The organism is Bacillus sp. RB3 (genome assembly GCF_030164735.1).
GTDB lineage: Bacteria > Bacillota > Bacilli > Bacillales > Bacillaceae_G > Bacillus_A > Bacillus_A cereus.
The window spans coordinates 115,343-173,013 of record NZ_JASNGE010000006.1 but is presented as its reverse complement, the minus strand read 5'-3'; the positions used below and the strand labels follow the sequence as shown (position 1 = coordinate 173,013).

Here is a 57,671-nt window from a genome sequence, read left to right as displayed (position 1 = left end):
ATGAGAACATACGTAAGTTCATTCGCTACTTATTGGCGTCAAATGTTGGAGAAATTTTAGTTATGTTATTTGCGATGTTACTTGCATTACCACTGCCGATGGTTCCTATTCAAATTTTATGGGTGAACTTAGTTACTGATGGTTTACCAGCGATGGCATTAGGTTTGGATAAGGCTGAAGGAGATGTGATGAAGAGAACACCGCGTCACCCGAAAGAAGGGGTATTCGCTAGAGGGCTTGCGTGGAAAATAATAAGTCGAGGGTTTTTAATTGGAGCAGTGACGTTAGTGGCGTTTATTATTGCGTATAACCAACATCCAAATGAACTGAAATATGCACAAACTGTAGCGTTCGCGACGTTGGTACTTGCTCAGCTTATTCATGTATTTGATTGTCGTAGTGAGCATTCTGTCTTTCACCGTAATCCATTTGGGAACGTGTATTTAGTAGGGGCGGTTATTATTTCGTTACTACTCATGCTAGTGGTTATATATTATCCACCGTTACAACCAATCTTTAGCACAATGCCGATACAAGCAAGAGATTGGTTATTAATTGGAGGTTTGTCATCAATTCCGACTTTCTTACTAGTAGGTTCTTTATTAACAGGGAAAAAGGCTAAGAAGAAAAAGCCGATATTATATAAGAAGGGATTAAACTTGAAATAGTCAATGTTATGAAAATGTGATATAATTTACAGAAGGTAGTAGAGCCTTGTCTCTATTACCTTTTTCATTGAGTTATTTTATGGCTTGGATGTGATAAAAATGATTTCTAGTATGACAGGGTTTGGAAGATCGAAAGTAGAAAGTGATACTTTTCAAATTACAGTAGAAATGAAATCGGTGAACCACCGTTTTTTAGAGATGAGTATTCGACTTCCTAAGCAAATGATGGTATTTGAGGACAAAATTCGTAAAATAATTGCACAGCAAGTTCGACGTGGACGCATTGAAGTGTCTATTAGTATAGCGGGTGAAGGACTTGTTGAAAGAAAATTAAGTGTGAATTGGTCACTTCTTGAGCAGTACCAATCGATGATGGAAGATATAAAAGGAAAATTTCAATTACAAGATTCTATTACACTTCAGCAATTAATGGCAATGCCAGAAGTAACAGCAATTGAAGAAATAGAAAATGTAAATGAACATTTTGAGAACAGTTTATATGAGGCTGTTCGTCAAGCTGCTCATATGTTGAAAACGATGAGAGATGGCGAAGGAGAACGATTACATAAAGATATAGCGTATCGTTTACAAGAGATTAGCAACTGTGTAAATGCAATTATTCCACATGCACCAATTGTTACACAAAAATATCGTGAACGATTAGAAAATCGCTTAAAAGAATTACATAATCAAGATCTAGATGAACAAAGATTGCTAACAGAAGTCGCAATCTTTGCAGAGCGTTGTGATATTCATGAAGAGTTAGTTCGTTTGCAAAGTCATTTAGAGCAATTTCGTGAAACATTGCAGATTGAAGAGCCTGTTGGAAGGAAAATGGATTTCATCGTGCAAGAGATGCATAGAGAAATTAATACGATTGGTTCTAAGGCAAATGACTTAACAATTTCAAAATATGTTGTAGAAATGAAAAATAACCTTGAAAAAATTCGTGAACAAGTACAAAATATTGAGTAGCTTTCAAAAAATATATAAAGTTATACGTGGTGGAGAAATCGGATAGACTTACTAGGAGGCGCAAACTATGGCCATGCGGTTTTTAAATATTGGATACGGAAATATTGTATCTGCTCATCGAATTATTGCTATTGTAAGTCCGGAGTCAGCTCCTATTAAACGGACAGTACAGGAAGCACGCGAACATAATGCTTTGCTTGATGCTACGTATGGGAGAAAAACAAGGGCGGTTATTGTTATGGATGATGGGCATGTTGTATTAAGTCCAATTCAACCAGAGACGATTGCACATCGTTTGAATAATAAAGAAGATTTAAGTGAGGAAGGGTAGGTTTTACATATTTATGAGAAGTAGAAGAGGATTGCTCATCGTTCTTTCAGGGCCTTCTGGGGTTGGAAAAGGGACGGTTCGTAAAGAGCTGTTTAGCCATGAGGATACACGTTTTCAGTACTCTATTTCAGTAACGACACGTAAGCCGCGTGAAGGTGAAGTAGATGGTGTGGATTATTTCTTTAAAGAAAGAGAAGAATTCGAGGAAATGATTCGTAATGAAAAATTACTTGAGTGGGCTGAGTTCGTAGGTAATTATTACGGAACACCGATTGACTATGTTGAAAAAACATTACAAGAAGGAAAAGATGTATTCTTAGAAATTGAAGTGCAAGGAGCAATTCAAGTTAAGAAAGCTTTCCCAGAAGGTGTATTTATTTTCTTAGCACCTCCAAGTTTATCTGAACTAAAGAGCCGTATTGTCGGACGTGGTACAGAGACTGAAGATGTTATTGAAAATCGTTTAACTGTAGCGAAAGAAGAAATCGAGATGATGGACGCTTACGACTATGTAGTAGAAAACGATCAAGTTGAATTAGCTTGTGATAGAATTAAAGCAATTGTGGTTGGCGAACATTGCCGCCGCGAAAGGGTAGCAAAATATTATAAAGAAATGACGGAGGGTCTATAATTATGTTAAATCCATCAATTGACTCATTACTACAAAAAATCGATTCTAAGTACACATTAGTAACAGTAGCTGCAAAACGCGCGCGTGAAATGCAACTTGCTAATAACTGTGTTGTAGAAAAACCTGTTTCTCATAAATGTGTAGGTAAAGCATTAGAAGAAATCGATGCAGAAGCATTAAGCTACGTACCAAGTGAAGATAAAGTAGCTGAATAAGCCTTTGCCTTCGACAAAATAAAACATAGACTTTATAATTTTCTATGTAACGGTAACAACCTATTTACAAGTAGGTTGTTATTTTTTTACGAAAGGAATGAAATATTGGTACTGACGAGCTGAGAATTCTATTTCAGTATTATAAGTTTGAAAAAGAAAGAGGACGAGTCATATGCTAAAAGGGAAAAAGATACTTCTATGTGTAACAGGAGGCATTGCGGTTTTTAAAGCAGCTGCGTTAACGAGTAAATTGACACAATCTGGCGCGATTGTAAAAGTAATGATGAGTGAGTCGGCAATGAAGTTTGTTACGCCTCTTACATTCCAAGCGCTTTCTCGCCATGATGTATATACGGATACATTTGATGAGAAAGACTCAGCTGTTATTGCTCATATTGATTTAGCAGATTGGGCGGATGTTGTACTTGTCGCACCTGCTACTGCCAATTGTATTGGAAAGTTAGCTGGTGGTATTGCAGATGATATGATTACAACTACTTTGTTAGCTACTACAGCTCCGGTATGGATTGCGCCTGCTATGAATGTGCATATGTATGAAAATAAAATAGTTCAAAAAAATATGATGACATTGAAAACGCTAGGATATACATTTATTGAGCCTGGGGAAGGCTTTTTAGCATGTGGATATGTAGCGAAGGGACGACTAGAAGAACCTGAAGCAATTATTGCACGGTTAGAGGAAGCTTTCTCAGAACACAAACCATTGCAGGGAAAAAGAATATTAATAACTGCTGGCCCAACACGTGAAAAGGTTGATCCAGTTCGCTTTATGACAAATTTTTCTTCTGGAAAAATGGGGTATGCGATTGCGGAAGTGGCAGCGAATTTAGGCGCTGATGTTATACTCGTTTCAGGACCGACAGCATTAAATCCACCGTTACATGTAACGACAGTGCAAGTGGAATCTGCACAAGATATGTTAGAAGCGGTTCTTCAACATTATCAAAACGTAGACGTTGTCATTAAAACAGCAGCAGTTGCAGATTATCGTCCGAAATATGTTCATGAGAATAAAATGAAAAAGCAAAATGGTGATGCTGTCATTGAACTTGAAAGAACGGTGGATATTTTAAAAACGTTAGGTCAGAAAAAGGATAAACAGTTACTTATCGGTTTTGCTGCTGAAACGACAAATGTAGAGGAATATGCAACGAAAAAACTACGTGAGAAAAATGCAGATATGATTGTCGCGAATGATGTAAAAGCGCAAGGAGCTGGATTTGGCACGGATACGAATATTGTAACAATGTATAGAAAAGATGGAAAAGTTATTGAGTTGCCAATTTTAATGAAAAAAGAGGTAGCTCGTGAAATATTGAAGCAAATTGAAATGATGTTAGAAGATGATCGTTTATGAAATTTGCAAGTGTAATTGTTGATGTACCTGCCCGTCAGACAGATCGACCATTTGATTACATTATCCCTAAAAAATGGGAAGATATTGTACAGACAGGAATGCGTGTAGTAGTTCCGTTTGGCCCAAGAAAATTGCAAGGTTTTATTATTGGGATTAAAGATTCGGTGGATGTAGAAAGTAAGAAGTTAAAGACAATCCATGAAATATTAGATGTAACACCGGTTTTAAATGATGAATTATTAAAGCTTGGATATTGGCTTACAAGTGAAACGTTATGCTACATGATTTCAGCTTTTCAAGTGATGCTTCCAACTGCGATAAAAGCAACGTATAAAAAACGTCTACAACTTTGTAAACAGGAAGAAATAGCACCTGAAATACTATATTTATTTCAGGATAAAGAAGCAATTGATTTTGAAGTAATCGAGCAACAGCCACATTTATACCGAACTATTCAACAAGAAATTAAAAATGGTACGGTTGAAGTCGTTTATCAAGTGAAAGATAAAGTACAAAAGAAGAAGCAAAGAGTGGTTCAGCCGGAGTTGCCAGAAGATAAATTGGAATTAGCGGCATTTGAACTGAAAAGTAAAAAACAACAAGATGTACTTTATTATTTTGTGGAAAATTATAAAAGTGCACCGTTGAAAGTAATTACAGAAGAGTTACAAATAACAGATGCTCCAATAAAAGCACTTGTTAAAAAGGGATTCATTTCAGAAAAGTATGTGGAAGTATACCGAAATCCGTATGACGATGATGATTTTGAACAAACAAAACCATTTCCACTTACGGAGGAACAAAAACAAGTTATTACACCGATTTTATCATCAATTACAAATGAAACTTATAATCCATTTTTACTATATGGTGTTACAGGAAGTGGAAAGACAGAAGTATATTTACAATCTATAGCAGCAGTGCTCAAGAAAGGAAAAGAAGCTATCGTTCTTGTTCCTGAAATTGCACTAACGCCCCAAATGGTGGATCGTTTTAAAGGTAGGTTTGGCTCACAAGTTGCAGTTCTTCATAGTGCGTTGTCTGTTGGAGAAAAGTATGACGAGTGGCGTAAGATTTTAAGAAAAGAAGTGAAAGTTGTAGTTGGTGCGCGTTCAGCTGTTTTTGCGCCTTTTGAGAATTTAGGGATTATTATTATTGATGAAGAGCATGAATCAAGTTACAAACAAGAAGATAATCCGAGGTATCATGCAAGAGATGTAGCTGTCTGGAGAGGACAATATCATAAATGTCCTATCGTTCTTGGTAGTGCGACACCAACACTTGAATCGTTTGCAAGGGCGAAAAAAGGTGTTTATGAACTATTAACAATGGAAAAACGTATGAATGAACAAGCTTTACCAACGGTAGAGATTGTTGACATGCGAGAAGAACTTCGTGACGGGAATCGATCAATGTTTTCTAAGGCGCTGCATGAAAAAATAGCAGATCGATTAGAAAAGAAAGAACAAATGGTACTCTTTTTAAATAGAAGAGGTCATTCTACATTTGTTATGTGCCGTGATTGTGGGTATGTTGTTCAATGTCCGCATTGTGATATTTCATTGACATATCATAAAATGAATCATCGTTTAAAATGTCATTATTGTAGTTACGAAGAGAATATGCCAACTGAGTGTCCAGCTTGTCAAAGTACATACATTCGTTTCTTTGGTACAGGTACACAAAAGGTAGAAGAAGAAATTACAAAACTATTTCCAGAGGCACGAGTCATTCGAATGGATGTAGATACGACAAGTCGAAAAGGAATGCATGAAAAATTATTAAAGGCGTTCGGGGAAGAAAAAGCAGATATATTACTCGGAACACAAATGATTGCTAAAGGATTAGATTTTCCGAAAGTAACGCTCGTTGGGGTGTTAACTGCAGATACGATGCTTCACTTACCTGATTTTCGGGCGAGTGAAAAGACATATCAGCTATTGACGCAAGTAAGTGGACGAGCGGGTAGACATGAATTGCCAGGGGAAGTTGTGATTCAAACGTATACGCCAGAACATTACAGTATAGAGTTAGCGAAGAACCAACAATATGATGTGTTTTTTGACCAAGAAATGCAAATGAGACGAACAAGACAATATCCCCCATATTACTATGTTGTACTCGTAACTGTATCTCATCCTGAATTATTAAAAGCGGTACAAGTGACGGAAAAAATTGCCTCGTATTTACGAACGCATTGCTCACAGCAAACAATGGTGCTAGGACCAGTTGCTTCAGCGATTCCAAGGATAAAAGATAGATATCGTTATCAATGCATGATAAAATACAAACGGGAACCAAACTTAAAGAACGTGCTCAAAATGGTAAATGAACATTATCAAGCAGAAATGCAAAAAGAGCTACAAATCTCAATTGATTTTAATCCAACAATGTTAATGTAGCGGAGGGAAATATGGCAGTTTTAGAAATAATAAAGCATCCAAATGAAGTGTTAGAAACACCATGCGAAAGAGTAATTAACTTTGATAAAAAGTTAGTGAAATTGTTGAAAGATATGCATGAAACAATGTTAATTGCGGACGGAGTCGGTTTAGCTGCGCCTCAAGTAGGTGTAAGCTTGCAAGTAGCGGTTGTTGATGTCGATGATGATACTGGGAAAATCGAGTTAATCAATCCATCAATATTAGAAAAACGTGGTGAACAAGTAGGTCCCGAAGGCTGTTTAAGCTTCCCGGGACTTTATGGTGAAGTAGAACGTGCCGATTATATTAAAGTAAGAGCACAAAATCGCCGTGGGAAAGTATTCTTATTAGAAGCGGAAGGATTTTTAGCGCGTGCAATTCAACATGAAATCGATCATTTACACGGTGTTTTATTTACATCGAAAGTGACAAGATATTATGAAGAAAACGAACTAGAATAGGTGTTAAAAGGAGCGGTTTTTAAATGATAAAAGTAGTGTTTATGGGAACACCGGACTTTTCAGTGCCGGTGCTTCGTCGTCTTATTGAAGATGGCTATGAGGTAGTAGGTGTTGTGACGCAACCTGATCGTCCAGTAGGTAGAAAAAAAGTATTAACACCTACACCTGTTAAAGTTGAAGCGGAAAAACATGGTATCCCTGTGTTACAGCCGTTAAAAATTCGTGAAAAAGATGAATATGAAAAAGTATTGGCATTAGAGCCAGATTTAATTGTAACAGCTGCATTTGGGCAGATTGTACCAAATGAAATTTTAGAAGCACCGAAGTATGGATGTATTAATGTTCACGCTTCTTTACTTCCTGAACTTCGTGGTGGTGCACCAATTCATTATGCAATTATGGAAGGTAAAGAAAAAACAGGTATTACAATTATGTATATGGTAGAAAAATTGGATGCTGGTGATATCTTAACGCAAGTGGAAGTTGAAATTGAAGAGCGTGAAACGACAGGCTCATTATTTGATAAATTAAGTGAAGCAGGAGCACACCTTCTATCCAAAACAGTACCTTTATTAATCCAAGGTAAGTTAGAACCGATTAAACAAAACGAAGAAGAAGTAACGTTTGCGTACAATATAAAACGTGAGCAAGAGAAAATTGATTGGACAAAAACAGGTGAAGAAGTATACAATCACATTCGCGGATTGAATCCATGGCCAGTTGCTTATACAACTTTAGCGGGACAAGTTGTTAAAGTATGGTGGGGAGAAAAAGTGCCTATAACTGAACCGGCTGAAGCAGGTACGATTGTTGCAATCGAAGAAGATGGTTTTGTTGTAGCAACGAGTAATGAAACAGGTGTTAAAATTACTGAATTGCAACCTTCTGGTAAAAAGCGTATGAGTTGTTCACAATTTTTACGTGGAACAAAACCTGAAATTGGAACGAAGTTAGGAGAAAATGCATGAGACAAAATGTTCGTGAATTAGCTCTTGATGGTTTAATTCAAGTGGAAAAAAGTGGTGCATATAGCAACTTACTTTTAAATAATCTAATTGAAAAAAGTGCAATTGATAGAAAAGATATTGGTTTATTAACTGAAATTGTATATGGAACGATTCAACGTCGTGACACATTAGATTATTATTTACAGCCTTTTTTAAAAAAGAAGGTTGAGGCGTGGGTAAGAGTATTGCTTCGCTTATCTTTATATCAAATGATTTATTTAGACCGAGTGCCAGAAAGAGCGGCTATTCATGAAGCGGTTGAGATTGCAAAGCGTCGCGGGCATAAAGGAATTGCTGGTATGGTGAACGGTGTATTACGTTCGATTCAGAGAGAAGGTGTACCTTCTGTAGATGAAATCAAGGATCCAGTAGAACGTCTTGCAATTACAACAAGTCATCCAGTTTGGCTTGTCCAAGAGTGGACTTCAGAATACGGTTTAGAAACTGCAGAAAAAATGTGCGAAGTAAACATGTTACCCCCTGTACCAACAGCGCGTGTGAATGTTGATAAGGTAACGGTAGAAGAAGCGATTGAGTTGTTGGCAAGTGAAGGTATAGAAGCAAAAAGTGGTGACTTATCAGATGATGCAATTCAGATTGAAAGAGGAAATGTAGCGCATACAGAAGCGTTTAAAAAAGGATTTCTTTCTATTCAAGATGAAAGTTCTATGCTTGTAGCACGCGCTTTAGAACCGAATACGGGAGATGCAGTTCTTGATAGTTGTGCTGCTCCAGGCGGAAAAACAACGCATATCGCGGAACGATTAAAGGGAACTGGTAAGGTCATGTCCCTTGATTTACATGCACACAAAGTACGTTTAATTAAACAGCAAGCAGAGCGACTTGGTCTAGAAAATGTCGAAACTAAAGCGCTAGATGCTAGAAAAGTGCAAGAGCACTTTGCAAATGAAACGTTTGATAAAATATTGGTAGATGCACCGTGTTCTGGATTTGGTGTAATTAGACGTAAGCCTGATATTAAGTTAGGAAAAGATAAAGGCGATAGTGAAAGATTATCGACGATTCAAATTGCAATACTAGAAAAAATAGCACCATTATTAAAACAAGGCGGTCGTCTTGTTTATAGTACGTGCACAATTGAGAAAATAGAAAATGAACAAGTAATAGAGAAATTTTTACAAGAACATCTTGAATTTGAATGGGATACTACGCTTAAAGAGCGTATGCCAGAAAAATTAACTCCGTATATTGATGAAGGTCAAGTACAAATTTTACCGCATTATTTTGCGACGGATGGCTTTTATATTGCTTGTTTAAGGAAGAAGGTGTAGCATCATGGAAACGACTGTAAGAAAACAAAAGAAAAATTTAGAAACGAAGAAACCATCAATTTACTCTTTACAACTTCATGAAATGCAAGATTGGTTAAAGGAACAAGGAGAACCGAAGTTCCGTGCTGGACAAATTTTTGATTGGTTATATAAAAAACGTGTAAAAAATTATGAGGATATGTCAAACCTTTCTAAAGGATTGCGTGATAAATTGTCGAATTCCTTTGATATTACTACTTTAAACACGTTAGTAAAACAAACGTCTTCGGATGGAACAATTAAATTCTTATTCCAATTATATGACGGATATTCTATTGAAACGGTATTAATGCGACACGAATATGGAAATTCCATTTGTGTAACAACGCAAGTGGGTTGTCGTATTGGGTGTACGTTCTGTGCTTCGACACTTGGTGGATTAAAGCGAAACCTAGAAGCTGGAGAAATCGTAGCGCAAGTAGTAGAAGTTCAGCGTGCGCTTGATGAAACGGAAGAACGTGTAAGTTCTCTTGTTGTTATGGGGATTGGAGAACCATTTGATAACTATGATAATTTAATGGGATTCTTACGCATCATTAACCATGAAAAAGGACTTCATATTGGTGCGAGACATATGACTGTTTCGACGAGTGGAATTATCCCGAAAATTTATAAGTTTGCTGAAGAAGATCTACAAATTAATTTTGCGATTTCATTGCATGCTCCAAACTCAGAATTACGTTCAAAATTAATGCCGATTAACCGTGCTTATAAATTACCAGATTTAATGGAAGCTATTAAATACTATGTAAATAGAACAGGGCGTCGTATTACTTTTGAATATGGATTATTTGGAGGAGAAAATGACCAAGTAGAGCATGCTGAAGAGCTTGCTGCGCTCTTAAAAGGTGTAAAATGTCATGTGAACTTGATTCCGGTAAACTACGTACCTGAACGTGATTATGTACGTACGCCACGTGAACAAATTTTCTTGTTCGAGAAAACGTTAAAAGATCGTGGAGTGAATGTAACGATTCGCCGTGAACAAGGTCATGATATTGATGCAGCCTGCGGTCAGTTGCGTGCGAAGGAGCGCAAAGAAGAGACGAGGTGACGAGATGAAAGCCGTATTTCTATCGGATAAAGGAAAAGTTCGTCAACATAATGAAGATAGTGCAGGAGTTTTTCACAATTTAGATGGAAATGTATTAGCGGTAGTAGCAGATGGAATGGGAGGTCATCGAGCTGGTGATGTAGCTAGCTCGATGGCCATTCAATTATTCCATGATTATTGGAAGCAAACACATAATATGAATGAGCCGAAAAAAGTAGAACAATGGTTACATACTAGTGTTGGGATTATTAATGAGCGTATATATGAATACGCTCAGCAAAATGCAGAATGTAATGGTATGGGAACAACGCTTATAATAGCTGTTTGTACACCAAGCTTTGTGACAATAGGGCATATAGGAGATAGTCGTTGCTATATGGTATCAGAAGGAGAAATGACGCTAGTAACGGAAGATCATTCACTTGTAAATGAGCTTGTGAAACATGGTGAAATTTCAAAGGAAGACGCAGAGTATCATCCGAAAAAGAATGTGTTATTAAGAGCATTAGGAACAGAAGAAAAAGTTGGGTTAGATGTTAAAACGTTGGTGATTGAGGAAGATGATCAATTACTTCTTTGCTCTGATGGGTTATCAAACAAAGTTTCTATTGATGATATGCGACAAATTTTACAGTTAAATGAACAGCTTGAAGGTAAAGGGCAGTGTCTCATTCAATTGGCAAATGATCGCGGTGGAGAAGATAATATCACACTTGTTCTTATTGATTATGCGGGTTCGACAAACGAAAGTAGGTGAAGTGCAACGTGCTGATTGGAAAACGCTTAAATGACCGTTATAAGCTGCTGAAAATGATTGGTGGTGGCGGAATGGCCAATGTATATTTAGCTCATGATGATATACTTGGCCGAGATGTAGCGGTAAAAATATTAAGACTCGACTACTCAAATAACGAAGAGTTTATTAAACGTTTCCATCGAGAAGCGCAGTCTGTTACAACGTTGTCGCATCCAAATATTGTGAATATGTATGATGTCGGAGAAGAAGATGGTATATACTATCTTGTCATGGAATATGTACCAGGGCAAACATTGAAGCAATACATAATTGAGCGAGGGATGTTACCTATAGGAGAAGCTCTTGATATTATGGAGCAGTTAACATCCGCTATGGCACATGCCCATCATTTTGAAATTGTGCATCGTGATATAAAGCCGCACAATATTTTAATTCGAGCTGATGGAATAATAAAAGTAACAGATTTTGGAATTGCGACAGCTACAAGTGCAACAACAATTACACATACAAATTCAGTGCTCGGTTCAGTCCATTATTTATCACCAGAACAGGCACGTGGCGGGATAGCAAATAAACAATCAGATATCTATTCTCTTGGAATAGTTATGTTTGAATTGTTAACAGGAAGACAACCGTTTTCTGGCGAATCTGCTGTTGCTATAGCTTTAAAACATTTACAAAGTGAAATCCCATCACCAAAAAGATGGAATGAAAATATTCCGCAAAGTGTTGAAAATATTATATTAAAGGCAACTGCAAAAGATCCGTTTCACCGATATCAATCTGCCAATGCGATGAAGCGAGATATTGAAACTGCGCTATATCCAGAGAGGATAAATGAGCAACCATTTTACATACCGGAAGATATGGAAGCGACGAAAGCGATTCCGATTATTCAACAAGAACAATTATTTGAAAATGTAAGTGATGAAACGATTGTTTTAAAAGGGAGTAAGGTGGAAGAACCGATAAGAGCAGAAGCAGCTGAGTTAGATAAGAAGAAAAAACGGAGTAACAAGTGGCTTAAAGTTTTAATTTCAACATTTTTATTTTTAGCAATAGGAATAACATTAGCACTTACGGTTATTCCAGGATTATTTATTCCGAAAGATGTGAAAGTTCCTGATGTGGCTGGTATGAAATACACGACAGCTGTAAATACATTAGTAGAAAAGGGCTTTGAGGTGACGGAGCCTAATATTGTATATACAGATGATGTTGAAGTTGGGGATGTAATAAAAACGGACCCTGTAGCAGGAAGAGTCGTAAAAGAAAACGCTAAAATTACTATCTATCAATCAGGTGGAAAAAAGAAAAGTAAGATGGCAAATTTCACAGGTCAAAACTTTGAGAGTGTAAAAGCTGAGTTAGAAGAAAAATATAAACAAGTTACGGTAAATTATATTGAAAATGATAAGCCGAAAGGTGAAATTGTAGAACAAATTCCGACGCCTGATCAGATGGTTATAGAAGCGGAGCAAGAACTGAAAATCTGGGTAAGTAAAGGGCCTTATCAAATTAGACCAGGTGACTTTTCGGGGTGGACTGAAAATAGTGTAACTGGTTATTTGAATGAGAGAAAACTAACGTCAGATATAAAACGAGAGTATTCAGATACAGTCGAAAAAGGACTTGTAATTTCGCAATTTCCAAAACCAGGTACACCATTAAAAGAGGGAGATAAAGTAACTATTATTATCTCTGATGGTCAAAAGCCTAAAGTGACTAAAACGGTAAAAGTGGACAATATCTCTATCCCATATGAGCCTGCTGTAACAGGTGAAAAAAAGCCGCAAACAATAGAAATTTATAAAGAAGACATGCAGCAAAAAATGGATAGACCGGTTGAAACGAGAACAATTACTGAATCAGCGACTATTTCTTTAGAATTTGTAATTCAAGAAGGTTCAAAGGGACACTATAAAATTGTACGGGATGGAGTAACGATTATTGATAAAGAAGTACCATATCCAACTCAATAATAGTGAAAGTCTACTTATTATTATTGCCTGTTATGCTGTCTACAAAGTGGACGGTATAGCAGGCAAAAATATATGATTCAAAAAGCTAGTAAAGTGATGCAGCTGTAAATATTTTTTTGCATTTAATGGGAAATTCAATGTATATTAGCGAAAGTATATATGGTAGGTTTTGAAATCGTTATTTGGAAAATTTAAATCCATTCATTTTTAAATTCAGCATCACCTTATACAAAAAAGGAGAATTCTATGCCAGAAGGAAAAATTATAAAAGCTTTAAGTGGGTTTTATTACGTGCAGCATGAAGAAGGGGTTACGCAATGTCGTGGGCGAGGTGTATTTAGAAAAAATAAAATTACACCACTTGTAGGAGACCAAGTTGTTTTTCAGGCAGATAATCCAACTGAAGGTTATGTGCTTGAAGTGTTTGATCGAAAAAATGAACTTGTTAGACCTCCTATTGCTAATGTCGATCAAGCGATCCTTGTGTTCTCTGCAGTAGAACCAGATTTTAATCCTGGACTGTTAGATCGATTTTTAGTGCTGATTGAATATCATAACATTAAGCCAATTATTTGTATTAGCAAGATGGATTTAGTAGATGAAAAGATGAAAGCAACTGTTGAAGCTTATGCGAATGATTATCGTGAGATGGGTTATGATGTTTTATTTACTTCTATTAATACGTCAGAAAGTATTGATATATTAAAACCATACTTAGAAAATTGTGTTTCTGTCGTTGCGGGCCAATCTGGTGTTGGGAAATCTTCAATGCTTAATGTGCTACGTCCAGAATTAGAGCTGAAAACAAATGATATTTCTTCCCATTTAGGACGCGGGAAGCATACGACAAGACACGTAGAATTAATTGCAATTGGGAGTGGACTAGTAGCAGATACACCGGGTTTTAGTTCACTAGATTTCATTGATATAGAAGTAGAAGATCTTACATATTGTTTTCCAGAGTTGAAAGAAGCGAGCCAATACTGTAAATTTAGAGGGTGTACACATCTTTCTGAACCGAAATGTGCGGTGAAAGCTGCGGTTGAAGAAGGGAAGATTACAGAATATCGCTATAAGAACTATAAACAATTCGTAGAAGAAATTAGAGAGAGAAAGCCGAGGTATTAGTTATGATTAAAATTGCACCATCGATTTTATCAGCAGATTTTTCAAAATTAGGGGAAGAGATTAAAGATGTAGAAAAGGGCGGAGCGGATTACATTCACGTTGACGTAATGGATGGACATTTCGTACCAAATATTACGATTGGACCGTTAATTGTAGAAGCAATCCGTCCGATTACATCATTACCATTAGATGTACATTTAATGATTGAAAATCCTGATAACTATATCCCGACTTTCGCACAAGCGGGAGCGGATATTATTACTGTTCACGTAGAGGCGTGTCCGCATCTACATCGTACAATTCAGTTAATTAAATCTCATGGTATTAAAGCGGGCGTTGTATTAAATCCACATACGCCAGTTTCAGTGATTGAGCATGTATTAGAAGATATAGATATGGTATTACTTATGACAGTAAACCCTGGATTTGGTGGACAGAAGTTTATCCATTCTGTATTACCGAAAATTAAACAAGTTGCAGACATGGTGAAAGAGCGCAATCTAGAAGTGGAAATTGAAGTTGATGGTGGTGTAAATGCTGAAACAGCAAGACTTTGTGTGGAAGCAGGAGCAAATGTACTTGTAGCTGGGTCAGCAGTATACAATCAAAAAGACCGCGGTGAAGCAATTCGCGTAATTCGTGGGTAGTGATGAACTTTTATCCTAGTAAGGCATTTATAGGATAGGATAAAAATATGTAAAAAGGCAATCTACCGAATGGCAGATTGCCTTTTTACAATGGGAGGAGAAGAAAAAATGATTATTCATATTTTGGCAGGAGGACCTTCGGAATATTGCGCAGATTTTGCTCGATACGAGAATGAGGAAGTAGTGTGGGCAGCGGTTGATAGGGGAGTATACCGTCTATTAAAGAAAGGGATTACCCCGGCTGTTGCGTTTGGAGATTACGATTCAGTTACTGAAGAAGAATTAGTATGGATGGGACAGCAAACGAACGAATTACATATTGTTCCGCGGGAAAAAGATCAAACGGATTTAGAAATTGCAATCAACTGGGCATTAGAACAGAAGCCGGCACTAATTCGTATTTTTGGTGCTACTGGTGGAAGGTTTGATCACGGTTTGGCAAATATACAGATGCTTTTAAAAGGGTTAGAAGTAGAGATAGAAATGTGTATTGTGGACAATAAAAATGAAATAACAGTTAAAAAAATGGGTACACATATAATTGAAGAAAATAAAAATTTTCCTTATGTATCTTTTGTACCAGTTACTGAAATAGTGGAAGGGATTACATTGTTTGGTTTTAAGTACCCTCTTACTAATAAAACAATAGAGTGGGGATCAACACTTTGTATTAGTAACGAACTCGTTGAGGAAAAAGGTACTTTTTCATTTACTTCTGGCATATTAATGTTGATAAGAAGCACTGATTGAAGAAACAATTTTGCTCCTTACATCATATAGTGACCAAGTGGAGTAATGGGGATTAGGAGGGAAACCATGAGATTTTATACAATTAAGTTACCTAAATTTCTTGGTGGAATAGTTCGTGCAATGTTAAATACCTTCAAAAAAGATTAAAAAAAGCACCTATCACCGGTGCTTTTTCCATTGTTATAGTAAAAAAAGAGCCTATCGGCTCTTTTTTTTATTATTAAACACGTTCGATTTTGCCAGATTTTAATGCTCTAGCAGAAACGTAAACACGTTGAACTTTTCCGTCGATGCGTACGCGAACTTTTTGAAGGTTAGCGCCCCATTTACGTTTTGTAGCGTTCATTGCGTGAGAACGAGAGTTACCAGAACGAGCTTTTCTTCCAGTAATAGCACAAACACGAGCCATTTATATTTCCCTCCCTTGATACCTTACCATACGTAATTTTTCAATGTTAGTCTTTTATGCGATGCTAAAAACACTACTATAATTTAACACAACTAAAAAGAGAATGCAACACCGTAGAAAAAAGAAATCAAGAAAATTTACTTGACACTATATGTCAATGAAGAAAAGTTGAAATCCATAAAAATTGCTTGACATATTATAGTGGTACATGTTGTATAATAACAATGGACTATTTTGCTCATCATAAAAAAGTGTAATTTAAAACATAAAATATGAGAGTGAAAAGAAAGAACGATGGAATTTTCTTTAAAAAGATTATATGATAGTAACTAAAGTAGTCTAGCTCACTTTCACCATTTATGAAGGGGGAAACGAGATGTCAATTGAAATTAAAACGAAGTACGGTCAAATTGATATTAGTACAGATGTAATTGCAACAATTGCTGGAGGTGCCGCGGTAGATTGCTACGGTATCGTAGGTATGGCATCAAAAAATCAGTTAAAAGATGGATTAACAGACATTTTACGAAAAGAAAACTTCACTAGAGGTGTTATTGTTCGTAAAGATGAAGATGAAGTACATATTGATATGTATATTATTGTGAGCTATGGTACGAAAATTTCAGAAGTGGCACATAATGTGCAGACGAAAGTGAAATATACATTAGATCAAACTGTAGGACTAGCAGTAGATTCTGTAAACATCTACGTACAAGGAGTTAAAGTAATAAACTTGTAATGTGCATTAAGGAGGAAAATCTGTGTCAATTCAAAAAATTGATGGAAAACGTTTATCACAAATGATCATGCAAGGAGCGAATAATTTAACAAACAATGTTCAGCTTGTTGATGCATTAAACGTATTTCCAGTTCCAGATGGCGATACCGGTACAAACATGAACTTATCTATGACTTCAGGTGCGCGTGAAGTGAAAGCAAACCCTTCACAGCATGCTGGTAAAGTCGGCGTAAGTTTAGCCAAAGGATTATTAATGGGAGCTCGTGGTAACTCTGGAGTTATTTTATCTCAGTTGTTCCGTGGTTTCTCTAAATCCATTGAACAAAAAGAAGAATTAACAACAGTTGATTTTGCTGCAGCACTAGAAGCTGGAGTAGAGGCGGCTTATAAAGCGGTTATGAAACCGATTGAAGGAACGATTTTAACGGTTGCAAGAGAAACGGGTAAATATGCAGTAACAGTTGCGAAAAAACAGCGCGACTTTGTTTTGTTTATGGAAGACGTTGTGAAAGAAGCAAACGCATCGTTAAATCGTACGCCAGATTTATTACCTGTATTAAAACAAGTTGGCGTTGTAGATAGCGGTGGTAAAGGTCTTGTAGTGGTATACGAAGGATTTTTAGCTGACTTAAAAGGAGAAACGATTTCTTCTGATGCACCGACGCAACCATCTATGAATGAAATGGTACGCGCAGAACATCACCGTAGTGTACAAAGCCAATTGAGTACAGAAGATATTAAGTATGGATATTGTACGGAATTCATGGTGAAATTAGAGGCTGAAAAGGTGAAAGAGCATAATTTCTCTGAACAAAAATTCCGTGAAGATATTAGTGTATATGGTGATTCTCTACTAGTTGTGTCTGATGATGAAATTGTAAAAGTTCATATCCATGCAGAACATCCTGGAGACGCTATGAACTACGGGCAAAAATACGGTAGTTTAATTAAGATTAAAGTAGAAAATATGCGTGAACAGCATACTGCTTTATTAGATGAACCTACTATGGTTCCTGAACAACCAGCTCAATCGAAAGAAAAACAACCATATGGTATCGTAACTGTAGCTATGGGGTCTGGTATTAAAACTTTATTTGAGAGCATCGGCGCAACGAAAGTTATCGAAGGTGGTCAAACGATGAATCCAAGTACGGAGGATATCGTGAAGGCAATTGAAGAAGCAAATGCTGAAAAAATCATTATTTTACCGAATAACGGAAATATTGTAATGGCAGCAGAACAAGCGGCATCAGTTGTAGATCAAGAAGTTATTGTTGTTCGTTCGAAAACAGTTCCTCAAGGTATGGCAGCAATGTTAGCATTTAACCCAGTTGGAACGTTAGAAGAGAATGAAGAAAACATGCAAGAAGCTTTATCTCATGTGAAAACAGGTCAAATTACGTATGCTGTACGTGATACGGAAATTGATGGTGTAGCAATTCAAAAAGATGATTTCATGTGTATTGCAGATGGGAAAATTGTATCTACAAATGCTGAAAAAGTAGGAGCTGCGAAGCAATTACTAGAAGCGCTTATTGATGAAGATTCTGAAATCGTAACGATTCTACAAGGTGAAGATGCAACTGACGAAGAAGTAGCGGAGTTAGTTGAATTTGTAGAAGAGAAATTTGAAGATGCAGAAGTAGAAGTGCATGCTGGAAACCAACCAGTGTATTCTTTCATCTTCTCTGTAGAATAAGATAAGATTCGTTTTGAAAATAAATGGATTACTTACTTGCTAATGGATAAGAAGTAGTAATATGAAGTTTATTACTAGTTTTTATTCAAAAGGCTAGCATATTGAAGAGAGAAAAGAGCCTTGCTGCTAATAGTGAGGCTCTTTTTTACTTGTTTTATATAAGGGATTTGAGTAGTTTCTCTTAGAATGCCTATGATAGAATATATAAGGTGAAAGAGAGCGATTACAGATGCTAATTGGTACTCAAATAAAATGCAATAAAGAAAATAATGTGACGGGGTGTGAGAATCTTGAATGATGTTGTACAAGTTCCTGTTACGGATGTAAAGGGGATCGGAGGAGAAACATCTGAGTTACTACATGAGATGGGTATTTATACAGTTTCTCATCTATTAGAACATTTTCCATACCGTTATGAAGATTATGCGATGAAAGATCTTGCTGAAGTAAAGCATGATGAACGTGTAACGGTTGAAGGGAAGATTCATAGTGCTCCTTTGCTGCAATATTATGGTAAGAAGAAATCGCGTTTAACAGTTCGTGTTCTCGTCGGTCGTTATTTAATTACGGCGGTATGTTTTAATAGGCCTTACTATAAGCAAAAATTAAAGTTAGATGAAACGGTAACGATTACTGGTAAATGGGATCAACATCGTCAAACAATTGCTGTATCAGAACTTCATTTTGGGCCGGTTGTACGTCAACAAGAAGTGGAACCTGTTTATTCAGTAAAGGGGAAACTTACAGTAAAACAGATGCGTCGTTTTATTGCTCAAGCGTTAAAGGAATATGGAGATTCTATAGTCGAAGTGTTACCGGATGGTTTGTTAGGGCGATATAAATTATTACCAAGATATGAAGCGCTTAGGGCATTGCATTTTCCGGTAGGACAGGAAGATTTGAAGCAAGCGCGTCGCCGTTTTGTATATGAAGAATTTTTCTTATTTCAGCTGAAAATGCAAACGCTCCGGAAAATGGAGAGGGAAAATTCAAAAGGGACGAAGAAAGAAATTCCGTCAGTAGAATTACAAGAATTTATCGATGCACTGCCGTTTCCATTAACGGGTGCGCAGCGCCGAGTTGTAGATGAAATTTTGAAAGATATGACATCTCCTTATCGGATGAACCGACTATTGCAAGGTGACGTTGGTTCTGGGAAAACAGTTGTTGCTGCGATTGGCCTTTATGCATCGAAATTAGCTCATTATCAAGGTGCTTTAATGGTTCCTACAGAAATTTTAGCTGAGCAACATTATCAGTCGCTTGCTGAAACGTTTTCGCATTTTGGTATGAAGGTGGAACTGTTAACAAGTTCTGTTAAAGGTGCGAGACGTCGAGAAATTTTAGCGAAGTTAGAACAAGGAGAAATAGATATTCTTGTTGGAACGCATGCCTTAATTCAAGATGAAGTTATATTTCATAGGTTGGGTCTCGTTATTACAGATGAACAGCATCGATTTGGTGTAGCGCAGCGCCGAGTTTTACGGGAGAAAGGTGAAAGTCCAGATGTATTATTTATGACAGCGACACCAATTCCGCGTACGCTTGCAATTACTGCATTTGGAGAGATGGATGTTTCGATAATCGATGAGATGCCAGCAGGTAGAAAGGTGATTGAAACATATTGGGCAAAACATGATATGTTAGATCGCGTTCTCGGTTTTGTTGAAAAGGAGATAAAAAAAGGAAGACAGGCATACGTTATTTGTCCTCTAATTGAAGAATCTGAGAAACTTGATGTGCAAAATGCTATCGACTTACATAGTATGCTGACGCATCATTACCAAGGGAAATGCCAAGTTGGATTGATGCATGGGAGATTATCGTCTCAGGAAAAAGAAGAGATAATGGGACAGTTTAGTGAAAATAAAGTGCAAATTCTTGTATCGACAACAGTTGTTGAAGTAGGTGTGAACGTACCGAATGCGACTGTAATGGTTATTTATGATGCAGAACGTTTCGGTTTATCGCAGCTTCATCAGCTTAGAGGGCGTGTCGGCCGTGGTAGTGAGCAATCATATTGTTTATTAATAGCAGACCCTAAATCAGAAACAGGGAAAGAAAGAATGCGCATAATGACTGAAACAAATGATGGATTTGTATTGTCAGAAAAAGATTTAGAATTACGAGGTCCTGGAGATTTCTTTGGGAGTAAGCAAAGTGGCTTACCAGAATTTAAGGTTGCTGACATGGTACATGATTATCGAGCGTTAGAAACAGCAAGGCAAGATGCGGCGATACTAGTAGATTCAGAAGCGTTTTGGCACAATGATCAGTACGCTGCCTTGCGTACGTATCTTGATGGGACAGGTGTGTTCCAAGGAGAGAAGCTCGATTAAAGGGAGTCAACAAAAGTTTTTGTTGCATTCTACTTTTAATGATTATATACTACTGTTAGTACCTAGTCATAAAAATGGATGGTGCGGTATGAAAAAAAGAAGAAGTAAAAAAGAAAGACAAGAGTTATTACAACAAACAATCGAATCAAATCCTTTTATTACGGATGAAGATTTAGCGGAAAAATTTCAAGTGAGTATACAAACAGTACGACTTGATCGTATGGAATTGTCTATTCCTGAATTAAGAGAGAGAATTAAACATGTAGCTACAAAGCAACATGAAGAAGATGTGAAATCTTTACCGTTAGAAGAGGTTGTTGGAGAAATTATTGATATTGAATTAGATAGACATGCAATCTCTATCTTTGAAGTAAAGGTAGAACATGTATTTAAAAGAAATCAAATTGCCCGTGGGCATCATCTGTTTGCGCAAGCAAACTCACTAGCTGTTGCAGTTATTGATGAAGAATTAGCTTTAACTGCAAAGTCTACCATTCGATACATTCGCCCTGTAAAATTAGGAGAGCGTGTTGTTGCAAAAGCGCGCGTTGAAGATGTAGAGAATGATAAGGGACGGACGGTTGTCAAAGTGCGTAGCTTCGTTGGAGAAGAACTTGTTTTTACAGGCACTTTTGAAATGTATCGATCTAGTAATTATAGTGAGGAAGGTAACAACTTATGAAAATCGCAATAGATGCAATGGGCGGAGATCACGCTCCAAAGGCTGTAGTATTAGGGGCAATGAAAGCTATTAAGGAATATTCTGATTTACATATTACGTTAGTAGGGAAAGAAGAGGAAATTCGTCAATACTTAACGAGTGATGAACGAATTACTATTCTTCATACAGACGAAAAAATAGAATCAACGGAGGAACCAGTAAGAGCGGTTCGTCGAAAAAAACAAGCTTCAATGGTGCTTGCGGCACAACAAGTAAAGGATGGAGAAGCAGACGCTTGTATATCCGCAGGTAGTACAGGAGCTTTAATGGCAGCTGGATTATTTGTTGTCGGTCGTATGGAAGGAATTGAGCGACCAGCTTTATCGCCTACAATGCCAACTGTAGATGGAAAAGGTTTTGTTATGTTAGATGTTGGAGCAAATGTTGATGCAAAACCAATTCATTTATATCAATATGCAGTAATGGGATCTGTTTATGCTGAGAAGGTAAGAGGAATTGAAAATCCTCGCGTTGGACTATTAAACGTTGGAACAGAGGATGGAAAAGGAAACGAGCTTTCAAAGCAAGTATTTGCAATGCTTAAAGATGCGCCAATTAATTTCGTTGGGAACATTGAATCAAGAGATTTATTGCAAGGTGTAGCAGATGTTGTTGTATGTGATGGTTTTACAGGGAATGTAGCGTTGAAATCATTAGAGGGAACAGCACTTGCGCTATTCTCTATGTTGAAAGAACAATTAATGAGTTCATTTACGAGTAAATTAGCAGCGGCGGTATTAAAGCCAAAACTTATGGTATTAAAAGATAAAATGGATTATTCGGAGTATGGAGGAGCTGCATTATTTGGATTGAAAGCACCTGTCATTAAGGCTCACGGTTCTTCTAATGACCAGTCGATATTTAGTGCGATTCGTCAAACGAGAGAAATGGTAGCGAAAGAAGTAATTCCTACAATTTCAAGCGTAATGGAGAAAGAGTCACTCCAATAAGAGGAGGATTTGAAATGGGAAAAATAGCATTTCTTTTTCCGGGCCAAGGTTCACAGGCAGTTGGAATGGGTAAACAATTAGCAGAGAATAATAAAGAGGTTGCAAAAGTGTTTGCAAAAGCAGATGAGGTGTTGCAAGATTCACTTTCAGAAGTGATTTTTGAAGGACCGCAGGAAAAGCTTACATTAACAACAAATGCGCAGCCTGCATTATTAACAACGAGTTTTGCTATTTTGACAGCTTTGAAAGAGTATGACATTACACCTGACTTTGTCGCTGGTCATAGTTTAGGTGAATATAGCGCTCTTGTAGCAGCTGGTGCATTAACTTTTGAAGATGCGGTATATGCTGTAAGGAAACGCGGGGAATATATGGAAGAAGCTGTTCCGGGCGGGGAAGGTGCAATGGCAGCTATATTAGGTGCTGACCCACATATGCTGAAACAAGTTACAGAAGAAGTAACAAGTGAAGGATATGCAGTGCAAATCGCTAATATGAATAGTACGAAGCAAATTGTAATTTCTGGAACGAAGCAAGGCGTAGAGGTTGCTTCTCAAAGAGCGAAAGAAAATGGTGCAAAGAGAGCAATTCCACTAAAAGTAAGTGGGCCATTCCATTCTTCACTTATGAAGCCGGCAGCTGAGAAGTTTCAAAGTGTTTTGAATGAAATTACAATTCATGATACGAACATTCCTGTTATTGCAAATGTTACGGCGGATGTTATTACACGTGGTGCCGACATTCAAGAAAAGTTAATCGAACAGCTTTATTCGCCTGTATTATGGTACCCGTCTATTGAATGTATGGTGAAGCAGGGAGTAGATACATTTATTGAAATTGGGCCTGGAAAAGTACTTGCTGGACTTATGAAGTCAATTGATTCATCAGTGAAAGCATATGCGATATATGATGAAGAGACATTAAAAGATACCATTTCAAATTTGAGAGGAGAAAACTGATGTTAAAAGGGAAGGTAGCATTAGTAACTGGCGCTTCACGTGGAATTGGTCGCGCGATTGCGATCGATTTAGCGAAACAAGGGGCAAATGTAGTAGTAAATTATGCAGGTAATGAACAAAAAGCAAATGAAGTAGTAGATGAAATTAAGAAATTAGGTTCTGATGCAATTGCGGTAAAAGCAGATGTTGCAAATGCTGATGATGTTACAAATATGGTGAAACAAACAGTAGATACATTTGGACAAGTTGATATTCTTGTAAATAATGCTGGTGTAACAAAAGATAATTTATTAATGCGTATGAAAGAAGAAGAATGGGATACAGTTATTAATACAAACTTAAAAGGTGTATTCTTATGTACAAAAGCAGTATCTCGTTATATGATGCGTCAACGTCACGGTAGAATTATAAATATCGCTTCTGTTGTGGGTGTTATAGGAAACCCAGGGCAAGCTAATTATGTTGCTGCTAAAGCGGGTGTTATTGGATTAACAAAAACATCTGCAAAAGAGTTAGCAAGTCGAAATATTACTGTGAATGCAATTGCGCCGGGCTTTATTGCGACTGATATGACGGATGTACTAGATGAGAATATTAAAGCTGAAATGTTAAAAGTTATTCCAGCTGCTCAATTTGGTGAAGCGAAAGATATCGCGAATGCTGTAACGTTTTTTGCTTCTGATCAAAGCAAATATGTTACAGGTCAAACGTTAAATGTTGATGGCGGTATGGTAATGTAATAAAAGAATCGATTTCACCTAGTTTTTTTGGTCAATATTTAATATAATATTTGAGGGGAGGTGAATGGAATGGCAGATGTTTTAGAGCGCGTAACAAAAATCATCGTTGATCGTTTAGGAGTAGAAGAGACTGAGGTAGTACCAGCTGCAAGCTTCAAGGAAGATTTAGGAGCAGACTCCCTAGATGTAGTAGAACTTGTAATGCAATTAGAAGATGAATTCGAAATGGAAATTTCTGATGAAGATGCTGAAAAGATTGCTACTGTTGGCGATGCTGTGACTTACATAGAGAGTCATCTATAATGCTTAAGTGAAGTCCCGTTTTTTAGCGGGGCTTTCTGGCTTATATCTGGAGGGACCTATGCCGTACCGAAAATATAGAGAAAAAAAATACGAAACAAAATATCGTGAAGCATTTAAAGTGTTTCAAGAAAAGATAGGTATTACGTTTACAGATGAAAAATTATTGATTCAAGCATTTACGCATTCATCGTATGTGAATGAGCATCGAAAAAAACCGCATGAAGATAATGAGCGTCTTGAATTTCTTGGAGATGCAGTATTGGAACTGACTGTATCACAGTATCTGTTTCAAAAATATCCGACAATGAGCGAAGGAGAGTTAACAAAACTACGTGCAGCTATTGTATGTGAGCCATCTCTTGTTCGTTTTGCGAACGAATTGTCATTTGGCAGCCTTGTTTTATTAGGAAAAGGTGAAGAAATGACAGGTGGACGTGAACGACCAGCTTTATTAGCGGATGTCTTTGAAGCGTTTATTGGTGCCCTTTATCTTGATCAAGGGCTAGAAACAGTTTGGGAATTCTTAAAAGAAATTGTATATCCGAAAATTAATGAGGGTGCTTTTTCTCATGTGATGGATTATAAGAGTCAGTTGCAAGAATTGATTCAGCGTGATGGCAGTGGCAATGTTGAGTATCAAATTTTGCAAGAAAAAGGACCAGCTCACAATCGAGAATTTGTGTCACGTGTTACGTTAAATAACGTAGCTTTAGGTCTTGGTAGTGGTAAGTCGAAAAAAGAAGCAGAGCAACAAGCTGCTGCAGAAGCATTGAAAAAATTAAAAGAACAACTATAAGGAATCCCCCTTTGAATGAGGGGGATTCCTTATGCATAGAATGAAACTTTCTTTTTGTTTATAAAGAAAAAGAAGGTAAATCCGTATAATACTTGTTTTTATATAGAGAACATTTATAACGACGGAGAATAGGAGGAAGGCCTTTCGTGTTTTTAAAAAGATTAGAAATAGCAGGGTTTAAGTCTTTTGCTGAGCGTGTATCTGTTGATTTTGTCCCAGGTGTAACTTCTGTAGTAGGACCTAATGGAAGCGGGAAAAGTAATATTACTGATGCAATTCGCTGGGTACTTGGTGAACAATCTGCAAAATCATTACGTGGTGCAAAGATGGAGGATATTATTTTTGCAGGCAGTGATACGAGGAGAGCGGTTAATGTTGCTGAAGTAACAATAACTTTAAATAATGAAGATCAACGTTTACCAATTGAATACAATGAGGTGTGTGTAACACGTCGTGTATCTCGTTCAGGTGATAGTGATTTTTATATTAATAAACAATCATGTAGATTGAAAGATATTATCGATTTATTTATGGACTCTGGTATGGGAAGAGAAGCTTTTTCAATTATTAGCCAGGGGAAAGTGGAAGAGATTTTAAGTAGTAAGTCAGAAGAGCGTCGAGGTGTATTTGAAGAAGCGGCAGGCGTACTAAAATACAAACTTCGCAAAAAGAAAGCTGAAGGGAAACTAGCAGAAACACAAGAAAACTTAAATCGTGTACAAGATATAATTCATGAATTAAGTAGTCAAGTAGAACCTTTAGAAAGACAAGCTTCTATTGCGAAAGATTATCTTGAGAATAAAGAAGAATTAGAGAAAGTAGAAGCTGCGCTTATTGTTCATGAAATTGAAGAATTGCATGAGAAATGGGAAGCGCTTCGAAATCAGTTTGGGCATAATAAAAACGAAGAAGCTAAAATGTCAACGAATTTACAAAAAAGTGAAGAAGAGCTTGAGGAATTACGAGGACAATTACAAGCGGTAGACGAGTCTGTAGACTCGTTGCAAGAAGTACTTCTTCTTTCTAGTAAAGAGCTAGAAAAACTAGAAGGGCAGCGTGAGTTGTTAAAAGAAAGAAAGCAAAATGCTACGACGCATTGTGCGCAACTTGAGCAGTTAATTGTTGAATTAACTGAGAAAGCTAAAAGTTACGATGGTGAGATTGAGTCAAGTACAGAATCTTTAATGCAATTTGTGAATGAAGTAAAAGAGTTGGAGCAAAAATTGCATGATAATGAGCAACTGCTTGCTACTTTTGCTGACAATTTAGAGGAACAGATTGAGAATTTAAAAGGTGACTATATTGAGCTTTTAAATCAACAAGCTAGTCATCGTAATGAATTATCTATGATTGAAGAACAATCGAAACAGCAAACGTCTAAAAACGAGCGTCTAGATGAAGAGAATGCGAAATATGTAGAAATGCGTATGGAAATTACAGCGAAAAAGACGAAACTTGTAGAAAGTTACGAACAAGCGAAAGAAAAAGTAGCTGGCATTCTCTCAAATATACAGAAGACAGAGGCGGCGCTTGGGAAATGTAAGACGCAGTATAGTGAAAATGAAACAAAACTGTATCAAGCATATCAATTTGTGCAACAGGCACGTTCTCGAAAAGAAATGCTTGAAGAGATGCAAGAAGATTATTCTGGATTCTATCAAGGTGTACGTGAAGTATTGAAAGCTAGAGAAAATAGGTTGCAAGGTATCGAGGGTGCTGTTGCGGAACTGTTAACGGTACCGAAAGAATACGAAGTTGCAATGGAAATCGCTCTAGGTGCAGCGATGCAGCATATTGTTGTACAAACAGAGGAACATGCTCGTAATGCGATTGCATTTCTAAAGCAAAATAAACATGGACGTGCAACGTTTTTACCGCAAGCTGTTATTAAAAGCAGATCGTTATCATTTGAGCAATTACGCATTGCAAATCAACACCCATCGTTTGTAGGTGTGGCGGCAGAACTTGTGCAGTACAACAATAAATATGAAAATGTAGTTTCAAATTTATTAGGTACTGTTATTGTTGCGAAAGATTTACGTGGAGCAAATGAGTTGGCGAAACAACTGCAATACCGTTATCGCATTGTAACAATCGAAGGTGACGTAGTGAATCCTGGCGGTTCTATGACTGGTGGGGCGGTAAAGCAAGCGAAATCTTCTTTATTAGGACGCCAACGTGAACTGGAAGAGTGGACTCGCAAGTTAACTGATATGGAAGAAAAAACAACGAAGTTAGAAAACTTTGTTAAAGCAGTAAAACAAGAGATTCAAGAAAAAGAAGTGAAAATACGCGAACTAAGGCAAACTGTAGAAGCAGATCGTGTAGATGAGCAGAAATTAAGAGAAGAGATTAATCGTTTAGAATTAGAAGAACATCGTATTAATGATCGGTTGTCTATTTATGATTTAGAGATTGAAGGGTTTTTACAAGATCGAGTAAAAATGCAAGGGCGTAAAGAGGAGTTAGAAGGGGTTTTAACGAATCTTCAAGCTGAAATTACTAAGTTAGATAGTAAAATTGTAGCTTTAACAAAACAAAAAAGTGAGCAACATTCTTCGAAAGAAAAAGTTCAAAAAGAAATGACTGAGTTAAAAGTGCTGGCAGCTGAAAAGCAACAACGCTTATCTAATCAAAAAGAAAAAGTTGAACGATTGACGAAGGAAAAAGAAGAAACGGATGCGACACTTGTAAAAACGAAAGAGGATTTAGCGTTCTTAAAACAAGAAATGACATCTAATTCAAGTGGTGAAGAGCAAATTACGAATATGATTGAGAAGAAAGCATATGATCGTAATCAAACTTCAGAATTAATTCGCTCTCGTCGTGAACAACGTGTATCGTTGCAAGAGAGAGTAGAACATTTAGAGCGCAATTTGAAAGAAACGACAGGTAAACATAAATATATTCTTGAAATGTTGAAAGATCAAGAAGTGAGAATAAATCGACTGGATGTAGAGTTGGAAAATAGATTACAACATTTACGTGAAACATATACGATTTCATTTGAAGCGGCAAAACTAAAATATACAATGACAATGCCTGCAGAAGATGCGCGTAAGAAAGTAAAATTAATCAAATTATCCATAGAAGAGTTAGGTACAGTGAACCTAGGGGCAATTGATGAATATGAACGTGTAGCGGAGCGTCATACATTCTTACTAGAGCAGAGAGACGACCTAGAAGAAGCGAAAGCGACATTGCACCAGCTTATTACCGAAATGGATGAAGAAATGAAAAAACGCTTTTCTACTACGTTTGAAGGCATTAGAATGGAGTTTCAATCGGTATTCTCTGAATTATTTGGAGGCGGTAGAGCGGATTTAGTAATGACTAATCCAGAGGATTTACTAAATACGGGTATTGATATTGTAGCACAACCGCCAGGGAAGAAATTGCAGAACTTAGGTTTACTTTCAGGTGGAGAGCGTGCTTTAACAGCAATTGCGCTTTTATTTGGTATTTTAAAAGTACGCCCAGTACCGTTCTGTGTACTAGATGAGGTAGAGGCAGCCCTTGATGAGGCGAATGTAGCTCGTTTTGCACAGTATTTAAAGAAATTCAGTGATGAGACGCAGTTTATTGTAATTACACATAGAAAAGGTACAATGGAAGAGTCTGATGTGTTGTACGGTGTAACAATGCAAGAATCGGGGGTATCTAAACTTGTTTCGGTTCGTTTAGACGCCGGAGAAGAACTTATTGCAAGTGAATAGGAAGGATGGGAAAGTATGAGTTTTTTTAAAAAACTAAAAGAAAAAATTTCAAAACAAACGGATACAGTTACAGAGAAATTTAAACAAGGATTAGAAAAAACGAGAAATTCATTTGCGGATAAAGTGAATGATTTAGTGTATCGTTACCGTAAAGTGGACGAAGATTTCTTCGAAGAGTTAGAAGGAATTTTAATCGGTGCAGACGTTGGCGTTGCGACGGTAATGGAATTAATTGACCAATTGAAAGAAGAAGTACAACGTCGTAACATTCAAGATCCAAAAGAAGTACAAGCTGTTATTTCAGAAAAACTAGTAGGAATTTACAAAGGTGACAGCGATTTTAGTAACGAAATTAATATGCAAGAGGACCAATTAACGGTTGTTTTATTTGTTGGTGTTAATGGTGTAGGAAAAACGACGACAATTGGTAAACTGGCGCATAAGTTTAAATCAGAAGGTAAGTCAGTCCTATTGGCGGCAGGAGACACATTCCGTGCTGGAGCGATTGAACAATTAGAAGTATGGGGCGATCGCGTTGGTGTAGAAGTGATTAAACAAGGATCTGGATCTGATCCAGCGGCGGTTATGTATGACGCTGTACAAGCAGCGAAAGCACGTAAGGTAGATGTATTACTATGTGACACAGCAGGGCGCTTGCAAAATAAAGTGAACTTAATGAAAGAGTTAGAGAAGGTGAAGCGTGTAATTGAGCGTGAAGTACCAGGTGCTCCTCATGAAGTATTGCTTGTTATTGATGCAACAACAGGACAAAACGGTTTAAGCCAAGCGAAAACATTCCGTGAAGCAACGAATGTAACTGGTATTGTTTTAACGAAGTTAGATGGAACTGCTAAAGGTGGTATTGTATTAGCGATTCGTAACGAAATGGATGTACCGGTGAAGTTTGTTGGATTAGGAGAGCAAATGGATGACTTGCAGCAGTTTGATCCAGAACAATATGTGTATGGTTTATTTGCGAACTTAGTAGAAACAGAAGAAGTATAAGCGAAAGAAGCGGTATTTCCGCTTCTTTTTCTATAAAAAATATATGATGTTAAGAAAAAAACTTGACACTCTTTTGGACTACATGTAAACTAATTCATGTAAAGGGAAATCACTTAACAAAGGATGATCCAACATGCTCGAAAAAACAACGAGAATGAACTATTTATTTGATTTTTATCAATCGTTGTTAACGCAAAAACAAAGAAGTTATATGTCGCTTTATTATCTAGATGATTTATCTCTTGGTGAAATTGCGGAAGAATTTGATGTAAGTCGCCAAGCCGTGTATGATAACATTAAACGGACTGAAGCGATGCTTGAAGAATATGAAGAAAAATTAGTATTACTTCAAAAGTTTCAAGAGCGACAGCGACTTGTTGCAAAGCTAAAACAGCTAATCAGCGAAGAAGAGCATGTGAATGAAGAAATGAAACAAGTTGTTGAAGCTATCGAAAAATTAGATTAGGAGGGCGGCAATATGGCATTTGAAGGATTAGCCGACCGACTTCAACAGACAATGCAAAAAATCCGCGGCAAAGGAAAAGTTTCTGAAGCCGATGTGAAAGAAATGATGAGAGAAGTTCGTCTAGCTCTTTTAGAAGCGGATGTTAACTTTAAAGTAGTAAAAGATTTTGTGAAGCGTGTGTCTGAACGTGCTGTCGGACAAGATGTAATGAAAAGTTTGACACCTGGACAACAAGTAATTAAAGTTGTACAGGAAGAACTTACAGAACTTATGGGCGGAGAGCAAAGCAAAATTGCTGTTGCTAATAAGCCACCGACTGTTATTATGATGGTTGGTCTGCAAGGTGCGGGTAAAACAACGACGACAGGTAAGCTTGCGAATTTGCTTCGTAAAAAGCATAATCGTAAACCGATGCTTGTTGCAGCGGATATTTACCGTCCAGCAGCGATTAAACAGCTTGAAACATTAGGGAAGCAATTGGACATGCCTGTATTTTCTTTAGGAGATCAAGTAAGTCCTGTTGAAATTGCGAAACAAGCGATTGCAAAAGCAAAAGAAGATCATCACGATTATGTTTTAATCGATACAGCGGGTCGCCTGCATATTGATGAAGAATTAATGGATGAATTAGCGAAAGTGAAAGAAGTGGCGAAACCGGATGAAATTTTCCTTGTTGTCGATGCGATGACGGGGCAAGACGCGGTAAATGTTGCACAAAGTTTCCATGAACAGTTAGGTTTAACAGGTGTTGTATTAACGAAATTAGATGGTGATACGCGCGGTGGTGCTGCATTATCTATTAAGGCTGTAACAAACACGCCGATTAAATTTGCTGGTATGGGTGAAAAACTAGATGCAATTGAAGCGTTCCATCCAGAGCGTATGGCATCCCGTATTTTAGGGATGGGCGATGTCTTAACGTTAATTGAAAAAGCGCAAGCTACAGTTGATGAAGAGAAAGCAAAAGAACTTGAGCAAAAAATGCGTACGCTTTCGTTTACGCTTGACGATTTCCTAGAACAACTTGGACAAGTGCGCCAACTTGGGCCGCTTGATGAATTGTTAGGAATGCTTCCTGGTGCAAATAAAATTAAAGGGCTGAAAAATGCGCAAGTTGATGAAAAACAAATTGGGCATATTGAGGCAATTATTCGTTCTATGACTAAATTAGAACGAGAACAACCGGAAATAATCAATGCTAGTCGCAAAAAGCGCATTGCCAAAGGTAGCGGTACAACTGTACAAGAAATCAATCGTCTAATTAAGCAATTCGATGACATGAAAAAAATGATGAAGACGATGACGGGAATGCAAAAAGGTAAGAAAAAAGGACTAGGTGGATTGAAGTTTCCATTCATGTAAGGAAAAAAAGATGGCTCTGTTAAGAAAAAATACTTTACAAAGCAATAGTCTTTTTGCTAATATAATTATCTGTGTGAAATAAATTCGGAGGTGCTTTATAAATGGCAGTTAAAATTCGTTTAAAACGTATGGGAGCTAAAAAAACTCCTTTCTATCGTGTAGTTGTTGCAGATTCTCGTTCTCCTCGTGACGGACGTTTCATTGAGGAAATCGGAACTTACAATCCAGTTGCTCAACCAGCTGAAGTTAAGATCAACGAAGAAGCAGCATTAAAATGGTTAGGAAATGGTGCTAAACCATCTGATACAGTTCGTAACTTATTCTCTAACCAAGGTATCATGGAGAAATTCCACTTATCTAAACAAGGTAAGTAATTGAGGCAATGACTATGAAGAAGTTAGTCGAGACGATTGTCAAGCCTCTTGTCGATTATCCTGAAGATGTAAAAGTTACACAGGAACTTTGCAACGGAGAGATAAAGTATCGATTAACTGTACATCCTGAGGATGTTGGAAAAGTCATTGGAAAGCAAGGGAGAGTTGCGAAAGCGATTCGAATGCTCTTGTATTCAGTGGGACATCATAATGATGAAAAAGTAACACTGGAAATTCAATAAACGTAAAAAGGGCGAGGAGTTATTCCTCTCCCTTTTTTAACATTTAAATAGAGATTGCATGTTCCATCTGCGAAATGGAGATGCTTAATTTATATAGAAACCAGGGGTGACATACTATTTATGACAAAATGGTTTAACGTAGGGAAAATTGTAAATACTCATGGCGTAAGAGGAGAAATCCGTGTTATTTCTCGTACTGATTTTCCAGAAGAGCGATATAAAGTAGGAAACACGCTATACATATCGAATGAGAAAGGCACAGACTATCTTCCGGTGAAGGTAACTTCTCATCGCCAACATAAGACATTCGATTTATTAACATTTGAAGGATATAACAATGTAGATGAAGTAGAGAAGTTTAAAGGTTCTTTAATAAAAGTACCAGAAGAGCAGTTAGGCGAACTTGCTGAAGGTGAATACTACTATCATGAAATTATTGGTTGCAGTGTTGTAACGGAAGAAGGAGAAGCGCTAGGGACAATCAAAGAGATTCTATCTCCTGGTGCAAATGATGTTTGGGTAATTAAACGCCCGAAGGGTCAAGATCTCTTAATTCCTTATATCGATGATGTTGTACTTCAAGTTAATATTGAAAATAAATTAGTAACCATTCATGTAATGGAAGGGCTGCTATAATGAAAATTGATATTTTAACGTTGTTCCCAGACATGTTTACCGGTGTATTTGGATCTTCTATATTAAAGAAGGCGCAAGAAAAAGAAGCGGTAAACCTTCGTGTTGTTAACTTTCGTGATTATACAACAAGTAAGCATAATAGCGTAGACGATTATCCTTACGGCGGAGGAGCTGGTATGGTGCTTACTCCTCAGCCTATTTTTGATGCTGTAGAAGATTTGACGAAAGAGACAGAGCGTAAGCCGAGAGTTGTCTTAATGTGTCCGCAGGGCGAAAGATTTACGCAGAAGAAAGCGGAAGAGCTTGCAGGGGAAGAACATTTAATCTTCGTATGTGGGCATTATGAAGGATATGACGAACGAATTCGTGAGCATCTCGTAACGGATGAGATTTCTATTGGTGACTATGTATTAACGGGCGGAGAATTAGCCTCTATGGTTATTACTGATAGTGTGGTACGTCTCTTGCCAGGTGTGCTAGGAAATCATGCTTCACAAGTAGAGGATTCGTTTAGTACAGGTTTATTAGAGCATCCTCATTATACACGTCCAGCTGATTTTCGTGGTATGAAGGTACCGGATGTATTAATGTCAGGGAATCATAAAAACATTGATGAATGGCGACATAAGGAATCTTTGCGCCGAACGTATACGCGTAGACCTGATTTATTAGATGAGAGAGAGCTATCTAAACAAGAGAAAAAATGGCTTGAGGAAATAAAGCGAGAGCAGTAATAACTTCATATATTTGCTATTGCAACAGGCCTAGTAATATGCTATTATAACATTTGTGCTACTGAAATCAGTAGCCGTATTAACGATGTTCCGCTGTAATTTATTAAGACTTTATAAGAGCATCTGTTTAAAGGAGAGAATTTAATATGCAACAATTAATCGCAGAAATTACAAAAGGCCAATTAAAAACTGACCTTCCTTCATTCCGTCCTGGTGACACTTTACGTGTACACGTAAAAGTTGTTGAGGGAACTCGTGAAAGAATTCAGCTTTTCGAAGGTGTTGTAATTAAACGTCGTGGTGGCGGAATCAGTGAAACATTCACAGTTCGTAAGATTTCTTACGGTGTAGGTGTTGAGCGTACATTCCCAGTTCACACGCCAAGAATCGCGAAAATCGAAGTACTTCGCCGTGGTAAAGTACGTCGTGCTAAGTTATACTACTTACGTAACCTTCGCGGTAAAAAAGCACGTATTAAAGAAATTCGATAAGACATGTATGGGAGCTTGTAAATGCACAAGCTCCCTTTTTCCAATCTATATGAAATTTTGGTATAATACGAGCAGTTTACATAACCGTGGAGGGGAAATGCATGAAAAAAGAGAAGAGTTCACTTTGGGAATGGATTAAAGCAATTTTGATTGCTGTTGTATTAGCTGGTGTTATTAGACAGTTTTTCTTTGCGCCAATTCTCGTAGACGGGGTATCGATGGCACCTACTTTACATGATCGTGATCGAATGATTGTGAATAAAATTGGTTATCACATTGGAGATCCAAAACGCTTTGATATTATCGTATTTCGAGCAACAGAAGATAAAGATTACATTAAGCGCATTATAGGCCTGCCAGGCGATGAAATAGAGTATCGTAATGATAAACTGTATGTTAACGGAAAGGCTTATGAGGAGCCGTATTTAGACAAGCAGAAAAAGCAAATTGCTGACGGACCGCTTACATATGATTTTAATCTTGAAGAAATGACAGGCAAGAAAACCGTTCCAAAAGATCAATTATTTGTTTTAGGTGATAATCGTCGTTTTAGTAAAGATAGCCGTTCAATCGGTACGATTTCAATGGATCAAGTAATTGGTAAAGCTAATATGTTATATTGGCCGTTAGAAGACGCACGTATTGTGAAATAAATGAAAAAGAAGGTGGCAACATGGTAATTCAATGGTTTCCAGGGCATATGGCGAAGGCTAGACGCCAAGTAACGGAGAAATTAAAATTAATTGATGTTGTAATTGAACTTGTAGATGCTCGATTACCATTATCATCTCGAAACCCAATGATTGATGAAATCATTACACATAAGCCAAGGCTTGTTGTTTTAAATAAAGCGGATATGGCAGATGATCGTTTAACAAAACAATGGATCGCATATTTTAAAGAAAAAGGCCATATGGCAATTTCAATTAACGCGCAAGCTGGACAAGGTATGAAGGAAATTGCAGCAGCTTGTAAAGTGCTTGTTAAAGAAAAATTTGATAAAATGGTTGCAAAAGGTATTAGACCGAGAGCGATTCGTGCATTAATTGTAGGTATACCAAATGTTGGTAAATCTACATTGATTAATAAATTGGCAAAGAAAAATATTGCTAAAACAGGAGATCGTCCAGGTGTGACAACAGCTCAACAATGGATTAAAGTTGGGAAGGAAATGGAATTGTTAGATACACCAGGTATTCTGTGGCCTAAATTTGAAGATCAATTAGTGGGTCTTCGCTTAGCGACAACGGGTGCAATTAAAGATTCAATTTTAAATTTACAAGATGTAGCTGTTTACGCATTACGTTTTATGGAGAAACATTATCCAGAACGCTTGAAAGAACGCTATAATTTAAATGAGATTCCAGAAGATATTGTGGAATTATTCGATGCAATTGGAAAAAATAGAGGCTGCTTAATGGGCGGCGGAATGATTGATTATGATAAGACATCTGAGCTTGTGCTTCGTGAGCTTCGTGGTGGCAAACTTGGAAAAATGACGTTTGAAACACCGGAAGAGTTTGCAGAGCAAGTAGAAGATGTGGAAAAAATAGAAGAAGTATAAGACGTGCGTTTGTGCGTCTTTTCTTTTTGGATATGTTTAAAAAGGAGCTTGTATAAATGCAAACTATGACGATAAAAGAAGCAGAAAATGTATTGAAAGAAATTATGAATGAAGAAGATGATCGCTTTCAACTGTTAATGAAAGATGATCGAAAAGGTGTTCAAAAGCTCGTTTTGAAGTGGTATAAACAAAAAGAGTTAGAACAGAAAGAAAAAGAGAAGTTTTTTGAAATGTCCAAGTATGAAAATGCTTTGCGTGAAAAAGGGGTCACATATATCGCGGGTATTGATGAAGTAGGGCGCGGGCCATTGGCTGGGCCTGTTGTGACGGCAGCTGTCGTTCTTCCTGAGGATTTTTATATTCCAGGGTTAAATGACTCGAAAAAGTTGAGTGAAGCGAAACGTGAGCGTTTTTATGATGAAATAAAAGTACAAGCAATTGCAATTGGAGTAGGAATTGTATCACCGCAAGTTATTGATGACATTAATATTTACCAAGCAACGAAACAAGCGATGTTAGATGCAGTTGCAAATTTATCTTGTACACCCCAACATTTATTAATTGATGCGATGAAGCTTCCTACACCAATTCCGCAAACATCAATTATTAAAGGTGATGCGAAAAGTGTTTCGATTTCAGCGGCATCCATTATCGCAAAAGTAACGAGAGATCGTATGATGAAAGAACTGGGAGAGAAGTATCCTGAATATGGATTTGAGCAACATATGGGATATGGCACAAAGCAACATTTAGAGGCAATTCAAGTGCATGGAGTACTAGATGAACACCGCAAGTCATTCGCACCAATTAAAGATATGATTCAAAAATAAGCTGTAAATATACAGCTTATTTTTTTATTTTGGCATATAAACATTACTATTTTCGAAAAAGAATAAAGCGATTTCAGTTTTCTGACACTTTATTGTAGACAGCGTGCCAATCATCTTATACAATGGCAATGTAATGTTTTTTAAACATTAAAAAACTTTTCGAGTAAAACAGGAAAACAGGGGAGGATGGGACCATGAATATCCATGAGTACCAAGGTAAGGCAGTCCTTAGAAGCTATGGGGTTAGCGTTCCGAACGGGAAGGTTGCATTTACAGTAGAAGAAGCTGTAGAAGCGGCGAAAGAATTAGGAACAGATGTATGTGTAGTGAAAGCACAAATTCACGCTGGTGGACGCGGCAAAGCTGGCGGAGTAAAAGTTGCAAAAAATTTAGATGAAGTTCGTACATATGCAGAAAGCATTTTAGGAACTACGCTTGTGACACATCAAACAGGTCCTGAAGGTAAGGAAGTAAAACGCTTACTTATCGAAGAAGGTTGCGATATTAAAAAAGAATATTATGTAGGTCTAGTTTTAGATCGTGCAACTTCTCAAGTTGTTTTAATGGCGTCTGAAGAAGGCGGAACAGAAATTGAAGAAGTAGCAGAAAAAACACCTGAAAAAATCTTTAAAGAATATATTGATCCAGCAGTAGGCTTACAAGGTTTCCAAGCGCGCCGAATCGCATTTAACATCAATATTCCAAAAGAGCTTGTAGGACAAGCTGTGAAGTTTATGATGGGCTTATACCGTGCGTTTATCGAAAAAGATTGCTCTATCGCTGAGATTAACCCACTTGTTACAACAGGTGAAGGTAAAGTTATGGCATTAGATGCAAAATTAAACTTTGATTCTAATGCATTATATCGCCATAAAGACATTTTAGAGCTTCGTGATCTTGATGAAGAGGATTCAAAAGAAATTGAAGCTTCAAAATACGACTTAAACTACATTCCTTTAGATGGAAATATCGGTTGTATGGTTAATGGTGCAGGTTTAGCGATGGCTACAATGGATATCATTAAACATTACCACGGTGACCCAGCTAACTTCTTAGATGTTGGTGGCGGTGCAACTGCAGAAAAAGTTACAGAAGCATTCAAAATTATCCTTTCTGACAAAAATGTAAAAGGTATCTTCGTTAACATTTTTGGTGGCATTATGAAGTGTGATGTTATTGCAGAAGGTGTTATTGAAGCAACGAAACAAGTAGGTCTTGAGTTACCTTTAGTTGTACGTCTTGAAGGTACAAACGTAGAACTAGGTAAGAAAATTTTAAATGAGTCTGGCTTAAATATTGTTGCAGCAGAATCTATGGCAGACGGTGCACAAAAAATTGTTTCACTAGTGGGCTAATAGAAAGCGGGGGAGAAAAATGAGCGTATTAGTTAATAAAGATACAAAAGTTATTGTTCAAGGTATTACAGGTTCTCAAGGTTTATTCCATACAAAACAAATGATTGAATACGGTACGAAAATTGTCGGTGGTGTAACACCAGGTAAGGGCGGCACTGATATTGAAGGTGTACCAGTATTTGATACAGTAGAAGATGCAGTGAAAGCAACAGGCGCAAACGCTTCAGTTGTATACGTTCCACCCGCTTTTGCGGCAGATGCAATTATGGAAGCTGTTGATGCAGAAATTGATTTAGTAGTATGTATTACTGAAGGGATTCCTGTATTAGATATGGTAAACGTAAAGAGATATATGGCGGGTAAACATACACGTTTACTTGGACCAAACTGCCCAGGTGTAATCACACCGGATGAATGTAAGATTGGTATTATGCCAGGATATATTCATAAAAAAGGTCATGTTGGTATCGTATCTCGCTCTGGTACATTAACGTATGAAGCTGTACATCAGTTAACACAAGAAGGTATTGGCCAATCTACTGCTGTAGGTATCGGCGGAGACCCTGTTAACGGTACAGACTTTATTGATGCTTTAAAAGCATTTAATGAAGATGAAGAAACACATGCTGTAATTATGATTGGTGAAATCGGCGGTACAGCAGAAGAAGAGGCAGCTGAATGGGTAAAAGCTAATATGACAAAACCTGTTGTAGGCTTCATTGGTGGTCAAACAGCGCCTGCTGGCAAACGTATGGGCCATGCTGGTGCAATCATTTCTGGCGGTAAAGGAACTGCTGCTGAAAAGATTAAAACAATGGAAGCTTGTGGCATTAAAGTAGCTGAAACTCCAGCAGTTATGGGAGAAACGCTAATCTCTGTTTTAAAAGAAAAAGGTTTATTTGAGACTTGTAAAAACTATTAATCTGTTGAAAGACACCTTCTTACTTGAGGGTGTCTTTTTAGACTTTTTCTGTTTACATAATAAAAATTATGGGTAAGGAGAATCAAGATGAAAAGAGAGAGATTATTACATCTTCATTACTTGCTAGCAGATTATTGGAAAGCGATGGAGAGGCTACTATATGTCGATCCAGAATTAGAGAACATATATAATTTTAACGAAAAACAAATGGAACACTACACTGGAATATCCTCGAAAAAATCTTCAGAACTAGTAAAATTTCTTCAAAGTTCAAATCTTCCGCAATATATATCTTATTTAGAGAAAAATCGTATTTTTTATATAACGATATGGGATGAAAATTATCCGCAATTATTACGTGAAATACAAGACCCTCCCTTCGTTTTATATGGAAAAGGAGAGAAAGATTTCCTGAATAAAGTAAATAAATTAGCAGTTGTTGGAACGAGAGAACCATCATTATATGGTCATGAGAGTTTGAAGTTTATTTTACACCCTTTATTAGAAAGAGAGTGGCTTATTGTCAGTGGGTTTGCAAAAGGGATAGATACAATGTCTCATGAGATTACAGTAAGGCATCATTGCCCGACTATTGCGATATTAGGGCATGGATTGTCTTTTATGTATCCGAAAGAAAATAGACCTTTATATGAAATGTGGAAGGAATATATATTGTTATTGACAGAGTATCCGCCGCACTATGCACCGAAAAAATGGTATTTTCCAAAAAGAAACCGGATTATTAGTGGTATAAGTAAAGGTGTTTTAGTTGTAGAAGCGAAATCGAGAAGTGGAACACTTATTACTGCGGACCTTGCGTTAGAGCAAAGTAGAGAGGTATTTGCGCTTCCTGGACCTATATTTATAGAGGGGGCATCGGGAACGAATCATCTTATTCAGCAAGGAGCAAAACTAGTAAGAAATGCAGAAGATATCTTGGAAGAGATTTTAAATTAACCTTATATTTTTATGTTTTTATTAAACAATTATTGACAAATGGTAGATTGGCACTGTATGGTATATTCATTCTTGATTGACAAAAACAAGAGAAATCAATAAGATTAATGAAGACTTGAATCCACCTCTTAAGGAGGCACTAGCATGTCAGATTACCTCGTAATCGTGGAGTCGCCTTCTAAGGCGAAGACCATTGAGAAATATTTAGGGAAAAAATACAAAGTTGTCGCGTCTATGGGACATGTTCGCGATTTGCCAAAAAGTCAAATGGGGATAGAAGTAAAGAACAACTTCACCCCGAAGTATATTACCATTCGTGGTAAAGGTCCCGTCTTAAAAGATTTAAAATCAGCGGCCAAAAAAGCAAAGAAAGTCTATCTCGCGGCCGATCCAGACCGTGAAGGGGAAGCGATTGCTTGGCATTTAGCGAATACGTTAAATGTGGACGTTGAATCAGATTGTCGGGTTGTGTTTAATGAGATTACGAAAGATGCGATCAAAGAATCATTTAAACATCCTCGTGCAATTAATATGGATTTAGTGGATGCACAACAAGCAAGACGTATACTTGATCGTCTTGTTGGTTACAATATTAGTCCTTTATTATGGAAGAAAGTAAAAAAAGGATTAAGTGCAGGACGTGTACAATCTGTAGCAGTTCGTTTAATCATCGAGCGTGAAAGGGAAATTCAAAACTTTGAACCTGAAGAATTCTGGACAATTAAAACAGAATTTGTAAAAGGAAAAGACACATTTGAAGCAAGCTTTTACGGTGTAGATGGTGAAAAAGTTCAATTAACAAATGAAACGCAAGTGAATGAAATAATTGAACAGATGAAAGACAATGCGTTTTCAGTTGAAAATGTAACGCGCAAAGAGCGAAAACGTAACCCTGCATTACCGTTTACAACATCTTCCTTGCAACAAGAAGCAGCCCGTAAGTTAAACATGCGAGCAAAGAAAACAATGATGCTTGCACAGCAATTGTATGAAGGGATAGATCTTGGAAAACAAGGAACTGTAGGTCTTATTACGTATATGAGAACCGATTCAACACGTATCTCAGAAACAGCTCAAACAGAGGCTCGTACTTACATCACTGAAGCGTATGGTACGGAATACATAGGAACAGAAAAGAAGAAAGAAACGAAAAAGTCAAATGCACAAGATGCGCATGAGGCAATTCGTCCTACTTCGGTAATGAGAAAGCCAGAGGAACTAAAAAGTTTCTTAGGTCGTGATCAACTTCGATTATATAAATTGATTTGGGAGCGATTTGTTGCAAGTCAAATGGCGTCTGCTATAATGGATACTGTGACAGCGAGACTCATTAATAACAATGTTCAGTTCCGTGCAAGTGGATCGGTTGTAAAGTTCCCGGGATTTATGAAAGTGTATGTAGAGTCAAAAGATGATGGTGCTGAAGAAAAGGATAAGATGTTGCCGCCTTTAGAAGTAGGGGAAACTGTATTTTCAAAGGATTTAGAACCAAAGCAACATTTTACACAACCTCCTCCGCGCTATACAGAGGCTCGCCTAGTAAGAACACTTGAAGAACTTGGAATTGGAAGACCGTCGACATATGTACCTACACTTGAAACGATTCAAAAGCGTGGGTATGTAGGCTTGGATAATAAACGCTTCGTTCCGACTGAACTTGGTGAAATAGTAATTGAACTTATTTTAGAGTTTTTCCCAGAAATTATTAACATTGAATTTACTGCCAATATGGAGCAAAGCCTTGATGAAGTAGAAGAAGGAAATGCGAATTGGGTAAAAATTGTTGATGATTTCTACGTAGGTTTTGAACCGCGTTTAGAAAAAGCGGAAAAAGAAATGCGTGAAGTGGAAATTAAAGATGAACCAGCTGGGGAAGATTGTGAATTATGTAATCACCCAATGGTCTTTAAAATGGGTAAATACGGGAAATTTATGGCTTGCTCGAATTTCCCAGATTGTCGTAATACAAAGCCGATTGTGAAAGAAATCGGTGTTACTTGTCCAAAGTGTGATAAGGGTCAAATTATTGAACGCCGTAGTAATAAAAAGAAACGCCTTTTCTATGGGTGCGGTACGTATCCAGAATGCGACTTTGTATCTTGGGATAAGCCAATTGGTCGTAAGTGTCCGAAGTGCGAAGGCATGCTTGTAGAGAAAAAGTTGAAAAAAGGCGTGCAAGTACAATGTATTTCGTGCGATTATGAAGAAGAACAACAAATGTGAGCGTAACTGCTCACATTTTTTTCGGGAAGAAAAGGAAAGGTGATATAAATGACAACACAAGTAGTAAACGTCATTGGCGCAGGTCTTGCAGGAAGTGAAGCAGCTTACCAAATTGCAAAACGTGGTGTCCAAGTTAGATTATATGAAATGAGACCGGTAAGGCAAACGCCAGCTCATCACACAGATAAATTCGCTGAATTAGTATGTAGTAACTCACTTCGTGCAAACACTTTAACAAATGCAGTTGGCGTTATTAAAGAGGAAATGCGCTTAATGGATTCTGTAATTATTCGTGCGGCGGATGAGTGCTCTGTACCAGCTGGAGGCGCTTTAGCTGTAGACCGTCATGAGTTCGCAGCTAAAGTAACAGAATACGTAAAGAACCATCCAAATGTAACTGTAATGAATGAAGAAATTACAGATATTCCAGAGGGACCGACAATTATTGCTACAGGTCCATTAACATCTCCTGATCTTTCTGCAAAATTGAAAGAATTAACAGGAGAAGATTATTTCTACTTCTATGATGCTGCAGCCCCAATCGTAGAAAAAGACAGCATTGACATGAATAAAGTATATTTAAAATCGCGTTATGACAAAGGTGAAGCTGCATATTTAAATTGCCCAATGACAGAAGAAGAGTTTGATCGTTTTTATGAGGCTCTAATTGCTGCTGAGACAGTGCCTTTAAAAGAGTTTGAAAAAGAAATTTTCTTTGAAGGTTGTATGCCAGTAGAGGTTATGGCAAGTAGAGGGAGACAGACGTTAGTATTTGGACCTATGAAACCTGTTGGATTGGAAGATCCAAAAACAGGGAAAACGCCATATGCTGTTGTTCAGTTACGTCAAGATGATGCAGCGGGAACTTTATACAATATCGTAGGTTTCCAAACACATTTAAAGTGGGGACCGCAAAAAGAAGTGCTACAGTTAATTCCAGGATTGGAAAATGCAGAGATTGTACGTTATGGTGTAATGCATCGTAATACGTTTATTAATTCACCTAATTTGCTTCGTCCAACATATCAATATAAACAACGGGATGATTTATTCTTCGCTGGTCAAATGACTGGAGTAGAGGGATATGTTGAATCAGCAGCATCAGGATTATTAGCAGGAATTAATGCTGCGCGTCTTGTGCAAGGTGAAGAGCCAGTTGTATTACCGCCAGTAACTGCGATGGGTAGCATGGCAAATTACATTACGGCAACGAATGCTAAAAACTTCCAACCGATGAATGCGAACTTCGGTCTATTTGCACCGTTAGAGAAGAAGATTAAAAAGAAAGCAGAACGAAATGAAGCGTACGCAGCACGCGCTTTAGAAACGATTCGAAATTTTGTAAATATTTAGTTAAATTTCTTGCAAAGGCTACTAAGTTGTGATACGATTTAGTAGCCTTTATTGAGGTGAGTTGTGTGAATGTGAAGAAATTGTTACAATTATTCGTTGGATATTTACAAATTGAAAGAAATTATTCAAAATATACAATTGCAAGTTATCAAAATGATTTAGAACATTTTGTGCAATTTATGGAACGAGAAGGCATATCCTCTTTTTTAGACGTTACATACGCGGATGTTCGTTTGTACTTAACGACGTTGCACGATGAGAAGTTAGCCCGTAAATCTGTCGCAAGAAAAGTATCAAGCTTACGAAGTTTATATCGTTTTTTGATGCGTGAAGGTTATCGAAAGGATAATCCGTTTGCACTTGCGTCACTCCCCAAAAAAGAATTGTCAATCCCAAAGTTTTTATATGCTGAAGAGTTAGAGGAATTATTTGAAGTTTCTGACACGGAAACACCATTAGGTCAAAGGAATCAAGCTTTGTTAGAGTTGATGTATGCGACTGGGATCCGTGTGAGTGAATGTGTCAATTTACAACTTACCGATATTGACTTTGCGGTGGGAACAATTTTAGTAATGGGAAAAGGAAAAAAACAAAGGTATATTCCGTTCGGAAGCTATGCGCAAGATTCTTTAATTACTTATATAGAGAATGGGAGAAAACAGTTAGTTAATAAGACTGACGAAGACTCTCATATGGTATTTTTAAATGCGAAAGGTAAACCGCTAACAAGTCGTGGAGTTCGTTATGTTTTAAATGAACTCATTAAAAAGGCTTCGCTGACAATGCGGATAAGTCCCCATATGTTAAGGCATACATTTGCTACACATATGCTAGATGAAGGGGCGGATTTACGTACTGTACAGGAGTTATTAGGCCATGAAAATTTGTCGACGACACAAATTTATACGCATGTCTCTAAAGAAAGATTGCGTTCTGTTTACATGAAGCATCACCCGCGGGCATAAATTGCTTTAAAAGCTATAAAAACAAATAAAGGAGTTTTTTCTATGGGAAATTTCCACGCTACAACGATATTTGCAGTTCATCATAATGGAGAATGTGCAATGGCTGGAGATGGCCAAGTGACAATGGGAAATGCTGTTGTAATGAAACATACAGCTCGTAAAGTTCGTAAACTTTTCCAAGGTAAAGTTTTAGCTGGTTTCGCAGGATCAGTTGCTGACGCATTTACTCTTTTTGAAATGTTTGAAGGGAAATTAGAAGAGTATAATGGCAACTTGCAGCGTGCTGCTGTTGAAATGGCCAAACAATGGCGTGGCGATAAAATGTTACGTCAGCTAGAAGCAATGCTCATTGTCATGGATAAAACAACTATGCTCCTTGTTTCAGGTACAGGAGAAGTGATTGAACCGGATGATGGTATTTTAGCAATTGGATCTGGTGGGCATTATGCACTTTCTGCAGGTCGTGCTTTAAAGCAATATGCAAGTGAACACTTAACAGCGAAGCAAATTGCGAAAGCGAGTTTAGAGATTGCTGGCGATATTTGTGTTTATACGAATCACAACATAATTGTTGAAGAATTGTAGAATCGTAAGGGAGGCATTTTATATGCATTTACATTTTACTCCGCGCCAAATTGTGGAAAAATTAGATCAATACATCATCGGTCAAAAAGACGCAAAGAAAGCGGTTGCTGTAGCGTTGAGAAATCGATATCGTCGCAGTAAATTAGCTGAAAATTTACGTGACGAAATTGCACCTAAAAATATCTTAATGATTGGACCGACAGGTGTTGGGAAAACAGAGGTAGCACGACGAATGGCGAAACTCGTTGGAGCACCTTTTATTAAGGTTGAGGCTACAAAATTCACAGAAGTTGGATATGTGGGTAGAGATGTAGAGTCAATGGTACGTGACCTGGTGGAAACATCGGTTCGTATCGTAAAAGAAGAAATGGTAGTGAAAGTTCAAGATAAAGCCGAAGAGCAAGCGAATCAACGTCTTGTTGAAATTTTAGTACCGAGTCCAGAGAAACAATCTGGATTCAAAAATCCATTAGAGATGCTTTTTGGAGGTACTCAAAATTCGAATCAAACGTCTGATACACAAGAAGATGTTGAAATCGAAAAGAAGCGTCAAGATGTGGAGAGAAAGCTTGCTGCAGGGCTTCTTGAAGACGAAATTGTATCGATTGAAGTGACTGAACAACAGTCTTCCATGTTTGATATGTTACAAGGAACTGGTATGGAGCAAATGGGAATGAATTTCCAAGATGCGCTAGGAAGTTTTATGCCGAAAAAAACGAAAAAACGTAAACTTTCTGTAAAAGAAGCAAGAAAACTCTTGACAAATGAAGAGGCACAGCGCTTAATTGATATGGATGAAGTTACACAAGAGGCTGTTTATCGTGCTGAACAGCTCGGGATTATTTTTATCGATGAAATTGACAAAATTGCTGGTAAGCAGTCGAATAGCGTAGATGTATCACGTGAAGGTGTGCAACGTGACATTTTGCCGATTGTAGAAGGGTCGAATGTTGCGACAAAATACGGATCAGTAAAAACGGATTATATTTTATTCGTTGCAGCTGGAGCGTTCCATATGTCTAAACCGTCGGATTTAATTCCGGAATTGCAAGGGAGATTTCCGATTCGAGTAGAATTAACAAAATTATCGACAGACGATTTTGTTAAAATACTAATCGAGCCTGACAATGCGTTAATTAAACAATATATGGCATTATTAGCGACTGAAGGTATAGAAATTGAATTTTCAGACGAAGCTATTCGTAAGATTGCTGAGATTGCTTATCAAGTTAATCAGGATACAGATAATATTGGAGCAAGAAGACTTCATACGATTATGGAGAAGCTCCTTGAAGATTTATCGTTTGAAGCATCTGAAATTACGTTAGAGAAAATAACGATAACACCTCAATACGTTGAGGAGAAATTAGCAACAATTGCTAAAAATAAAGATGTGAGCCAGTTTATTTTGTAATAGTGTCATCAGGTGACTCGCCCTAGTTTCCAAGTGATGAAAAAATATGTGAGTAACATGTAGGAGGAACTTTTGAAATGGAATTATTAGCAAAAACGAGAAAATTAAATGCGTTATTACAGAGCGCAGCAGGGAAGCCTGTAAACTTTAGAGAAATGTCTGACACAATGTGTGAAGTAATCGAAGCAAACGTATTCGTAGTTAGCCGTCGTGGTAAATTACTAGGTTATGCAATTCACCAACAAATCGAAAACGAACGCATGAAGCAAATGCTTGCAGAACGTCAATTCCCAGAAGAATATACACAAAGCTTATTCAACATTACAGAAACATCTTCAAACTTAGATGTGAACAGTGCTTACACAGCATTCCCAGTAGAAAACAGAGAATTATTTGGTCAAGGTTTAACTACAATCGTACCAATCGTTGGTGGCGGTGAGCGTCTAGGTACATTAGTATTAGCTCGTCTTGGTCAAGAGTTCTTAGATGATGATTTAATCCTTGCTGAGTACAGCTCAACTGTTGTAGGTATGGAAATTTTACGTGAAAAAGCAGAAGAAATCGAAGAGGAAGCACGTAGTAAAGCTGTTGTTCAAATGGCGATCAGCTCATTATCTTACAGTGAGTTAGAAGCGATTGAGCACATCTTCGAAGAATTAAATGGAACAGAAGGTTTACTTGTTGCAAGTAAAATTGCTGATCGCGTAGGAATTACTCGTTCTGTAATCGTAAATGCACTACGTAAATTAGAAAGTGCTGGTGTTATTGAGTCTCGTTCTTTAGGTATGAAAGGAACATACATTAAAGTGCTAAACGACAAGTTTCTACAGGAACTTGCTAAATTAAAAACAAACTAATTTGTAAAAAACTCTCCTCGATTGAGGAGAGTTTTTTATGTACAATGGATAGATAGTGCTTGTGAAAAGTGTCATAAGCGTGTTTTCTGAGAAAACTATTAATTGTATTTATTTTTTTGCTTAAAAGAAATGAAGGTTGGTAATACTAGAATTCGAGTATGAACAAAGAAAGTTTTACATTGTTCGCATTTTCGACTTGATTGTAATATTTCAGTATGATATAGTAAGCAGTGGTGTCAGTACAAAGTACACACGTTTACTGATTTAAGTGTTGGTGCTACGTTTGTAGTTTCGCTTAGAGATGAAGTAAACGGAGGATATCAAAAACCATTTAGGAGGAACTATATTATGTCAGTAATTTCTATGAAGCAATTGCTTGAAGCTGGTGTTCATTTCGGACATCAAACTCGTCGTTGGAACCCAAAAATGAAGCGTTACATTTTCACAGAGCGTAACGGTATCTACATCATCGACTTACAAAAAACTGTGAAAAAAGTTGAGGAAGCTTACAGAACGATGCGCGACATCGCTGCTGAAGGCGGAGACATCTTATTCGTAGGTACTAAAAAACAAGCACAAGAAGCTATTAAAGAAGAAGCAACTCGTGCTGGTATGTACTTCGTTAACCAACGTTGGTTAGGCGGAACTTTAACAAACTTCCAAACAATCCAAAAGCGTATCAAGCGTCTTAAAGACATCGAAAGAATGCAAGAAGATGGTACTTTCGAAGTACTTCCTAAGAAAGAAGTTGTTCAACTTAAAAAAGAGTTAGAGCGTCTTGAGAAATTCTTAGGCGGTATTAAAGATATGAAAGGTCTTCCAAGTGCATTATTCGTAGTAGACCCTCGTAAAGAGCGTATTGCAGTTGCTGAAGCACGCAAATTACACATTCCAATCATCGGTATCGTTGATACAAACTGTGATCCAGACGAAATCGATCACGTTATCCCAGCAAACGATGATGCAATTCGTGCTGTAAAACTTCTTACATCTAAAATGGCAGACGCGATCCTTGAAGCAAAACAAGGTGAAGAAACTGTTACTGCGTAACAAAGTTGGAAAGGTGATAAGGGGTTCGGCCTTTTATCACCTTTTTTAAGGTATAAACACCTTTATAAAAGGTATAAATACATATTTTAGGAGGATGAAAAGTATGGCAATCACTGCTCAAATGGTAAAAGAATTACGTGAAAAAACTGGCGCAGGTATGATGGACTGCAAAAAAGCTTTAACAGAAACTAACGGCGACATGGAGAAGGCAATTGACTTCTTACGTGAAAAAGGTATTGCGAAAGCTGCTAAAAAAGCTGACCGCATTGCTGCTGAAGGTTTAACTTTCATCGAAACAAACGGTAACGACGCTTTAATCTTAGAATTAAACTCTGAAACTGATTTCGTTGCGAAAAACGAAGGTTTCCAAACACTAATTAAAGAATTAGCTGCTCACTTATTAACTAACAAACCAGCTAACGTTGAAGAAGCTATGGCTCAAACAATGGAAAACGGTAAAAAAGTTGAAGAGCACATCAACGAAGCAATCGCTAAAATTGGTGAAAAACTTACACTTCGTCGTTTCGAAATCGTATCAAAAACTGATGCAGATGCATTCGGCGCTTACCTACACATGGGTGGACGCATTGGTGTATTAACAGTTCTTGAAGGTTCTACTGATGAAGCTGCTGCTAAAGATGTTGCAATGCACATCGCTGCAGTTAACCCTAAATACATCGACCGCGATGCTGTAACAGCTGAAGAAGTTGAGCATGAGCGTCAAGTATTAACACAACAAGCATTAAACGAAGGCAAGCCTGAGAAAATCGTTGCAAAAATGGTTGAAGGCCGTTTAGGCAAATTCTTCGAAGAGATTTGCTTACTTGACCAAGCATTCGTTAAAAACCCTGATATGAAAGTTCGTCAGTTCGTTGAGTCTAAAGGCGGAACATTAAAAGGATTCGTTCGCTACGCTGTTGGTGAAGGTATCGAAAAACGCGAAGACAACTTTGCTGAAGAAGTAATGAACCAAGTAAAAGGTAGCAACTAATACAGATTAGGGAACACATTGTGTTCCCTTTTTTAAAATAAAGATGTAAGCAATTGGAGGTTCATTATGAGTAAACCGAAATATAATCGTGTCGTTTTAAAGCTAAGTGGAGAAGCTTTAGCTGGAGAGCAAGGATTTGGAATTAACCCAACTGTTATTAAGTCAGTTGCGGAACAAGTAAAAGAAATTGCAGAACTTGATGTAGAGGTTGCTGTTGTTGTTGGTGGCGGTAACATTTGGCGTGGGAAAATTGGAAGTGAAATGGGCATGGATCGTGCAGGGGCAGATTACATGGGCATGTTAGCGACAGTTATGAATTCATTAGCTCTTCAAGATAGCTTGGAGAATATCGGAATTCAAACTCGTGTACAAACTTCAATTGAGATGCGTCAAGTTGCAGAACCTTACATTCGTCGTAAAGCAGTTCGTCACTTAGAGAAAAAACGTGTTGTTATCTTTGCAGCAGGTACAGGTAACCCATACTTCTCTACAGATACAACAGCAGCATTACGTGCGGCAGAAATTGAAGCAGATGTAATTTTAATGGCGAAAAACAATGTAGATGGTGTATATAATGCGGATCCATCTATTGATCCAACAGCTACGAAATATGAAACGCTTACTTACTTAGACGTATTAAAAGAAGGTTTAGGTGTAATGGATTCTACAGCTTCTTCTCTATGTATGGATAATGATATTCCATTAATTGTATTCTCAGTTATGGAAAAAGGTAATATTAAACGTGCCGTTTTAGGCGAAAATATCGGAACAGTGGTAAGGGGGAAATAAATATGGGACAACAAGTATTGAAGTCTTCAAATGAAAAAATGGAAAAAGCAGTTGCTGCTTATTCTCGTGAATTAGCAACAGTTCGTGCTGGCCGTGCAAACGCGTCTGTATTAGATAAGGTACAAGTTGATTACTATGGTGCACCAACACCAGTTGTGCAATTAGCGAACATTACAGTTCCAGAAGCGCGTTTACTAGTAATTCAACCTTATGATAAAACTTCTATCGGTGATATTGAAAAAGCAATTTTAAAAGCAGATTTAGGCTTAAATCCTTCTAATGATGGAACTGTAATTCGTATTGCATTCCCTGCATTAACAGAAGAACGTCGTCGTGATCTTGTAAAAGTTGTGAAAAAATATGCTGAAGAAGCTAAAGTTGCTGTTCGTAACGTACGTCGTGACGGAAATGATGATCTTAAGAAGCTTGAAAAAGCTGGCGAGATTACAGAAGATGATTTAAGAGGATATACTGAAGATATCCAAAAAGAAACAGATAAATATATTGCAAAAGTTGACGAAATCGCAAAAAACAAAGAAAAAGAAATCATGGAAGTGTAATAGCGATAACTTCGCAATTATGACCCTCTTCTTAAGGGGGTCTTTTTACACTTTTAGGCATACGTCTGCTTGCTGGAGGGTATGAATGATGTTTAAAAACTTTCCTTTTTTTAAAGGTAAAAAGGACACATCGTTTGATCATCTCGTTGAAGAAGTGAAAAAAGGATATATCCCAGAACATATTGCCATCATTATGGATGGGAATGGAAGATGGGCAAAGAGGAGAGCAATGCCTCGTATTGCGGGACATCATGAAGGTATGCAAGTTGTAAAGAAAATTACAAAATTTGCAAGTAAACTTAATGTGAAAGTGTTAACTCTTTATGCTTTTTCAACTGAGAACTGGAAAAGACCGAAAAAGGAAGTTGATTATTTAATGAAGCTTCCAGAAGAATTTCTAGGTACATTTTTACCAGAATTGATTGAAGAAAACGTACAAGTCCGAGTAATAGGGCAAAAAGATCGTCTTCCTACGCATACACGCAGAGCGATGGAGAAAGCCATGGAAGATACGAAAGAGAATACGGGATTAATTCTTAATTTCGCGTTAAACTATGGAAGTCGAGATGAAATCGTTTCTGCTGTGCAACATATGATGAAAGATAATGAGGAAGGAAAAATTCGTTCTGAAGAGGTAAGTGAAGAAATGCTTTCCTCCTACTTAATGACGAGTTCTTTACCTGATCCAGAGTTGTTAATCCGAACAAGCGGAGAGCTACGTATTAGTAATTTCATGTTATGGCAAATTGCATATTCGGAGTTTTGGTTTACAGACGTGTATTGGCCAGACTTCAAAGAAGAACATTTGCTAAATGCGATTACTGACTTTCAACATAGAGGGCGCAGATTCGGAGGCGTGTAGAAAGAGAGGGTTTGGTAGTGAAACAGAGAATTATTACTGGAGTGGTTGCTGCCGCGCTATTCATTCCCATCGTAATATACGGTGGCGTGCCTTTTACGGTTTTAGTGTATGCACTTGCTTCTATAGGTTTATATGAATTAATTCGTATGAATAAGCTTACGCTTATTTCAGTACCGACAGTTTTAGCTGCAGTATTATTGTGGATTCTTTTAATTCCAAGTAGTGCATCAGAACTGTTTACATGGATTGGATTAGGTAAATTGGAAATCACATTTGTGATTGTTTTATTACTTTTATCATATACAGTCCTTTCTAAGAATACATTTACTTTTGATAATGCTTCATTTTTACTGATGGCAACGACATATGTGGCAATGGGATTCTTATATTTAAATGAAACGAGAATATTAGGAATTAAATATGTATTTTGCGCATTATTTGTTATATGGGCTACTGATTCAGGCGCATATTTCGTAGGAAAAGCATTGGGCAAGAGAAAATTGTGGCCAGAAATCAGTCCTAATAAAACGATTGAAGGTTCATTAGGGGGCATCGTTTGTGGAATTATTGTGGCACTTGTTTACAACGTGTTCTTCCCAGTCGAATCGAATGTAGTAATTTTAATTGTGCTGACAATTATTATTTCTATTTTTGGACAAATTGGTGATTTAGTACAATCTGCTTTTAAACGTCATTATGGCGTAAAGGATTCAGGTACAATTTTACCTGGGCATGGTGGTATATTAGACCGAACAGATAGTTGGTTATTCGTTTTACCAATTCTCTACTTCTTATTACAATATAATTAATAAATGAACGAGGGGTTGGAGTCATGAAAAACATTAGTTTATTAGGTGCAAGCGGATCAATTGGTACACAAACTTTAGATGTATTACGCTCGCACCCAGACCAATTCCGTCTCGTTGCTTTTTCTGTAGGGAAAAATATTGACTACGCAGTAAAGGTAATTCAAGAATTTTCTCCGCAAATCGTCTCTGTGCAAAGAGAAGAAGATGTTTTAAAATTACAATCTGTTTCTGGTAATACAAAAATTGTATATGGTAGTGAAGGACTTTTAGAAGTAGCACTACATCCAGATGCGGAGATTGTAGTAAATGCTGTTGTAGGTAGCGTAGGGTTGTTACCAACACTTCGTGCAATTGAGGCGAAAAAAACAATTGGAATTGCAAATAAAGAAACGTTAGTAACTGCAGGACATCTTGTAATGGAAGCAGCACGAAAACATAATGTTTCGTTACTTCCAGTTGATAGTGAACATTCGGCTATTTTTCAATGCTTGAATGGTGAAAATGAAAAAAGAATTTCTCGTCTTATTATAACAGCTTCTGGTGGAAGTTTCCGCGATAAAACGAGGGATGAATTGCATCATGTGACCGTAGAAGATGCGCTTCGACATCCAAACTGGTCAATGGGTTCGAAAATTACAATTGATTCTGCTACAATGATGAATAAGGGACTAGAAGTAATTGAAGCACATTGGCTTTTTGGTATCCCTTATGAGCAAATCGATGTTGTTTTACATAAAGAAAGTATTATCCATTCTATGGTTGAATTTGAAGATCGTAGTGTAATGGCGCAGCTTGGTTCACCTGATATGCGAGTACCAATTCAATACGCACTTACATATCCGGATAGATTGCCTCTTTCAGACACAAAACAGTTAAACTTATGGGAAATAGGGACGTTGCATTTTGAGAAAATGGACCAAGAACGATTCCGTTGTTTACGTTTTGCGTATGAAGCTGGAAAAGCAGGTGGAAGTATGCCAGCTGTAATGAACGCAGCGAATGAAGTAGCTGTTGAAGCCTTTTTACAAAAGAGAATTGATTTCTTAACAGTGGAAGACCTCATTGAAAAAGCAATGAACCATCACAATGTCATTGCACGACCGAGCTTAGAGGAAATTTTGGAAATTGATGCGGCCACAAGACGGTTTGTGATGGAACAAATTTAGCAAAGGTGGTTATGGAATTGAATACAGCGATTGCCTTTATATTAATTTTCGGTGCACTCGTATTTTTCCATGAGCTAGGGCATCTATATTTCGCAAAAAGAGCAGGTATTTTATGCCGCGAGTTTGCGATTGGTTTTGGTCCGAAAATATTCTCATTTGAAAAGAATGAAACGGTGTATACGATTCGATTACTGCCCCTTGGTGGCTATGTAAGAATGGCTGGCGAGGATGCGGACACAGTTGAGTTAAAGCCTGGGAAAAAGGTTGGCCTTGTATTAAATGAAAAAGACGAAGTTGTGAAATTAGTTTTTGATGGATATGAAAAGTATCCAAATGTTCGTGTTATTGAAGTCGAACAAGCTGATTTAGAGCATAATTTAACAATTTCGGGCTATGAAGAGTACGAGGAAGAGCTTCAAACATTCCGAGTGAATGAAAAGGCTCGTATTATTACTGCGGGGGAAGAAATTCAAATTGCCCCGTATAATAGACAATTTGGCTCGAAAAAACTAGGGCAACGCGCTTTAACAATCTTTGCGGGTCCTGCAATGAACTTCATTTTAGCATTTGTTATTTTTGTGATTCTTGGATTTGTACAAGGGGTTCCTGTTGACAAACCAATGGTCGGAAAAGTGATGGATAACAGTGCAGCACAGCAAGCTGGATTGAAAGAGAATGATACAATTCAAGCTATTGATGGGAAAAACACAAGTACATGGAAAGATGTTGTTACTATTGTACGTGAAAACCCAAATAAAGAAATTACGTTACAAGTAAAGCGTGATAATGAACAGTTTAATGTGAAAGTAACGCCAACACTCGATAAAGAAGGTAAAGAAGAAGTTGGTAGAATTGGTGTCTACTCTCCTGTAGAGAAAACAGTGATGGGTTCTATTAAATCAGGTTTTGAACAAACGTACCAATGGACGAAACTAATTTTTGAGTCTCTTGTGAAATTAGTAACTGGTCAATTTTCTATTAATGAGTTGTCAGGTCCAGTAGGAATTTATAATCTAACAGATCAAGTTGTAGATTATGGGTTTACGCGTGTACTAAGTTTAGCTGCAGTTCTAAGCATTAATCTTGGTTTATTTAATTTATTACCAGTTCCTGCTTTAGATGGTGGCCGTTTATTCTTCTTCTTAATTGAAGCGTTACGAGGGAAACCAATTGATCGCCAAAAAGAAGGAATGGTTCACTTTATTGGTTTTGCATTATTAATGTTACTTATGTTAGTTGTAACTTGGAATGACATTCGTAAGTTTTTCTTGTAAAATAAAGTGAAACTTATAATGAAATAGAGCTCGTAGAATAAAATCCCTCACCTAACTCGAGGTGAGGGGTTTTACTGCGTGTAAGAGTAAAATGAAGAGGTGCAAATAAATGAAACAAAGTATGGTATTCAGTCCTACATTACGTGAAGTTCCAGCTGATGCTGAAATTAAGAGTCATCAGCTATTACTTCGTGCAGGTTTTATGCGTCAAAATGCTTCTGGTATTTATAGCTTTCTACCATTTGGATTAAAAGTATTACACAAAGTAGAACGTATCGTTCGAGAAGAAATGGAGCGCGCAGGAGCTGTAGAATTATTAATGCCAGCTATGCAAGCTGCAGAATTATGGCAAGAATCAGGTCGTTGGTATTCTTACGGATCTGAATTAATGCGTATGAAAGATCGTAACGCTCGTGAATTCGCATTAGGAGCGACACATGAGGAAGTAATTACGGATCTTGTGCGTGATGAAGTGAAATCATATAAAAAATTACCGTTAACATTATACCAAATTCAAACAAAATTCCGTGATGAGCAAAGACCTCGTTTCGGCTTATTACGTGGAAGAGAGTTTCTAATGAAAGATGCATACTCTTTCCATGCTACACAAGAGAGCTTAGATGAAGTATACGATCGCTTATATAAAGCATACTCTAACATTTTTACTCGCTGTGGCTTGAATTTCCGTGCAGTTATTGCTGATTCTGGAGCAATGGGCGGAAAAGATACACATGAATTTATGGTATTATCTGATGTTGGTGAAGATACAATTGCATACTCTGACACATCTGATTATGCAGCAAACATCGAAATGGCTCCTGTTGTAGCTACGTATACGAAGAGTGACGAAGCAGAAAAAGCACTTGAAAAAGTAGCAACACCAGACCAAAAAGCAATTGAAGAAGTATCTGCATTCTTAAACATTGCAGCTGACAAATGCATTAAGTCTATGGTGTTTAAAGTAGATGAGAAATTAGTAGTTGTACTTGTTCGTGGTGATCACGAAGTAAACGATGTGAAAGTGAAAAATGTATACGGCGCTTCAGTTGTTGAGCTTGCTTCTCATGAAGAAGTAAAAGCATTATTAAATTGTGAAGTTGGTTCATTAGGACCGATTAATGTAACAGGTGATATCGAAATTATTGCTGATCACGCTGTAGCATCAATTGTTAACGGATGTTCAGGAGCGAATGAAGAAGGGTTCCATTATGTAAATGTAAATCCAGAACGTGACTTTAAAGTAAGTCAATATACAGATTTACGCTTTATTCAAGAAGGAGACCAATCTCCAGATGGAAACGGAACAATTCTTTTCGCACGCGGAATTGAAGTTGGTCATGTATTCAAATTAGGAACTCGTTATAGTGAAGCAATGAACGCAACATTCCTAGATGAAAATGGAAAAACACAACCACTTATTATGGGTTGTTACGGTATCGGTGTATCTCGTACAGTAGCAGCAATTGCAGAGCAATTTAACGATGAGAACGGCTTAGTTTGGCCAAAAGCGGTAGCACCGTTCCATGTGCATGTAATTCCAGTAAATATGAAATCTGATGCACAACGTGAAATGGGTGAAAATATCTACAACTCATTACAAGAACAAGGCTATGAAGTGTTATTAGACGATCGTGCAGAACGTGCAGGTGTTAAATTTGCAGATGCAGATTTATTCGGTCTTCCAGTTCGTGTTACAGTTGGTAAAAAAGCAGACGAAGGTATTGTAGAAGTGAAAGTACGTGCTACAGGTGAGTCTGAAGAAGTAAAAGTAGAAGAACTTCAAACATATATTGCAAATATTTTAAAATAAGAAGAGGTACCTCGTAATGGGGTACCTTCTCTTTCTTTGTAAACGTATTTTGTAAAAGAAGAGGTGAGAAATCTTTCTTTGTGGTACGTTTCAATTTATAATAGCAAATGGAAGGAGAGTGCTTATGTCTTTAACAAATGAACAACAAGAGCGATTTCAAATTTTGCTCCAGCAGTTGCAAATACCAGACGACCTTATAAATCAATATTTACAAGGCGGTGGTATTGAAAGGCTCGTTATTGATAAAGCGAATAAAAGTTGGCATTTTGATTTACAAGTGCCAGGTATTTTGCCTACAGAATTATATGAATTGCTAGAAACAAAGCTTAAGCAATCATTTTCTCATATTGCAAGAACAACATTTGCATTAGAAACAGAGAATAAACAATTTACAGAAGAAGAAGTGAGGGCGTATTGGCCGCTTTGTACGGAACGAATTACATTTTCACCTATGTTCGCATACTTAAAGAAGCAGCTTCCACAGGTGAATGGAGTGAAGTTGTTAATAAATGTAAATAACGAGCTGGAGTCTACGGCTTTAAAGAAAAACGTTGCGAAACCAGTAGGGGATCAATACGAAGTTTTTGGATTCCCGCGTTTTCAGTTAGACACACATATACAGCAAAATACAGAAGAAATGCAAAAGTTTCGTGAACAAACGCAGCAAGAAGACCGTGAGCGTGTTATACAAGCTATGGAAGAAATGGCGAAGAAGCAAGCTGAAGAAAGCAGCGTTGTGTATGAAGGACCGATTACACTCGGGTATCTTATTAAGCCAGATGAAGAGATTACACCGATGCGAGAAATTCAAGATGAAGAAAGAAGAAAAACGGTTCAAGGATATGTCTTCCATGTAGAAACAAAAGAGCTTCGTAGTGGGCGTACGTTATTAACTTTAAAAATAACGGATTATACG

58 protein-coding genes (2 of these 58 running past the window's edge) are annotated in these 57,671 nt (G+C 37.3%); 57 read left to right on the top strand and 1 reads right to left on the bottom strand.

Annotated elements, in window-relative coordinates; translation table 11 throughout:
* The 17 genes from QO049_RS11160 to spoVM all read left to right on the top strand — a co-directional run.
* A protein-coding gene (locus QO049_RS11160; RefSeq protein WP_001104775.1) for a calcium-translocating P-type ATPase, SERCA-type crosses the window boundary here: on the top strand, positions 1–668 show its final stretch. Its footprint begins 2,056 nt before the window's first position; the window shows 668 of its 2,724 coding nt (coding positions 2,057–2,724); its start codon lies beyond the left edge, outside the window; its stop codon occupies positions 666–668.
* 99 nt (positions 669–767) lie between these two features.
* Complete coding sequence (locus tag QO049_RS11155; RefSeq protein ID WP_000625869.1) at positions 768–1,643, top strand: YicC/YloC family endoribonuclease; 876 nt, start codon at positions 768–770, stop codon at positions 1,641–1,643.
* Between the two features lie 67 nt (positions 1,644–1,710).
* Positions 1,711–1,974, top strand: a complete 264-nt coding sequence (remA, locus tag QO049_RS11150) for an extracellular matrix/biofilm regulator RemA (RefSeq protein ID WP_001251456.1) — start codon at positions 1,711–1,713, stop codon at positions 1,972–1,974.
* Between the two features lie 13 nt (positions 1,975–1,987).
* Positions 1,988–2,605: a guanylate kinase gene (gmk, locus tag QO049_RS11145; RefSeq protein WP_001257741.1), complete on the top strand. Its 618-nt coding sequence runs from the start codon at positions 1,988–1,990 to the stop codon at positions 2,603–2,605.
* Positions 2,606–2,607: 2 nt separating this feature from the next.
* Positions 2,608–2,820 carry a DNA-directed RNA polymerase subunit omega gene (gene rpoZ, locus QO049_RS11140; RefSeq protein ID WP_000933960.1) on the top strand — a complete coding sequence of 71 codons (213 nt, stop codon included), beginning with the start codon at positions 2,608–2,610 and terminating at the stop codon, positions 2,818–2,820.
* A gap of 172 nt (positions 2,821–2,992) precedes the next feature.
* Complete coding sequence (gene coaBC / locus QO049_RS11135; protein ID WP_000911749.1) at positions 2,993–4,198, top strand: bifunctional phosphopantothenoylcysteine decarboxylase/phosphopantothenate--cysteine ligase CoaBC; 1,206 nt, start codon at positions 2,993–2,995, stop codon at positions 4,196–4,198.
* A complete protein-coding gene (gene priA / locus QO049_RS11130) occupies positions 4,195–6,600 on the top strand; it encodes a primosomal protein N' (RefSeq protein WP_000666715.1) in 2,406 nt (801 codons plus the stop codon). Before coaBC ends, priA begins: the two co-directional genes overlap by 4 nt.
* An 11-nt stretch (positions 6,601–6,611) precedes the next feature.
* Complete coding sequence (gene def, locus QO049_RS11125; RefSeq protein ID WP_000279455.1) at positions 6,612–7,082, top strand: peptide deformylase; 471 nt, start codon at positions 6,612–6,614, stop codon at positions 7,080–7,082.
* A 23-nt stretch (positions 7,083–7,105) separates the two neighbouring features.
* A complete protein-coding gene (gene fmt, locus QO049_RS11120) occupies positions 7,106–8,050 on the top strand; it encodes a methionyl-tRNA formyltransferase (RefSeq protein WP_000598804.1) in 945 nt (314 codons plus the stop codon).
* Positions 8,047–9,381: a 16S rRNA (cytosine(967)-C(5))-methyltransferase RsmB gene (rsmB, locus tag QO049_RS11115; protein WP_246961021.1), complete on the top strand. Its 1,335-nt coding sequence runs from the start codon at positions 8,047–8,049 to the stop codon at positions 9,379–9,381. Before fmt ends, rsmB begins: the two co-directional genes overlap by 4 nt.
* A 4-nt stretch (positions 9,382–9,385) precedes the next feature.
* Positions 9,386–10,474 (top strand): dual-specificity RNA methyltransferase RlmN, encoded by a 1,089-nt coding sequence (rlmN, locus tag QO049_RS11110; RefSeq protein WP_000450541.1) that lies wholly within the window; start codon positions 9,386–9,388, stop codon positions 10,472–10,474.
* A 4-nt stretch (positions 10,475–10,478) separates the two neighbouring features.
* Complete coding sequence (locus QO049_RS11105) at positions 10,479–11,231, top strand: Stp1/IreP family PP2C-type Ser/Thr phosphatase (protein WP_000648703.1); 753 nt, start codon at positions 10,479–10,481, stop codon at positions 11,229–11,231.
* A gap of 8 nt (positions 11,232–11,239) precedes the next feature.
* Positions 11,240–13,213: a Stk1 family PASTA domain-containing Ser/Thr kinase gene (gene pknB / locus QO049_RS11100; RefSeq protein ID WP_000904748.1), complete on the top strand. Its 1,974-nt coding sequence runs from the start codon at positions 11,240–11,242 to the stop codon at positions 13,211–13,213.
* A gap of 246 nt (positions 13,214–13,459) precedes the next feature.
* Complete coding sequence (gene rsgA, locus QO049_RS11095) at positions 13,460–14,341, top strand: ribosome small subunit-dependent GTPase A (protein ID WP_001113932.1); 882 nt, start codon at positions 13,460–13,462, stop codon at positions 14,339–14,341.
* Between the two features lie 2 nt (positions 14,342–14,343).
* On the top strand, positions 14,344–14,988 hold the full coding sequence (gene rpe / locus QO049_RS11090) for a ribulose-phosphate 3-epimerase (RefSeq protein WP_000589974.1): 645 nt from the start codon (positions 14,344–14,346) through the stop codon (positions 14,986–14,988).
* A 69-nt stretch (positions 14,989–15,057) separates the two neighbouring features.
* Positions 15,058–15,738 (top strand): thiamine diphosphokinase, encoded by a 681-nt coding sequence (locus QO049_RS11085; protein ID WP_246961018.1) that lies wholly within the window; start codon positions 15,058–15,060, stop codon positions 15,736–15,738.
* A 66-nt stretch (positions 15,739–15,804) separates the two neighbouring features.
* Positions 15,805–15,885: a stage V sporulation protein SpoVM gene (gene spoVM, locus QO049_RS11080; RefSeq protein WP_001213599.1), complete on the top strand. Its 81-nt coding sequence runs from the start codon at positions 15,805–15,807 to the stop codon at positions 15,883–15,885.
* 73 nt (positions 15,886–15,958) lie between these two features.
* Here spoVM and rpmB read toward each other — a convergent pair whose 3' ends face one another.
* Positions 15,959–16,147: a 50S ribosomal protein L28 gene (gene rpmB / locus QO049_RS11075; RefSeq protein ID WP_000124776.1), complete on the bottom strand. Its 189-nt coding sequence runs from the start codon at positions 16,145–16,147 to the stop codon at positions 15,959–15,961.
* A 376-nt stretch (positions 16,148–16,523) separates the two neighbouring features.
* Between rpmB and QO049_RS11070 the strand changes: the two genes are divergently transcribed.
* The 40 genes from QO049_RS11070 to QO049_RS10875 form a co-directional block, all read left to right on the top strand.
* Entirely contained in the window at positions 16,524–16,886 is a 363-nt protein-coding gene (locus QO049_RS11070; protein ID WP_000021109.1) for an Asp23/Gls24 family envelope stress response protein, read from the top strand.
* 22 nt (positions 16,887–16,908) lie between these two features.
* Positions 16,909–18,585, top strand: a complete 1,677-nt coding sequence (locus tag QO049_RS11065; protein ID WP_000027129.1) for a DAK2 domain-containing protein — start codon at positions 16,909–16,911, stop codon at positions 18,583–18,585.
* Between the two features lie 290 nt (positions 18,586–18,875).
* Complete coding sequence (recG, locus tag QO049_RS11060) at positions 18,876–20,924, top strand: ATP-dependent DNA helicase RecG (RefSeq protein ID WP_001000813.1); 2,049 nt, start codon at positions 18,876–18,878, stop codon at positions 20,922–20,924.
* Between the two features lie 88 nt (positions 20,925–21,012).
* Complete coding sequence (fapR, locus tag QO049_RS11055; protein WP_000747349.1) at positions 21,013–21,606, top strand: transcription factor FapR; 594 nt, start codon at positions 21,013–21,015, stop codon at positions 21,604–21,606.
* Complete coding sequence (plsX, locus tag QO049_RS11050) at positions 21,603–22,595, top strand: phosphate acyltransferase PlsX (RefSeq protein ID WP_000684098.1); 993 nt, start codon at positions 21,603–21,605, stop codon at positions 22,593–22,595. The genes fapR and plsX overlap by 4 nt, the downstream gene beginning before the upstream one ends.
* 14 nt (positions 22,596–22,609) lie before the next feature.
* Complete coding sequence (gene fabD / locus QO049_RS11045; protein ID WP_000515903.1) at positions 22,610–23,554, top strand: ACP S-malonyltransferase; 945 nt, start codon at positions 22,610–22,612, stop codon at positions 23,552–23,554.
* Positions 23,554–24,294 carry a 3-oxoacyl-[acyl-carrier-protein] reductase gene (gene fabG / locus QO049_RS11040; RefSeq protein WP_000911768.1) on the top strand — a complete coding sequence of 247 codons (741 nt, stop codon included), beginning with the start codon at positions 23,554–23,556 and terminating at the stop codon, positions 24,292–24,294. The genes fabD and fabG overlap by 1 nt, the downstream gene beginning before the upstream one ends.
* Before the next feature lie 69 nt (positions 24,295–24,363).
* Complete coding sequence (gene acpP / locus QO049_RS11035) at positions 24,364–24,597, top strand: acyl carrier protein (protein ID WP_000786062.1); 234 nt, start codon at positions 24,364–24,366, stop codon at positions 24,595–24,597.
* A 58-nt stretch (positions 24,598–24,655) separates the two neighbouring features.
* Positions 24,656–25,393, top strand: coding sequence for a ribonuclease III (rncS, locus tag QO049_RS11030; protein WP_001146875.1), 738 nt, complete (start codon positions 24,656–24,658; stop codon positions 25,391–25,393).
* Positions 25,394–25,539: 146 nt separating this feature from the next.
* Positions 25,540–29,109, top strand: a complete 3,570-nt coding sequence (gene smc / locus QO049_RS11025; protein WP_047386702.1) for a chromosome segregation protein SMC — start codon at positions 25,540–25,542, stop codon at positions 29,107–29,109.
* A 15-nt stretch (positions 29,110–29,124) separates the two neighbouring features.
* Positions 29,125–30,114, top strand: coding sequence for a signal recognition particle-docking protein FtsY (gene ftsY, locus QO049_RS11020; protein ID WP_284489274.1), 990 nt, complete (start codon positions 29,125–29,127; stop codon positions 30,112–30,114).
* Positions 30,115–30,247: 133 nt separating this feature from the next.
* Complete coding sequence (locus QO049_RS11015; RefSeq protein ID WP_000891062.1) at positions 30,248–30,580, top strand: putative DNA-binding protein; 333 nt, start codon at positions 30,248–30,250, stop codon at positions 30,578–30,580.
* A 12-nt stretch (positions 30,581–30,592) separates the two neighbouring features.
* Positions 30,593–31,942: a signal recognition particle protein gene (gene ffh / locus QO049_RS11010; protein ID WP_000863460.1), complete on the top strand. Its 1,350-nt coding sequence runs from the start codon at positions 30,593–30,595 to the stop codon at positions 31,940–31,942.
* Between the two features lie 101 nt (positions 31,943–32,043).
* A complete protein-coding gene (gene rpsP / locus QO049_RS11005; protein WP_000268750.1) occupies positions 32,044–32,316 on the top strand; it encodes a 30S ribosomal protein S16 in 273 nt (90 codons plus the stop codon).
* A gap of 14 nt (positions 32,317–32,330) precedes the next feature.
* Positions 32,331–32,558, top strand: a complete 228-nt coding sequence (locus tag QO049_RS11000; protein WP_000737401.1) for a KH domain-containing protein — start codon at positions 32,331–32,333, stop codon at positions 32,556–32,558.
* 120 nt (positions 32,559–32,678) lie between these two features.
* Positions 32,679–33,194 carry a ribosome maturation factor RimM gene (gene rimM, locus QO049_RS10995; protein ID WP_000170278.1) on the top strand — a complete coding sequence of 172 codons (516 nt, stop codon included), beginning with the start codon at positions 32,679–32,681 and terminating at the stop codon, positions 33,192–33,194.
* Complete coding sequence (gene trmD, locus QO049_RS10990; RefSeq protein WP_000686903.1) at positions 33,194–33,928, top strand: tRNA (guanosine(37)-N1)-methyltransferase TrmD; 735 nt, start codon at positions 33,194–33,196, stop codon at positions 33,926–33,928. Before rimM ends, trmD begins: the two co-directional genes overlap by 1 nt.
* 146 nt (positions 33,929–34,074) lie before the next feature.
* Positions 34,075–34,419, top strand: a complete 345-nt coding sequence (gene rplS, locus QO049_RS10985; protein WP_001186516.1) for a 50S ribosomal protein L19 — start codon at positions 34,075–34,077, stop codon at positions 34,417–34,419.
* Between the two features lie 101 nt (positions 34,420–34,520).
* Positions 34,521–35,072, top strand: a complete 552-nt coding sequence (gene lepB / locus QO049_RS10980; protein ID WP_000711853.1) for a signal peptidase I — start codon at positions 34,521–34,523, stop codon at positions 35,070–35,072.
* A 20-nt stretch (positions 35,073–35,092) separates the two neighbouring features.
* A complete protein-coding gene (gene ylqF, locus QO049_RS10975; RefSeq protein ID WP_000236702.1) occupies positions 35,093–35,983 on the top strand; it encodes a ribosome biogenesis GTPase YlqF in 891 nt (296 codons plus the stop codon).
* Positions 35,984–36,039: 56 nt separating this feature from the next.
* Entirely contained in the window at positions 36,040–36,813 is a 774-nt protein-coding gene (locus QO049_RS10970) for a ribonuclease HII (RefSeq protein ID WP_001194266.1), read from the top strand.
* 194 nt (positions 36,814–37,007) lie between these two features.
* The gene (gene sucC, locus QO049_RS10965; RefSeq protein ID WP_001020791.1) at positions 37,008–38,168 is read left to right on the top strand and encodes an ADP-forming succinate--CoA ligase subunit beta; all 1,161 of its coding nucleotides are present in this window, start codon (positions 37,008–37,010) and stop codon (positions 38,166–38,168) included.
* Between the two features lie 19 nt (positions 38,169–38,187).
* Positions 38,188–39,090 carry a succinate--CoA ligase subunit alpha gene (gene sucD, locus QO049_RS10960; RefSeq protein ID WP_000115178.1) on the top strand — a complete coding sequence of 301 codons (903 nt, stop codon included), beginning with the start codon at positions 38,188–38,190 and terminating at the stop codon, positions 39,088–39,090.
* Between the two features lie 87 nt (positions 39,091–39,177).
* Positions 39,178–40,047: a DNA-processing protein DprA gene (gene dprA / locus QO049_RS10955; protein ID WP_000818039.1), complete on the top strand. Its 870-nt coding sequence runs from the start codon at positions 39,178–39,180 to the stop codon at positions 40,045–40,047.
* Positions 40,048–40,191: 144 nt separating this feature from the next.
* Positions 40,192–42,270, top strand: a complete 2,079-nt coding sequence (gene topA, locus QO049_RS10950) for a type I DNA topoisomerase (RefSeq protein WP_001286963.1) — start codon at positions 40,192–40,194, stop codon at positions 42,268–42,270.
* Between the two features lie 48 nt (positions 42,271–42,318).
* A complete protein-coding gene (trmFO, locus tag QO049_RS10945; protein ID WP_000213002.1) occupies positions 42,319–43,623 on the top strand; it encodes an FADH(2)-oxidizing methylenetetrahydrofolate--tRNA-(uracil(54)-C(5))-methyltransferase TrmFO in 1,305 nt (434 codons plus the stop codon).
* Between the two features lie 65 nt (positions 43,624–43,688).
* Positions 43,689–44,588: a tyrosine recombinase XerC gene (xerC, locus tag QO049_RS10940; RefSeq protein ID WP_001101241.1), complete on the top strand. Its 900-nt coding sequence runs from the start codon at positions 43,689–43,691 to the stop codon at positions 44,586–44,588.
* A gap of 42 nt (positions 44,589–44,630) precedes the next feature.
* Entirely contained in the window at positions 44,631–45,173 is a 543-nt protein-coding gene (hslV, locus tag QO049_RS10935; RefSeq protein ID WP_048567505.1) for an ATP-dependent protease proteolytic subunit HslV, read from the top strand.
* 22 nt (positions 45,174–45,195) lie between these two features.
* On the top strand, positions 45,196–46,587 hold the full coding sequence (gene hslU / locus QO049_RS10930) for an ATP-dependent protease ATPase subunit HslU (protein ID WP_000550087.1): 1,392 nt from the start codon (positions 45,196–45,198) through the stop codon (positions 46,585–46,587).
* Between the two features lie 77 nt (positions 46,588–46,664).
* Positions 46,665–47,444 carry a GTP-sensing pleiotropic transcriptional regulator CodY gene (gene codY, locus QO049_RS10925; RefSeq protein WP_000421290.1) on the top strand — a complete coding sequence of 260 codons (780 nt, stop codon included), beginning with the start codon at positions 46,665–46,667 and terminating at the stop codon, positions 47,442–47,444.
* A 348-nt stretch (positions 47,445–47,792) separates the two neighbouring features.
* Positions 47,793–48,494, top strand: a complete 702-nt coding sequence (gene rpsB, locus QO049_RS10920; protein WP_000111485.1) for a 30S ribosomal protein S2 — start codon at positions 47,793–47,795, stop codon at positions 48,492–48,494.
* Positions 48,495–48,597: 103 nt separating this feature from the next.
* Complete coding sequence (tsf, locus tag QO049_RS10915) at positions 48,598–49,485, top strand: translation elongation factor Ts (RefSeq protein ID WP_001018578.1); 888 nt, start codon at positions 48,598–48,600, stop codon at positions 49,483–49,485.
* 66 nt (positions 49,486–49,551) lie between these two features.
* Positions 49,552–50,274, top strand: coding sequence for a UMP kinase (gene pyrH / locus QO049_RS10910; protein WP_000042668.1), 723 nt, complete (start codon positions 49,552–49,554; stop codon positions 50,272–50,274).
* Positions 50,275–50,276: 2 nt separating this feature from the next.
* On the top strand, positions 50,277–50,834 hold the full coding sequence (gene frr, locus QO049_RS10905) for a ribosome recycling factor (RefSeq protein ID WP_000531501.1): 558 nt from the start codon (positions 50,277–50,279) through the stop codon (positions 50,832–50,834).
* Positions 50,835–50,919: 85 nt separating this feature from the next.
* Positions 50,920–51,696, top strand: coding sequence for an isoprenyl transferase (gene uppS, locus QO049_RS10900; RefSeq protein WP_000971296.1), 777 nt, complete (start codon positions 50,920–50,922; stop codon positions 51,694–51,696).
* Between the two features lie 17 nt (positions 51,697–51,713).
* Positions 51,714–52,505 carry a phosphatidate cytidylyltransferase gene (cdsA, locus tag QO049_RS10895; protein ID WP_000813592.1) on the top strand — a complete coding sequence of 264 codons (792 nt, stop codon included), beginning with the start codon at positions 51,714–51,716 and terminating at the stop codon, positions 52,503–52,505.
* Positions 52,506–52,528: 23 nt separating this feature from the next.
* Entirely contained in the window at positions 52,529–53,671 is a 1,143-nt protein-coding gene (gene dxr / locus QO049_RS10890) for a 1-deoxy-D-xylulose-5-phosphate reductoisomerase (RefSeq protein ID WP_000790372.1), read from the top strand.
* A gap of 17 nt (positions 53,672–53,688) precedes the next feature.
* Entirely contained in the window at positions 53,689–54,945 is a 1,257-nt protein-coding gene (rseP, locus tag QO049_RS10885) for an RIP metalloprotease RseP (protein WP_001090245.1), read from the top strand.
* A gap of 109 nt (positions 54,946–55,054) precedes the next feature.
* Positions 55,055–56,755: a proline--tRNA ligase gene (locus QO049_RS10880; RefSeq protein WP_000814333.1), complete on the top strand. Its 1,701-nt coding sequence runs from the start codon at positions 55,055–55,057 to the stop codon at positions 56,753–56,755.
* Positions 56,756–56,879: 124 nt separating this feature from the next.
* Positions 56,880–57,671 carry the start of a PolC-type DNA polymerase III gene (locus QO049_RS10875; protein WP_098283099.1) on the top strand. It continues 3,510 nt past the right edge of the window, so 792 of the gene's 4,302 nt are visible here — the first part of the coding sequence; it begins with the start codon at positions 56,880–56,882; the stop codon falls past the right edge of the window.

Coding starts and splice junctions, on each gene's coding strand:
- QO049_RS11155 (WP_000625869.1), top strand. CDS start 768: ATGATTTCTAGTATGACAGGGTTTGGAAGATCGAAAGTAGAAAGTGAT.
- remA (WP_001251456.1), top strand. CDS start 1,711: ATGGCCATGCGGTTTTTAAATATTGGATACGGAAATATTGTATCTGCT.
- gmk (WP_001257741.1), top strand. CDS start 1,988: ATGAGAAGTAGAAGAGGATTGCTCATCGTTCTTTCAGGGCCTTCTGGG.
- rpoZ (WP_000933960.1), top strand. CDS start 2,608: ATGTTAAATCCATCAATTGACTCATTACTACAAAAAATCGATTCTAAG.
- coaBC (WP_000911749.1), top strand. CDS start 2,993: ATGCTAAAAGGGAAAAAGATACTTCTATGTGTAACAGGAGGCATTGCG.
- priA (WP_000666715.1), top strand. CDS start 4,195: ATGAAATTTGCAAGTGTAATTGTTGATGTACCTGCCCGTCAGACAGAT.
- def (WP_000279455.1), top strand. CDS start 6,612: ATGGCAGTTTTAGAAATAATAAAGCATCCAAATGAAGTGTTAGAAACA.
- fmt (WP_000598804.1), top strand. CDS start 7,106: ATGATAAAAGTAGTGTTTATGGGAACACCGGACTTTTCAGTGCCGGTG.
- rsmB (WP_246961021.1), top strand. CDS start 8,047: ATGAGACAAAATGTTCGTGAATTAGCTCTTGATGGTTTAATTCAAGTG.
- rlmN (WP_000450541.1), top strand. CDS start 9,386: ATGGAAACGACTGTAAGAAAACAAAAGAAAAATTTAGAAACGAAGAAA.
- QO049_RS11105 (WP_000648703.1), top strand. CDS start 10,479: ATGAAAGCCGTATTTCTATCGGATAAAGGAAAAGTTCGTCAACATAAT.
- rsgA (WP_001113932.1), top strand. CDS start 13,460: ATGCCAGAAGGAAAAATTATAAAAGCTTTAAGTGGGTTTTATTACGTG.
- rpe (WP_000589974.1), top strand. CDS start 14,344: ATGATTAAAATTGCACCATCGATTTTATCAGCAGATTTTTCAAAATTA.
- QO049_RS11085 (WP_246961018.1), top strand. CDS start 15,058: ATGGCAGATTGCCTTTTTACAATGGGAGGAGAAGAAAAAATGATTATT.
- spoVM (WP_001213599.1), top strand. CDS start 15,805: ATGAGATTTTATACAATTAAGTTACCTAAATTTCTTGGTGGAATAGTT.
- rpmB (WP_000124776.1), bottom strand. CDS start 16,147: ATGGCTCGTGTTTGTGCTATTACTGGAAGAAAAGCTCGTTCTGGTAAC.
- QO049_RS11070 (WP_000021109.1), top strand. CDS start 16,524: ATGTCAATTGAAATTAAAACGAAGTACGGTCAAATTGATATTAGTACA.
- fapR (WP_000747349.1), top strand. CDS start 21,013: ATGAAAAAAAGAAGAAGTAAAAAAGAAAGACAAGAGTTATTACAACAA.
- plsX (WP_000684098.1), top strand. CDS start 21,603: ATGAAAATCGCAATAGATGCAATGGGCGGAGATCACGCTCCAAAGGCT.
- fabD (WP_000515903.1), top strand. CDS start 22,610: ATGGGAAAAATAGCATTTCTTTTTCCGGGCCAAGGTTCACAGGCAGTT.
- fabG (WP_000911768.1), top strand. CDS start 23,554: ATGTTAAAAGGGAAGGTAGCATTAGTAACTGGCGCTTCACGTGGAATT.
- acpP (WP_000786062.1), top strand. CDS start 24,364: ATGGCAGATGTTTTAGAGCGCGTAACAAAAATCATCGTTGATCGTTTA.
- rncS (WP_001146875.1), top strand. CDS start 24,656: ATGCCGTACCGAAAATATAGAGAAAAAAAATACGAAACAAAATATCGT.
- ftsY (WP_284489274.1), top strand. CDS start 29,125: ATGAGTTTTTTTAAAAAACTAAAAGAAAAAATTTCAAAACAAACGGAT.
- QO049_RS11015 (WP_000891062.1), top strand. CDS start 30,248: ATGCTCGAAAAAACAACGAGAATGAACTATTTATTTGATTTTTATCAA.
- ffh (WP_000863460.1), top strand. CDS start 30,593: ATGGCATTTGAAGGATTAGCCGACCGACTTCAACAGACAATGCAAAAA.
- rpsP (WP_000268750.1), top strand. CDS start 32,044: ATGGCAGTTAAAATTCGTTTAAAACGTATGGGAGCTAAAAAAACTCCT.
- QO049_RS11000 (WP_000737401.1), top strand. CDS start 32,331: ATGAAGAAGTTAGTCGAGACGATTGTCAAGCCTCTTGTCGATTATCCT.
- rimM (WP_000170278.1), top strand. CDS start 32,679: ATGACAAAATGGTTTAACGTAGGGAAAATTGTAAATACTCATGGCGTA.
- trmD (WP_000686903.1), top strand. CDS start 33,194: ATGAAAATTGATATTTTAACGTTGTTCCCAGACATGTTTACCGGTGTA.
- rplS (WP_001186516.1), top strand. CDS start 34,075: ATGCAACAATTAATCGCAGAAATTACAAAAGGCCAATTAAAAACTGAC.
- lepB (WP_000711853.1), top strand. CDS start 34,521: ATGAAAAAAGAGAAGAGTTCACTTTGGGAATGGATTAAAGCAATTTTG.
- ylqF (WP_000236702.1), top strand. CDS start 35,093: ATGGTAATTCAATGGTTTCCAGGGCATATGGCGAAGGCTAGACGCCAA.
- QO049_RS10970 (WP_001194266.1), top strand. CDS start 36,040: ATGCAAACTATGACGATAAAAGAAGCAGAAAATGTATTGAAAGAAATT.
- sucC (WP_001020791.1), top strand. CDS start 37,008: ATGAATATCCATGAGTACCAAGGTAAGGCAGTCCTTAGAAGCTATGGG.
- sucD (WP_000115178.1), top strand. CDS start 38,188: ATGAGCGTATTAGTTAATAAAGATACAAAAGTTATTGTTCAAGGTATT.
- dprA (WP_000818039.1), top strand. CDS start 39,178: ATGAAAAGAGAGAGATTATTACATCTTCATTACTTGCTAGCAGATTAT.
- topA (WP_001286963.1), top strand. CDS start 40,192: ATGTCAGATTACCTCGTAATCGTGGAGTCGCCTTCTAAGGCGAAGACC.
- trmFO (WP_000213002.1), top strand. CDS start 42,319: ATGACAACACAAGTAGTAAACGTCATTGGCGCAGGTCTTGCAGGAAGT.
- hslV (WP_048567505.1), top strand. CDS start 44,631: ATGGGAAATTTCCACGCTACAACGATATTTGCAGTTCATCATAATGGA.
- hslU (WP_000550087.1), top strand. CDS start 45,196: ATGCATTTACATTTTACTCCGCGCCAAATTGTGGAAAAATTAGATCAA.
- codY (WP_000421290.1), top strand. CDS start 46,665: ATGGAATTATTAGCAAAAACGAGAAAATTAAATGCGTTATTACAGAGC.
- rpsB (WP_000111485.1), top strand. CDS start 47,793: ATGTCAGTAATTTCTATGAAGCAATTGCTTGAAGCTGGTGTTCATTTC.
- tsf (WP_001018578.1), top strand. CDS start 48,598: ATGGCAATCACTGCTCAAATGGTAAAAGAATTACGTGAAAAAACTGGC.
- pyrH (WP_000042668.1), top strand. CDS start 49,552: ATGAGTAAACCGAAATATAATCGTGTCGTTTTAAAGCTAAGTGGAGAA.
- frr (WP_000531501.1), top strand. CDS start 50,277: ATGGGACAACAAGTATTGAAGTCTTCAAATGAAAAAATGGAAAAAGCA.
- uppS (WP_000971296.1), top strand. CDS start 50,920: ATGATGTTTAAAAACTTTCCTTTTTTTAAAGGTAAAAAGGACACATCG.
- dxr (WP_000790372.1), top strand. CDS start 52,529: ATGAAAAACATTAGTTTATTAGGTGCAAGCGGATCAATTGGTACACAA.
- QO049_RS10880 (WP_000814333.1), top strand. CDS start 55,055: ATGAAACAAAGTATGGTATTCAGTCCTACATTACGTGAAGTTCCAGCT.